Here is a 56,265-nt window from a genome sequence, read left to right as displayed (position 1 = left end):
ATCCGCGACAACGTCCTGGCCGGCAATCCGACCGCGGGCGGGGAGCAGTTCGGCCGGGCCGTCGCGCTGGCCCGGGTCGACGAGCTGATCGACCGGTTGCCAGACGGCGCCGACACCGTCGTCGGCGAGGGCGGCTCGGCGCTCTCCGGTGGCGAGCGGCAACGGGTCAGCATCGCGCGGGCGCTGCTGAAGCCCGCTCCCGTGCTACTGGTCGACGAGGCGACCAGCGCCCTGGACACCGAGAACGAGGTCGCGGTGGTCGACGCGCTCACCGCCGACCCGCAAGCGCGCACCCGCGTGATCGTGGCCCATCGGCTGGCGAGCATCCGCCACGCCGACCGCGTGCTGTTCGTGGACGACGGGCGTGTCGCCGAGGACGGGTCGATCGACGAATTGCTGGCTGCCGGTGGCCGATTCAGCGAATTCTGGCGGCAGCAGCATGAGGCTGCCGACTGGCACATAGTCGCTGAGTAAGTCGCCGATCAGGTCACGGCGGGTGGCACTTGCGGTATGCCTTACAGTTGATCGGTCGGTCAGCTGGTTGAATCCCGGAGGCGTGGTTGCGTATGAGTGCTGTGGTCTCGATTCCGCGGTACCCCGGCGATGTGACACCCGCATGGCTGTCCGCCGCACTGAGCGGACGGCACGCACCGGTCGAGGTGTCCGGAGTCGACGTGGTGGCCATCGGCACCGGCCAGACCGGGGCGACCTATCGCGTGACGGCCGAGTACGCCGCCGATCCCGGTGAGCTGCCGCAGACCTTCGTGATCAAGCTGCCCGCCCAGGACGACACCGTGCGCGACCGCGTCGTCATCGGCTACCGCAGCGAATGCGCCTTTTACACGTCGGTGGCCGACCGCGTGCGGGTGCCTACCCCGAGTTGCTACTACTGCCAGATCACCGACGACGCCATGGAATACGCGCTGCTGCTGGCCGACCAGGCACCCGCGGTGCAGGGCGATCAGATCGCCGGCTGCGGCGAGCAGGAGGCGCGGCTGTCGGTGCTGGCGCTGGCCGGCCTGCACGGGCCCAGCTGGTGCGACGCCTACTGGCTGGATCTGCCCGGGCTGGCATTTCCCCGTCCGGATGACGACATGGCCAAGGGTCTCGGCGAAGTCGCGAAGATGAGCGCCGACATCACCCTGGAAAAACTGGGCGACCGGATGAGTGCCGAAGATCGCGAGACCTTCACCACGACAATGGGTTTGGTGACACCATGGCTGTCATCCGAGCGGGAGCGGTTCGCGTTGCTGCACGGTGACTACCGGTTGGACAACCTGCTGTTCGATCCGGAGCGCACCCGGGTGAGCGTGGTCGACTGGCAAACGCTCGGTGTGGGTCTGCCGGCACGCGATCTCGCGTATTTCACGGCGACGAGCCTGAATCCGGAGCTTCGATCTATTGTCGAGAAAGACCTTGTCGACGACTATCATCAAGCGCTGCTGGGTTACGGCGTCACCGGCTACGACCGCGAAACATGTTGGCGTGATTACCGACTCGGGATGCCGCAGGCGTTGCTGATTTCCGCCCTGGGCTTCGCCTTCGCAACCTCGACCGAACGTGGTGACGACATGGTGCTGGCGATGCTCAGTCGTGGCTGCCAGGCCGTCCGCGATCTGGGGACGCTGGAACTGTTCGGCTGAGCCCGGTTATCGGTTGAACCGGCCGTCGAGATACTCGGCCCGGCACGCGTTGCGCGCGAGTTTGCCGCTGGTGGTGCGCGGAATCGCGCCGGCGGCAACGAGCCGCAGGTCGGCTACCCGAACCTGATGCTCGCGTGCGACCGCCGCTCGCACGGCCGCGGCGATCGCCTCGGGATCCGCGCGCCCGACGCCCGCGGCGCGTTCGGCGACGATGACAAGTTGCTCGGCCGAGCCACCGTCGGAAGCCTCGGCCGGTACGGAGAACGCCGCCACGTAGCCGGTCCGGATGGCCGGGGACGAATGACTGACCGTGGTTTCGATGTCGTGCGGATAGTGGTTGCGACCGTCGATGATGATGAGGTCTTTGATCCGGCCGGTCAGGTAGATCTCACCGTCGATGTAGACGCCGAGATCGCCGGTGGCCAGCCAGTAGCAGTTGTCCGGCGCGCCCTCGGCATGGCTGCCGTGCTCGAGGCGGGACTGCAGCTTGTTGCCGAACGTGCGCTGCGACTCTTCCTCGCGCCCGAAGTAGCCGCGGGCGACGTTGTTGCCGTGCAGCCAGATTTCCCCGACTCCGTAGTCCGGTACCTCGCCACCGTCCGGGCTGGCGATCACGGCCCACAGATCGCGGAACGGGTGGCCGCAGGACACGTAGGCAACCGCACCGTCGGCGTCCGGCTCGACGATCACCGCGCGCCCGGCGGCGAGTTCGGCGCGGTCCAGGTAGACCGCCTTGAACCCGGAATGCGGGGGAGTGCTGGCAACTCCGAGCGTCGCCTCCGCCATCCCGTAGGACGGTTTGACCGCCGTCGCTGGCAGTCCGTACGGCGCGAAGGCCTTGGTGAATTTCTCGATGGCCGCAATGGTCACCGGCTCCGAGCCGTTGAGCAGGCCGACCACATTGTGCAGGTCGATGTCGGCGCCTTCGGGGGGCAGCCCGCGCTCGGCGGCCAATTCGAATGCGAAATTCGGTGCGGCGGCGAATGTCGGGCCGTTGGCGGCTTCCGCGCTCAGTTCCTTGATCCAGCGGAACGGCCGGCGCACGAAGGCCATGGGATCCAGCAGCGTCAGGTATTCGCCACCGCACAACGCCGGGAACATGATCATGATCAGTCCCATGTCGTGGTAGAGCGGCAGCCAGCTGACACTGTGAGTGTTTCGGTGCAGGTCGCCGGCCAGGATCATCTGCAGCACATTGGTGCAGACGGCGCGATGGGTGACCTCCACGCCGGCCGGGCTGCGGGTCGACCCCGAGGTGTACTGCAGGTATGCGATGTCGTCGGTGCCGATCGTCGGCTCGACGAACATCGAGGCCAGCGACGCCGGGATCGCGTCCACCGCGATCAGTCGCGGGCGCCCGGCCACCGGATGCGCGCGCAACGACTCCCGCACTGACTCGGCCGCCGCGCTGGTCGTCAACACCACGGCGGGGCGCGCGTCGGCCAGCACGGCGGTCAACCGCTCGGTATGACCGGCCAGGGTGGGAGCGAACAGCGGAACCGCGATGTTGCCCGCATTGACGGCGGCGAAGAACGAGGCCACATACTCCAGACCCTGGGGCGCCAGGATCGCGACGCGATCGCCGGGCTTGGCAACCTGCTGGAGACGGGCGCCGATCGAGCGGACCTGGGTCCACAGCTCGTTCCAGCTCAGTTCGAGGACGCGGCCGTCCTGCTCTTTGGCGTAGTCGATGAACCGGTAGGACGGACGGTCGCCGAATGCCGCACGGTTTTGGTCGAAGAACGACGTGAGCGTCAAACCGTCCGGCAGGACGATGGAGCCGTCAGCGAGGACGTAATCATTAATGTCAGCCGCTAGTGGCTTAGCAGCGTCAATCGACAAATGGGGCCGTCCCATGTTGAAAGAATAAGTAACGCTCTTAGTCTTTTGCTCCACCGGGTGGGTGTGTCGCCCAGGTCGTTCAATAACGATGTGATGTATATCACATTACGGCGCCGTAATGAGCAGCTCATCGGGTCGCCGGCAAACGGCTACATTTGCCGTTGTCGGAATGAATTGTGTTGGGGCATTTCGTAGCTCGGGATCAGGTTGTGGTTGCCGATGTTCGCGCGTTCGCAACCGATTGTGAGCGGGGTGCCAGATCTGGGGTGCGTGGGCCCACGCGTCAGTATTGGCTCGACCCTTGATCCACCCGGATCTGGGCCGCGGTGACTTTGCGCGACTCGTCGCTGGCCAGCCAGCAGACGGCGTCGGCGATCTCTTCCGGTTCGGCAACCCAGTCGGGCAGAAACGGCGTCAATACATGCGCCAGCTGGGGGTTGGTTTCCATCGCCCTGGCCACCGCCGCGACCATGTCGCCGGAGCCCATCTGCGTGTTCACCGGGCCGGGGTGGACGCTGTTGACCCGGATCGAGTGTTTGCCCAGTTCGGCTGCGAAGGCCCGGGCCAGCCCGGTGACGGCGTGCTTGCTGGCCGTGTAGTGCACCATGAACGGCTGCTGCTTCGCTCCGGCCGCCGAGCTGATCAGAATGATCGAGCCGCCGCGCCCGCCTTCGATGATCTTGTCCGCGCCGGCCATCACGGTGTTCCAGGTGCCCGTCACGTTGATGTCCAGCACGTGGCCGAAGTCCTCGGGCGTGATCTCGTTCCACGGCTGCGGGGCCGCGACCCCGGCGTTGGCCACGATGATGTCCAGACGTCCGAATGCGGCGACGCCGTCGTCGACGGCCTTGCGCAACGCTTCCAGGTCGCGGGTGTCGACAACCGAGGCAAGGATGCGACGGTTGGTTTCCTCAACCAGGCGAACAGTTTCGGCCAGGTCTTCTTCCGTCGCCGGATCGTAAGGCACGCAGGACGGCAGCTTGCCCGCGATGTCGACGGCGATGATGTCGGCGCCTTCGGCGGCCATGCGCACGGCGTGGGCGCGGCCCTGGCCGCGCGCGGCTCCGGTGATGAAAGCGACACGCCCCTCGAGCTTGCCTGCCATTAGCGCTCCTTCTTCGTGGCTCGCCCGGCCGCCCGGACCAGGTTCGAGCCGATGATCAGACGCTGAATCTCACTGGTGCCCTCGTACAGCCGCAGCAGGCGCACGTCGCGGTAGATGCGTTCGACGGCAACGCCACGCATGTAACCACTGCCACCGTGAATCTGAACCGCGAGATCGGCTACCCGCCCGGCCATTTCGGTGCAGAATAGCTTCGCCGACGACGGCGCCACCCGGCGGTCCTCATCGGTCACCCACAGCCGCGCGGCTTCGCGGACCAACGCCCGGCCGGCCATTACCTCGGTCTGCTGGTCGGCGAGCATCGCCTGGACCAACTGGAAACTGCCGATCGGCTCACCGCCCTGCGTCGCACTGGCCGCGTATGCGACGGACTCGTCGAGCGCGCGTGTCGCGGCGCCGACCGCCAGCGCGGCGATGTGGACGCGTCCCCGCGCCAGCGAAGTCATCGCAGCCCGATAGCCGACGTCTTCGCTGCCGCCGACGAGCGCATCCGAGCCGACGCGAACATCGGTGAAGTTGACGTCCGCCGTCCACGCGCCTTCCTGGCCCATCTTGGCGTCCTTGACGCCCACCTCCACACCCGCGGTATCGGCGGGAACCAGGAACACCGCGATCCCCGGACCCTGGTCGTCGGCTGGGCGGGTGCGCGCGAACACCACGAACAGATCGGCGACCGGCGCGTTGGTGATGAAGCGCTTCTGGCCGGAGATCACCCAATCGTCATCGACTCGGCCGGCTTTGGTGCGCAAGCCGGCCGGGTTGGATCCGGCGCCGGGTTCGGTCAGCGCGAACGATGCGACGACGTCGCCGGACGCGATCGACTCCAGCCAGCGCGACTTCTGTTCGTCGGTGCCGAATCCGACCAGAACCTGCCCGGCGATGCCGTTGTTGGTGCCGAACATCGAACGCAGCGCCAGCGAGGTGTAGCCCAGCTCCATGGCGAGCTCGACGTCTTGCGTCAGGTTGAGGCCGAGCCCGCCCCATTCCTGAGGAATCGCGTAGCCGAACAAACCCATCTTCTTGGCCTCGTTGCGCAGGTCGTCGGGGACGCGATCCTCGTCGAGGATCTCCTGTTCCCGGGGAACGACTGCGGTGCGCACGAATTGCCTTGTCTGAGCGAGGATCTCGCGGAAGTCATCGTCGCTGACTGCCACGGATTCGGCGGTGGCCATGATCAGACACTCCTCTCCCGAGCCGGGATACCCCGGTCCAGCGCAGGATCTTATATCAAATATGATATTTGCCTGGAACCGCCCGGTGGTGGCGAGAACAGTGAAGGATGTGGAGCCAGATGTCGTTGTTGACAGGTCAGACGGCGGTAATCACAGGCGGAGCGCAGGGACTGGGTCTGGCCATCGCGGAGCGGTTCGTGGCAGAGGGCGCGCGCGTGGTGCTCGGCGACGTCAACCTCGAGGAAACCCAAGTCGTGGCCAAACAGCTGGGCGGTGACGACGTCGCCGTCGCGGTGCGGTGCGATGTCACCCAATCGTCCGACGTCGAGGCGCTGATCCAGACCGCGGTGCAACATTTCGGCGGCCTGGACATCATGGTCAACAACGCCGGTATCACCCGCGATGCCACCATGCGCAAGATGACCGAGGAGCAGTTCGATCAGGTCATCAACGTGCACCTGAAGGGGACCTGGAACGGGACCCGGCTCGCCGCGGCGGTCATGCGGGAGAACAAGCGGGGCGCGATCATCAACATGTCCTCGGTGTCCGGGAAGGTCGGCATGGTCGGCCAGACCAACTACTCGGCGGCCAAGGCCGGCATCGTCGGCATGACCAAGGCCGCTGCCAAGGAGCTGGCTTACCTGGGTGTGCGGGTGAACGCCATTGCTCCGGGATTGATCCGTTCTGCCATGACAGAGGCTATGCCGCAACGCATTTGGGACTCGAAGGTCGCCGAGGTGCCGATGGGCCGCGCCGGCGAGCCCAGTGAGGTGGCCAGCGTGGCGCTGTTCCTGGCATCCGACCTGTCGTCGTACATGACCGGCACCGTTATGGAAATCACCGGCGGCCGCCACCTATGAGTGCCGAGGTCGTCATCTGCGAGCCCGTCCGCACGCCGATCGGCCGCTACGGCGGAATGTTCTGCTCGCTCAGCGCCGTCGATCTCGGGGTCACCGCCCTGAAAGGACTGCTGGAGCGCACCGGTCTGGCTCCCGATGCCGTACAGGACGTGATTCTCGGTCACTGCTATCCCAACAGTGATGCGCCCGCAATCGGGCGCGTGGTGGCGTTGGATGCCGGCCTGCCGGTGACCGTGCCCGGCATGCAGGTGGACCGCCGCTGCGGCTCGGGCCTGCAAGCGGTCATCCACGCCTGCCTGCAGGTGGGCGCCGGCGACAGCGACCTCGTCGTCGCCGGGGGATGCGAAAGCATGAGCAATGTCGCCTTCTATTCGACCGACATGCGTTGGGGTGGTGCACGCAACGGCGTCCAGGTGCACGACGGACTGGCACGCGGGCGCACGACGGCCGGCGGCCGTCACCACCCGGTCGCGGGCGGGATGCTCGAGACCGCGGAGAATCTGCGCCGCGAGTACGGCATTTCACGACAGGAGCAGGACGAACTTGCGGTGCGGTCGCATCAGCGCGCCGTCGCCGCGCAGAAGGACGGCGTGCTGGTCGACGAGATCATCCCGGTCGTGGTCACCACCCGCGGCGGCGAGGAAGTCATCGACACCGACGAGCATCCCCGTGCCGACACCTCGGTCGAGTCGCTGAGCAAGCTGAAACCGGTTCTGCGTAAGGATGATCCGGAGGCGACGGTCACCGCCGGCAACGCCAGCGGGCAGAACGACGCCGCATCGATGTGTGTGGTGACCACGCGGGAGAAGGCAGACGAGTATGGCCTGACACCCCTGGTCCGCATGGTGTCGTGGGGCCTGGCGGGGGTGGCGCCCAACGTCATGGGAATCGGCCCGGTGCCCGCTACCGAGGCCGCGCTGGCCAAGGCCGGCTTGCAACTGTCCGACATCGATCTCATCGAACTCAACGAAGCCTTTGCCGCCCAAGCCCTTGCCGTGACGCGCGAATGGAAGTTCGGCGCGGGCGATTTCGACCGAACCAACGTGCACGGCTCGGGAATATCGCTGGGACATCCGGTCGGCGCGACCGGGGGGCGGATGCTCGCCACTTTGGCGCGTGAGCTCAACCGTCGCCAGGCACGCTACGGGCTGGAGACCATGTGCATCGGCGGCGGCCAAGGGCTGGCCGCGATCTTCGAACGGGTCGGCTGACGGTGAGCAATCCCGGGTTGCCGCTGGCCGGTCTCACCGTGGTCGAGGTGTCCAGTTTCGTCGCCGCGCCACTGTGTGGAATGACGCTGAGTCAGCTTGGCGCAGAGGTGATCCGCGTCGACCCGATCGGCGGCGCTTCCGACGTCCAGCGCTGGCCACTGTCGGCGGACGGCACCTCGATCTATTGGACCGGCCTGAACAAGGGAAAGCGTTCGGCCACCATCGATATGCGTTCGCCCGAGGGGCAGGAACTGGTGGCGCGGCTGATCACCGAGGGCGACGGGATCGTGGTGACCAATGCCGCCGGCCTGTCCTGGCTGAGCCATGATGTGCTGGCAGCCAAGCGATCCGACGTGGTTCACGTCCAGTTGCTCGGGCGCGGTGACGGCTCCACCGGGGTGGACTACACCGTGAACGCAGGCATCGGCTACCCGCTCGTCACGGGCCCGGCCGACGCGGCCGGTCCGATCAATCATGTGTTGCCGGCCTGGGATGTGTGCTGCGGACTGTACGCGGCGTTGGCGGTCGTGACCGCCGTCCGGCGTCGCGAGCAGTCCGGGGCCGGGGCGCGGATCAGCCTGGCGTTGGAGGATGTCGCCCTGGCCACCGCCGCGAATCTTGGCTTGTTGACCGAACCTCAGGTCAACGGGACGCAGCGTGAGCGACTGGGCAATGCCATCTACGGTCAGTACGGGCAGGACTTCACCAGCCGTGACGGGGCCCGGTTCATGATTGTCCTGTTGACCGGCAGGCACTTTCGTGACCTGCTCACGGTGACGGGCACGGGCGCCGCGGTGTCGGCGCTCGGGGAGGCGCTGGGGGTGGATTTCGGCTCCGAGGGTGATCGTTACCGGTACCGGGACGTGCTGTCCGGTCTATTCGCCACCTGGTTCGCCGACCATACCGCCGAAGAAATCACCGCCGCGCTGTCGGACACCACGGTGTTGTTCGAGCGCTACTGCACCTTCGCCGAGGTTGCGGCTGGTCCGAAAGTAACTGCTAATCCCTTGTTTTCGCGTCTGCGGCAACCCGGCGTAGGCGACTATCTGGCACCCGGCCTGCCGACCGCGTTCGACGGTGCGCATCCGGGTCCCGCGCCCGCGCCCGCCCTGGGGCAAGACACCGCCGAGGTCCTGCGCGGCCTGGGCTTGACCACCGCCGACATCGAGCGCCTCGCCAGCGCGAACACCATCGCCTGTTGAGCCGGAAGGACCCACCGCACATGACCAAGCTCGCCCAAACCCTCGGGCTGACCGAATTCCAGACCGAGATCATCGCCACGGTGCGCCAATTCGTCGAGAAAGAAGTCATCCCCAACGCGGCCGAACTCGAACGTGGCGACACCTACCCGCAGCACATCGTCGACCAGATGCGCGAGATGGGCCTGTTCGGACTGATGATTCCGCAGCAGTACGGCGGGCTGGGGGAGTCGCTGCTGACCTACGCGCTTTGCGTGGAGGAACTGGCGCGCGGCTGGATGAGCGTATCCGGAGTGCTCAACACCCATTTCATCGTGGCGTACATGCTGCGTCAGCACGGCACCGACGAGCAGAAGCAGCGGTTCCTGCCCCGGATGGCGGCCGGCGAGACTCGCGGCGCGTTTTCGATGTCGGAGCCGGAGCTGGGTTCTGATGTCGCGGCGATCCGCACCCGCGCCCGTCGCGATGCCGACGGCACCTACACCATCAATGGCCAGAAGATGTGGCTGACCAACGGCGCCACCTCCACCCTGGTGGCGGTGCTGGTGCGCACCGACGAAGGCTCGGACAAACCGCACCGCAACCTGACCGCGTTCCTGGTCGAGAAGCCAGTCGGATTCGGCGAAGTCGTTGCCGGCCTGCACATTCCAGGCAAGATCGACAAGCTCGGCTACAAAGGCATCGAAACCACCGAGATGATTTTCGACGGTTACCGGGCCGGCGCCGACGATGTGCTCGGCGGCATCACCGGGCAGGGCTTCTTCCAGATGATGGACGGCATCGAGGTCGGCCGGGTCAACGTGTCGGCACGCGCGTGTGGCGTCGGGTTGCGTGCCTTCGAGCTCGCGGTGCGCTACGCGCAACAGCGCCAGACGTTCGGAAAGCCGATCGCCGAGCACCAGGCCATCGCGTTTCAGCTGGCCGAGATGGCGACAAAAGTCGAAGCGGCACATCTGATGATGGTCAACGCTGCGCGGCTGAAGGATTCGGGCGAGCGTAACGACGTCGCTGCCGGCATGGCCAAATATCTGTGCAGCGAATACTGCACCGAGGTGACTCAGCAGAGCTTCCGGATCCACGGCGGCTACGGCTATTCCAAGGAATACGAGATCGAGCGGTTGATGCGCGACGCGCCGTTCCTGCTGATCGGCGAGGGAACCAGCGAGATCCAGAAGAACATCATCAGCAAGCGATTGCTCGCGGAATACCAGGTGTAGGCAGATGAGCGTTCCGGATTTCGTTGCGCGGCCTCAGCTCTCCGAGGACGTCGCGCGGATTATCCGCGGGCGGATATTCGACGGCGTCTACACCGCGGGGTCCTATATCCGGCTGGATCAATTGGCTGCCGAGCTGGGGATCAGCGTCACGCCGGTCCGTGAGGCGCTGTTCGCGCTGCGCGCCGAGGGGCTGATCGCCCAGCAGCCCCGCCGCGGCTTCGTGGTATTGCCGGTCACCGGCCGAGACGTCACCGACGTGGCGAACGTACAGGCACATGTCGGAGGGGAGCTGGCCGCGCGGGCCGCGGTCAACATCACTGCCGAGCAGCTGCATGAACTCAAGGAACTCCAGGCCCAGCTGGAACAGGCCTATGCCGGCGATGACCACGAGCGGACGGTCCGGCTCAACCACGAGTTTCACCGGGCCATCAACGTCGCGGCGGACTCGCCGAAACTCGCTCAGTTGATGTCGCAGATCACCCGTTACGCCCCCGAATCGGTGTTTCCCTCGATCGAGGGCTGGCCGAGCCAGTCGATCAAGGACCATCGGGAGATCTTGACGGCGCTTGAAATTCACGACGACAAGCTTGCCCGCGCGGCGATGTCGGAACACCTTGCCGCCGGCGCGATCCCGTTGATCGATCATCTCGTCGCGCGTGGTGTGGTGCTCGACGAAGAGTCTTAGCTCTGGCGGAAGGTGTTGCGGTAACTCTGCGGCGATACTCCGGACAGCCGACGGAATTGCTCGCGGAAATTCGTCGCTGACGCGAAACCTACTTGACGCGAAATGGTTTCGACGCTGTCGGCAGTTCTCTCCAGCAGTCGTTGCGCATGGCGGACCCGAACATTGTTGACCCACTGCATCGGCGTCTGACCGGTCTCGAGCTTGAATCGGCGATTGATTGTCCGCTCGCTGCTGGCTGCCCGGCGGGCAATGTCTCGCAGCGTCAGTGGCAGGTGCGCGTTGTTCTCGATCCAAACCAGCAGGCCGTCGAGTTCGGTGTTGGACATGCGGCGGTTGCGGATGATGAATTGTGCTTGGCCGCCGCTGCGGTGCAGCGGGGTGACGGCGAGGCGGGCGGCGTCAGCGGCTGCGGCCGAGCCATAATCGCAGGCGACCATGTGCAGGCACAGATCCAGTCCGGCCGACGCTCCGGCCGAGCTGAGGACTTGGCCTTCGTCGACGTAGAGCGCATCGGCATCGAGCCTGACATTCGGGTAAGTCGCGGAAAACAATTCCGCCGCAAGCCAATGCGTGGTCGCCCGCTTGCCGTCGAAGATGCCCGCGGCGGCGACGGTAAAAGCACCGCTACAGATCGATGCAATTCGAATTCCCCTGTGGTAAGCCGACTTCAATGCTTCGATCACGTCGCCGCGGACTGCTGCCGCGGCATCGTTGCGGCCCGGCACGACGATGGTGTCGGCGTTGGCGAGCTCGTCCAGGCCGAAGTCCGTCGCGATCCGGATTGGCCCCGCCGCGACCACGGGTTCGCAGCCACACACTCGAACGCGGTAGCCTGGCGCTGCGTTGGCGAGCCAGACACGGCCGAAGACCTCGACCGCGATCGCGAGATCGAACGCGATGGTGTCGGGCTCGGCCAGAACAGCGACAGAATGCATGGCTTGGCAATATACCGGCGCAATGTGGCAATCCAGCCACTGGTCTGAGTTGCCGCGACCGGCGAACATAGCCGGGTGCATGCGCAAATCGTGTTGTACGACGGCTTCGACCCGTTGGACGTCATCGCTCCGTTCGAGGTTCTGGCCGCCGGCTCGGATATGGTCGCGGGCGAGCTTTGGGTGACATTGGTAGCGGCGGAAGGCCCTCGCCGCGTGACCAGCGGGACCCGCGGTTTGACGCTGGCCGCCACCGCCGTGCTCGATCCGTCCGAACCCGGGTGCGTGATCGTCCCCGGTGCCAGCGGGCCGATCGCTGGTGACCCCGATGACGGCGTCGACACCATTCCGGTGTTGTTGGCACGGGCTGCGCAGACGGAGCTGACTCCACTGCTGCACAAGGCATTTGCCAATCCCGACGTGACCATGGCGGCGGTGTGTGGTGGTTCGGTGGTGATGGCGATGTCGGGTCTGATCGAAGGACGCCACGCCGTGACGCATCATCTGGGTCTGGATCTGCTCGAGGCCGCAGGTGTGCACCCGGTGGCGGCCCGAGTCGTTGACGACGGAGATCTCGTGACAGCGGGCGGGGTGACGTCGGGACTCGACCTGGCCCTGCATCTGCTCGATCGCCTCTACGGTCCTCGAATCGCGCACGCCGTCGAGGAACTCTTCGAATACGAACGGCGCGGCACCGTATGGCGGCCCGTGGGCCGAGAGCCTGTGGAGGTTTAGTTGAGCATCGACGGCGACTGGGACGTGACGATCAAGACTCCGATCGGAACACTGGCGGTGCAGTACGCGTTCACGCAGCTGCGCGACGGGCTCGCCGGTACGGCGACTTACAAAGACGAAACCGTTGCGCTGCAAGGGCTTACGAGCGAGCCGGCGGATGGTGGTACCCGACTCACCTGGCGTCAGTCGGTGAGCAGGCCCATGCGGCTGAATCTGGCTTTCGACGTACTGGTCCACGGTGATGTCCTGAGCGGACACTCTCGCGCCGGCCGATTGCCACGCTCGGCGGTATCGGGGGTTCGCCGGTAGCCGTCGCCATCGCTTGTTGCTGGGGCGGGGCGGGGCATACGCTGCCATCAGGGTGGGCAACGAATGGAGAGAACAACATGACTCCAACACTTCGGGTATCGGCCCTCTTCGTTGCAACCGCGACGGCGATCGCGTTCGCGGCACCGGCGCATGCGGATTTGCTCGACCCGATCCCCGGTAATGGCGTCTTTGTCGTCGGGGTTGACATCGCACCCGGTCTCTACCACACCGGCGGATCGGGCTCGGCATTCGGAGTGTGGATCAACAATGTGCCGACCCAGGATTCGATGTGCTCGTGGTTCACCTACAGCACCCCCGATGCGAACAAGGATCATGTACTGCAGACGAACACCTCGATCGGTCCGATGTTCGCGAATATCAATACTTCGGTGAAGGCCTTCGAGTCGCTGAACTGTCAACCCTGGACCCGGGTGCCCTAGCGCCGGTCCGCATCGGCCAGCATTTCGCGCAGCCGGCGGATGTCGACCTTGCCGGTGCCGCCCCGCGGAACGTCGTCATCGGAGTCCAGCAGGAGCCACACCGTCGGCACCTTGAACGAACTCATCGCGGCCTTCGCCGCACTGCGCAGCCGCGCGGCTGTCAGCCCACGATCACCGCGCACCACCGCCGCGCCTACCCGTTCCCCCGTGGTGCCAGGCACATTCGTGACGAAGGCATTATCGACGCCCTCGATCGTGCGCAACGCTCGTTCGACCTCACTCGGGTAGACCGTCGCGCCGCTGACTTTGAACATGTCGTCGGATCGCCCGTGGTAGAACAGGAATCCGTCCTCGTCCAGATGGCCGAGGTCGCCGGTCGGGTAGAAGCCGTCGACGGTGAACAGCTCTTCGCGACCGCGACCACAGATCCCCCGCATCGTGTGCGGTCCACGGAGCTGGATCATCCCGGTGGTACCCACCGCGAGGGGCTGGCCGCTGTCGATGTCGACGATGCGGACCTCCATGCCGTCGAACGGTTTTCCGCAGCTGCCCCACGCCGTCGTCGGCATATCCGTGTCGGCGGGGTAGCCGCAGTACGGCCCGAAAGCCTCGGTCATGCCGAACAGCGTGGCTCGAGCTCCGGGCGCGGCTCGCTGCTCGGGCGGCAGCAGGGCTTCCAGGCTGCCCGGTCGCAGTGCCGACAGGTCTACGCCGGCTGCGCTCGCGTGCCGGGCCAGTACCTCGGCTTGATCCGGCCAGCCGCGAAACAGGTTGACGCGCTCGCGTTCCAGCAATCGCAGCGTGGTTTCGGGCCGGGGGAGTTCTTCGGTCACCAGGGTGGCGCCGGCCAGCAGGGCGGACAGTATTCCGCTGCCGAAACCCCCCACCCAGAAGAACGGCATCGGCAGATAGAGACGGGTTTCGGAGGTGATGCACCGCGCCGCAAGTCCCGACCGCACGGCGCCCAACGCGCTGCCATGGGAGTGCATGACTCCTTTGGGTGTTCCGCTGCTGCCGGAGGTGAACATGATGACCAGCGGGTCGGCGGCGGTCACCGTTGCGGTCATGGCGTCGACGATATGGCGGGCGCGATCACTCGCATCAGCCTTGTCAAGCTGCCCGGTCGACCAAACGTGGCGTAGCGCAGGCAGTTCGGCCTGCGGTACCGCCTTGAGGTCGTCGAGATAGCGATGGCCCCGGAATTGGTCGACGCTCACCAGGAACTGCACGGCCGCGATGCGCAGCTGCGCTACGAGTTCGCGGGCCCGCAGCAGGGTGCTCAACGGAACCAGCACGGCGCCAATGCGGGCCAGCGCCATGGAGATCCGCACCCAACGGACGCTGTTGGGCATGATCAATCCGACCCGGGTACCCTTGCCGACGCCGGCTTCGATGAATGCCGCCGCCAAATCGCTTGTAGTCGAATCGAGTTCGCGGTAGCTAAGCCGAGACGTGGGATCGATCACCATCGGCGAATCCCCGTCGCGGCCGGCTCGGAGCCGGACCAGCGCGTCGATGGTGTTAGGCATCGAAGAGCTGCTTCAGGCGCTGGATGTCGACCTTGCCGCTGGACATCAGCGGGACGTCGGCGCGTGCCAAGCTGATGAACCGTTTGGGGATCTTGTACGCGGACAGTACGGATTTGAGTCGTTCGCTCAACGTCACGGTGTCCAGCGCAGTGGCGCCGTCCGGCCGGACCACCACCGCGGCGACGAGTTGCCCGCGTCGTGGGTCGGGTAGGCCGATGACGTACGCCGCAGCTCCGTCGGTGACCTTGGCGATGGCCTTTTCCACCTCGGCCGCCGAGACGTTGGCGCCGGCCGTCTTGATCATCGCGCTGCGCCGGCCGGCAAAGTAGACGAAGCCGTCGCTATCCGTGCGCACCAAATCGCCGGTGTGCAACCAGCCGTCGGCGTCGAAGCACTCTTCGCGCGCCCGCTTGTAGTAGCCCTGCATCACATACGGCCCGCGGATGCAGAGTTCGCCCACCTCTCCCACGGCGACGCGTTCGGCCGTATCGGGGTTGATCAGCATCGTCTCGAATCCGGGTGCGGGCTTGCCGAACGATCCGCGCCGCGCTTCGGGCTGATCGGATTCGTCCTCGGCGATCAGCACGACGCTACCGGCCTCGGTCATGCCCAGCATGTTGTGCCGCAGCTCCGGATCGGCCGGCCTGGTGTCGGGGGCCATGATCGGGTAGAGGTTGCCGCGCCGCATGGACGACAGATCACGTCCGGGGTAACTCGGGTGGTCGGCCAGGTGTGCGATGCCGGCCGCGAATCCGTTGGTCGCCGTCGGCTTTTCGGCTTCCAGCAAATCCAGCATCGCCCCCGCGTCGGTGGCGTTGGAGCACACCAAGGTCGAACCGGCCACCAGGCTGGCCAGCAGACCGAACGCGAACCCGCCAATCCAGAAGAACGGCGAATTGCAGAACAGTTTGTCGGCGGGCGTCAATCCGCGAATCTTGTTGAGGTTGCGTTGATGTCCCAGCAGCGCGGCATGGGTGTGCACCACGCCCTTGGGGGCGCTGGTCGATCCCGACGTGTAGACGATCGATAGCGGATCGCAGCCGTAGACGTCGGCTTCCATCGCCCGCAGCAGCTCGGGGTCGACGGTGCCGGCTCGTCGGCATACCGTCTCGTGAGTGATTGCAACGTGGCGCAGTTGCGGGGCGGCGGGTGAAAACAACCGGGAGTCGAGATCGACGTTCGGGAGGACCTCGGCCAACCGCCGCGCATAGTCGTGGGAGCGAAAAGACGCCGCGGTCAGCAGTATTTCGACATCGCTGTCGACCAGTTGCTCGCCCATTTCGCGGGCGGTGACAAACGTCGAGAACGGGACCACCACAGCGCCGATCCGGGCGGCGGCCAGCATCGCAACCACGAACTCGGTGCCGTTGGGGTAGAGCACGCCCACATGGGTCCCCTTGCCCGCGCCGAGGGCGATCAGTCCGCGGGCGAGCTCCGCCGATGCGATGTCGGCTTCGGCGTAACTGATCCGCTCTGCGTCGCACACCAGCAGCGGGTGGTTGTCCCGCGAGCCGGCTTGCTGCCGTAGGACGTCGGCGACCGTCGAATCACCGGGCATGATCGCGCTGCGCCGCGGATTCGTCGAAGAACCGGCGGATCTCACTCAGGTCGGCTTTACCCGACGGGGTACGCGGAATCTCACCGACGATCGCGATCGCGGTAGGAATCTCGTAGCGGGCCAACCGCGTTCGCAGATACTGCACCAACGCATCGGTATCGGTGCCGCCGGAGTCGCGCAGTTGCACCATCGCGACCGGTGTCTCGCCCAGACGGGCGTCGGGCCGGCCGATCACGGCCGCGCCCGCTACCGCCGGATGGCCCTCCAATGCGACGCGCACGTCGTCGGGCATCACCTTGAAGCCGCCGCGGATGATCGCCTGATCGGCGCGCCCGACGATCCAGAGGAAGCCGTCGGCGTCGATGCGCGCCAAATCCGTGGTCCGCATCCAGGGCACCGAACGCCCCAGTTGTCCCGGTTTGACCTCGAGCAGCCCGACCTGGTCGGCTCCCAGTGGCGTGCCGGCGTCGTCGACCACCCGCAGCTGGGCGCCCGGGTTGGCCCGCCCGACGCTACCGCGTTTGGTGGCCCAATGCTGCCGGTAGTCGGCCAGGGTCCAGCCGGCCACCCCGCCACCGAATTCTGTTGCAGCATAAGATGTTAAGACAGGTATGCCATATTTCTGGGTGAAGGCGTCGGCGTCGTCGGCCGACAGCGGGGCGGTGCCGCAGGTGACCGCTCGAATACTGTCCAGATCGGCACGCGACAGCTCGGAATGCAACACCGTCCGCAACGCGGCCGGCACCAGCGAGACAGCGCGGGGCCGGTGCGTGCGCACCGCCTGTGCCCAGGCGTTGAGCTCGAAGCGTTCCAGCAGCACAAAGGATCTTGCTTCGGTGACACATTGCAGGACCCGGAAGACGCCGCCCATGTGCACCAGCGGTGAGTTCATGATCGCGACACCGCGGCGCAGTTCCTGCGGCGCCGGCGTCTGATCGGGGTCCGGACCCATCACGCTGCGCGCCAGCATGTCGTAGCCGAGGTCGATTCGCTTGGGCGGACCCGTCGTTCCGCTGGTCAGCATCCGCACCGCGATTTGCGTTGCGGCCGTGGGCCACTCGCGTACCGGCTCGCCGGGCTCGGCGAGGCATCCGGAGATCGGCATGGTCGGCGTGCCGGGCGTGACCAAGGTAGCCAGATCTTCGGGCTCGCCGACCACCAGGGGCAGTCGGAGTGCGGCGATGTCGGCTCGGGTGCGCTCGTCGCCCCGCGATGGATTGATGGTGACCACTGTCCCGCCACCCAGCAGCACGCCGAGGAACGCCGCCACTTGGCCCGGCCGGTTGCGCAGCAGCATCCCGATCGCGGGGTCGTGGCGGTGTTCGGCGGTCACCGACGCCATGTGCCGGGCCGCGTCGGCGATCCTTCCCCACGACAGCCATCGGCCGTCGTACTCGATCGCGGGTGCGCTCGGCCGCAGCTCCAGTACGTCGGCGATGCGTCGACTCAGCGGATGACGGCTCATCAGCGGATCTTTGGATTCGCAGCCTTGGCATCGGCGCCCTGCTGCGCCGCCAGTTCGGCGGTGCCCAGGGGGTTGCCCAGCCGGGTGTAGATCAACCCCTGCTCCATGGCGGCGCGGTACGGCCTGTCCAGCGATTCCCAGATCGCCTTGACGGTGCCCTGCGTGGCCGACGGCGGCTTGGCCGCAATCACCGCGGCGATCTCGTGGGCTCGGCTCCAGAGCTGGTCGGTCGCGACGACCTCGGACACCAAGCCGATCCGCAACGCCGTGTCGGCGCTGACCCGTTCGTCGTTGCCCATCAATGCGATGCGCAACGTTTCGCCCAGACCGATGCGGCGCATCAGGCCGATCGGCTCCAGTGCGCAGACCAGGCCCACCGAGACGTGTGAGTCGAAGAACGTTGCGTCATCTGCGCAGATGACCACATCGGACTCGTTGATGAAGTAGAACGCACCAGCGGTGCACATGCCCTGAACGGCGCACACCACCGGCTTCCACAACTTCTGCCACTTGGGGCTGAGCAGTTCGCCGGGATCCTGGTGATTCCATACGTTTTCGGGTTGCCCGTACGGCGTCTTGATGTCCAGGCCCGCGCTGAAGGCCCGGCTGCCGGCGGCTCGCAGCACCACCGCGTGCACCGACTCGTCGAGTCTGACGGTGCGCCACGCTTCGGCCATCTCCTCACACATCGTGCGGTTGAACGCATTGAGCTGATCGGGACGATTCAGCGTGATGGTCGCGACGTGGTCGTCCGCGCCGACGTCGAGCAGAATGGTTTCGAAACGCGGGGTACTCAACGGCACTGCCAGTTTGGTTTGCGCTTCTCTACAAAGGCTTTAGGGCCTTCGGCGGCGTCCTCAGTGCGCAGCACCCGTTCCCGGAAGGTTTCGGCCATGATCTCGGCCTCGTGCAACGGCACGTTCAAGCCCTTCAGAATCGCCAACCGGGTGCCCCGAACCGCCAGTGGCGCGTTGGAGTTGACGATGTCGGCTATCTCGCGGGCACGGCCCAGCAGCTGGTCGTGCTCGACGACCTCACTGATCAATCCGAGCTCGTACGCGCGCCCGGCGCTCATCCGTTCGTGCTTACCCATCAAGGCCATTCGCAAGGCGATCGAGCGGGGCAGCACCCGGGAGATCCGCACCAATTCACGGCCGGCCACCAGCCCGATGCTGACGTGCGGATCGAAAAACGTCGCCTGTTCGGATGCGATGACGATGTCTGTCGTGGTGACCCAGTCCATGCCTGCGCCACAACAGATTCCGTTCACCGCGGTGATCATCGGCTTGGCCATCGTGCGGAACGGGGGAGTGCCTTCCTGCGGGGCCTCCCACTGGTCGTAGGTCGACAGATACGGCCGCTCGTAAATCACCTTGCCGTCTTTGGGAATCTCCCTGACATCGGCCCCGCTGCAGAACGCGCGTCCGGTACCCGTCACGATGGTCAGCCAGACGCTGTCATCGTTTTCGACCTCGTGGTAGGCGGCGCGCAACTCGGAGACCATGTGCGGGCTCAGCGCGTTGAGCGCCTCCGGCCGGTTCAGTGTGATCGTGGCGGTGTGCCCGTCGACCTCGTATTTGATGGTGTCGAACGAGTCAGCAGGCATCCTTGTTCCCTTCAGCGTCCATCGAATTTCGGCACGCGTCGTTGCCGATAGGCTTCCAGGCCCTCTTTGAAATCATTGGTCCGACAGGACAATTCGAGGTTGAACAGCTCTTGTGTCAGGGACTCGCCCAACGACGCGTGCTGGCCGTAGTTCAGGGCTTGCTTGGCCAGTCCGAGCGCGACGGTCGGCCCGTCGGCGAGGCGCGCCAGCAGCTGCTCGACGGTGTCGTCGAGTTCGGCCGGGTGGGCGGCCTGGTGAATCAAGCCCCAGTCGGCCGCGTCGGCTCCGCCCACCTTCTCGCTGAGCAGCAGCATGCGCCGGGCCCGCGCCATCCCGACGAGTCGGGGCAGCAGCCAGCTCGCACCGGAATCCGGGCTGAAACCCCGTTCGATGAACGGTTCCCAGAACACGGCATCGTCGGCCGCCACGGCGAAGTCGGCGGCGAGGGCGAGATTGCAACCCATGCCCACTGCCCAGCCCCGAACCGTGCAGACCACCGGGAGGTGGATGGTTTGCACCAGCTCGATCAGCCGGTGCGCGGCGTGTGGAATCCGGCGCACCAGGTCCCCGGTGCGCGGCCGCTGTCGACTGCCGTTGTTGGTAGCGACCCAGTCGGCGCCCGAGCAGAAGTCTTCGCCGGCGCCGCGCAGGTGGATCGCGCGCAACGAGTCGTCGGCGGCGGCATCGGTCAGTACGCGGACCAACGTCTCGATCATCAAGTGGGTCAAAGAATTACGCCGCTGTGGGCGATCGAGAGTGAGCCGCAGAATCGGGCCGTCCCGACGTGGGATCACCGACCCCTCGGCGTCGGCCGCATCGGCGTCGTGACTCACCGTCGAATCCGGCCTTTCTCAGCGATACGGTTACCCATACAGTAGGCAATACGATTGATACGCTGTATAAGTTATCAAGTAAACGCTGCCGACGGAACAACCGGGTCATACCCGGCGGAAGAGGACCATGCCCCGCGCCGGCGACGATGCACAGGATGAACAGGAGCGGCGCCAATGCCCGAGGGGACACCGGTACGCGCCGATGACGCAAAATTCGGCGAGATGCCCCTTGCTCAAACCATGGCGGCCGCCCGCGCGATGCGGCGGCTGAGTTCACTACTGCTCTCCCTGGAACATCCGCATCCAACGGTTGACGCGATGCTGGCGAAGTTCGGCGAATGGGAAAGTGAGCTCGCCTCCGCCGCGCCGCAGGACCACGCGCCCCGAATCGGTGAGATGGACGACGACCCGCGCCGGGTGTACCTCAACCACGCCACGAACATCGGCGCCTACAACCCGTCCTTCCCGGAGTACTCGTTCGACTACCTCGATGCGGACAAGGCCGAGGGGCGGGTCGTCTTCCCCGTCGTCTACGAAGGGCCGCCGGGACTGGTGCACGGTGGCTTTCTGTCCGTGTTCTTCGACTGCGTGATCCAGCATCACAGTTGCGTCATGGGACTATCCGGTAAGACGCGATCGATGCACGTGAGTTTCCGGCGGCCCACGCCGTTGCTGACCGAGCTGCGCTTCGAGATTGCCCGATCGCAGATCGAGGGAGGCATCGAGTCGACCGCACGGCTGCTGCGTGGCGATGAAGTGTTGTGCATCGGCCGGGTCAATACCCTGGCGTCGCAGCCGGACAAGCTGACCGGCTATCGATTCGGCAGGCGGCGAAAGGAATCCGCGACATGACGGGCCCGAGCGACGATCGCGTGCTTTTCGAGGTTGATCCGGGCAAGAGAATCGCGACGATCACCCTGAACAATCCCGAGCAGCGCAACTCCTATGACGCCACCATGCGCGAGGCCATCGGCCGGTGCCTGGATCAGGTGGCTGAAGACGACGATCTGACTGTGGTACTGCTGCGCGGAGCCGAGGGAGTCTTTTCCGCCGGGGCCGACATGAACAACGCATACGGCTGGTATGGCGAGAAGTCCAAGGCGCCCGACGCGGCCGCCCCCAAGCGCCGGCCCAGCCAGCGTAGGCGACTTGCGGTGGACCGCAAGTCATTCAGCTTCTACCACAACTTCATGGGCTTCCCGAAGGTGACGGTAGCAGAGATATCGGGGTACGCCTTGGGCGGCGGTTTCGAGATGGCGCTGATGACCGACATCTCGGTGATCGCGCGTGACACCAAGATCGGCATGCCGGCGACCCGGTTCCTGGGACCCGCGCTCGGCAGCCTGCACATGTTCTTCCACCGGTTGGGCCCGGTCCTGGCGCGGCGCCTGCTGTTGACCGGCGACGTCATCGAAGCGGGCGAGCTCGAACATTTCGGAATCTTCACCGACACTTGCGATCCCGGCGCCGTGACTGCGCGTGCTCGTTACTGGGCCGAGAAGGCGGCAAAGATGCCCGCCGACGGAGTTGTGATCGCCAAGGAAGCATTCCGCCTCGTCGAGCAATCCCAGGCGTACAGCGGTGAGGAAGTCGCGAGCTATCTCTTCCACGCCTACGGCACCAACCTGCAATTCGGGCCGGACGAATTCAACTTCGTCAAAACCCGCGCCGAGCACGGCACCAAGGAGGCGTTCCGGCTACGCGACGAGCACTTTCATGTGCCGGAACCCGAAGCCTAGCAAGGAATTCGCGCCTAACGGTCCGCGGTTGCCTTCGCTCGGGCACGTGGAGAGGCCGACTTCGTCGCCTTGCGCGGCCGGGATGTCGTCGACTTGGCGGCTTTTGACCCCTCGTCGATCAATCGTTTGGCGTGGTCGAGGATGCAGGTGAGGCCGTACTCGAAATTGGTTTCATCCGGCGCACCGATCCGGTGACCTATCCGGCTCACCTGCGCGAGCAGCGGAGTGTTTTCCGGGTCGATGGCAACGGCGTCCTCGATGGCGCGCGGGCCGACGTCGGAGGACTGGTTCTTTTCGTAGAGCCGCTGCAGTACCACCGAGCCGCGGACGTGGACCGAAACCGCCGAATAGGTGTCGAAGGCGTCTTCGGGCGTGAGGCCGGCCTCGACCAGGTTGGAGATCGCCTTCTCCATCTCGAGGGCGCCGAGTCGGGCCGCCTTGGGGCTCAGCGCCGCGCGAATCAAAATCAGATCGCACAGAATTGGGTTGCCCATGAACGTCTTACGCATCGAGCGGGCGTGGTTGCGCAGGGTTTCGCGCCAATCGCTGGCTTCCACATAGGGCGTGGCGAACACGTATTTGCTCAACGCGCGGTCGGTCATCGCGTTGAGCAAGTCGTCCTTCTTGCGGAAATACCAGTAGATGCTGGTGACTCCGACGCCGAGGTGTTTGCCCAGCAGCGGCATGCTCAAGTTGTCGATCGAGACTTGCTCGGCGAGTTCGAATGCGCCGCTGATGATGTCATCGGGGTTGATGGACCCGCGTTCGCGTCGTTGACGCTTATCAGCGGTTGCCTGCTTTGCCACTACGGGCACCTCCATCAAAATGTATCCTGCGCGTACGGTTGGAAATCGTGCCACCGATTGATTCAAATCTACCGGTAGATGTGCTCCCACCTGCGTATACGTAGGCGTGTCGCCATTCGGGTATGGCCGTCAACCGGGCTCTCGTACGCTTTTCCATCTGCTACTGTAATACCTATCGTAGGCTTTTTGGTATAGAAGGCTGGACGGGCGAAGATGACTGGACGCAAGCCATCGGCTGCCGCACCGCATGAGCCGCGGAAATCTCGATGGATCTAGGTCTGGGGAATGCGACAGCAGTAGTTGTCGGCGGTAGCCGTGGCATGGGTTTGGCCGCATCCCGTTGCCTCGCCGAGGACGGCGCACGGGTGGCGCTGGTCGGCCGAACCCAAGCCGTCCTCGACAACGCGGTGGCGGATCTCACTGAACGCGGCAGTCCGGACGCGGTTGGGTTCGCGGTCGACATCGGGGACGCCGCCGAGGTCGACGGGGTCTTCGCCGAGATCTCCACCCGCTGGGACGGCGAACTCAACGTGCTGATCAATACGGTCGGGCCCGGAGCGCCGGGCAGCTTTGAAGAGCTGACCGACGACCAGTGGCGCGAGGCCGTCGAAGACGGCGTGCTGGGCATGGTGCGCTGTGTGCGTTCGGCGCTCCCCCTGCTGCGCAAGGCGCAGTGGGCGCGGATTGTCAACTTTTCGGCGCATTCGACGCAGCGGCAAAGTGTGATGTTGCCCGCCTACACCGCGGCCAAGTCGATGCTGACGAGCGTGTCGAAGAACCTGTCGTTGTTGCTCGCCAAACACGAGATCCTGGTCAACGTGGTGTCTCCGGGCAGCATCGCCTCCGAGTCGCTCGTCGGCTGGGCCGACTCGGTCGGTGTCGACGGTAGCGACCCCTACCGTCTGATGGAGGCCATCGACAAGCACTTTGGGCATCCGGCGCATATGCCGCGTGTCGGCCTGCCGGAAGAGATCGGACCCGTCGTCGCATTTCTCGCATCGCGGCGCAACTCCTACATGACCGGCGCAAACATCAACGTCGACGGTGGTTCGGACTTCACCTGACTCAAATCGCTTGGCCGACAAAAGGAGTGGATTGTGGCGACAGCTACTGAGGCACGCGCCTGGGCGCGCGGAGCACTGCGGGGAATCGGCGACTCCCTCTACACGCCGTTTTGCGGTACCGACGGTGACGACATCGACTGGGACGCCTACCGGACGCTGGTGCGGTACTGCGTCGGCGATCTCGGGCACCCGATGTTGTGGTGCACCAGCGGGCTTTCCGAGTTCTGGTCGCTGACCAACGACGAGCGCAAGCGCTTGCTGGAGGTGGCGATCGAGGAGGCGCGCCGCATCAATCCCGATGTGGTGGTGCAGTCCTGCACGGCGGCCATGTCAGCCAAGGACTGTCTGGATTTGACTCTGCACGCCCAGGCCTCCGGTGCGGACATCGTCTACATCCAAACACCGATGATGGAGGCACACGGCGGCGACGGCGTGCTGCGCTTCTTCAAATACGTTGCCGCGCGGACGGATATCGCGCTGGGCATGTTCAATTCCCCGTCCTCGGGTTATGTGCTGACGCCAGCCGAAAGCGCCCGCATTTACGATGAGGTGCCTGCGGTATGCGCCACCAAGGAGGGCGCGTTCCGGCCCGCGGCGAGCAGAATGCTGCATGAACTGGCACCGGGTCTGGCGGTGTGGGAATGCGACAAGACGGTCTACCGCGCCGGATGGCTGCGGGACGGAATCGTCTGTCCGGCACAGTTGGGTACCGCCGGCTACCTGTTCGAAACCCCGCACCGGCGACTGTTTTCCGAGTACTGGGATCTGGTGATGTCCGACAAGCTGCTCGAGGCAATGGATTACGGTCGCGAGTCCGGACTGGACCAATTCGATCTCGACGTCGGTCCGTGGTGGACCTGCTATCCGGGGCGATCGGACTACTTCACCCACTGGGGAGGGGCGTTCAAGTATGCCGCCTCACTATTGGGCCTGCCCATAGGTTCGTATCCGCATTCCCGGCCTCCGCAGGCCGAACTGCCGCTGGCGGCCAAAGCTCAAATGGAATCGGCGTATCGCAAGCTTGGGCTCATCAACTAGCAGCTGAACGTCCAAACAGCTTGTGCCGCAGCCAGTACGAAGGCCCGGCCACCGAGGGGGTGACCGGGCCTTGCGAATGCGCGTGGACTAGTTCTGCTCGGCGTGTTGACGCGCCTCGTGAACTTTCGCTTCGGCACGCGCCTTGTCGGCTTCGGCCTCTTTCTTCGAGGCGTTGCGCAGCGCTTCTGCCTTGTCTTGCTGCGCCTGGCCTTCGGTGATCCAGTCGTTGCGACCCGCGACCGTACCGACTACTTCCTTGGCCTTGCCGACAACGTCTTCCACCATGCCCCTGATGACGTCAACCATTGGCGATTCCCTCCTCCTGCCTAGTGGGTGCCACTTCTTCCTCTTCCCAGCCGCCTGACGGGGAAACACGATCGGGACGTGGCGCTCGACACAGTGTCAGCGGGCCAGCCCGTTGGCGGCGGCGTCCGCCGTGACCGGCGTGGGGGCTTCGGTTGCGGCGTCAGTCCCGGCCGGCGCTGTCGGATGCGCCTGCGCAGCGCGCTTTCGTTGCCCTCGCACCCACAGAATGATGCCGATCACGACGCCGATCGGCCCGAGCGCGAACAGAAATTGAATGCCCGCCCACGTCGCCTCGAACTTGATGATGGTCGATCGCGCCTGTTTCACGCGGTGCCAAACCGTTTTTGCTGCCTCTTTCACTGCTGATCCCCTTAGCTGCCTCAAATGCACGTCCGTGGTGTCGAGGTGTCGATAACCCGGTCCACCCCGATCCCAAACAACGCGGTGTGCATCGGGACGGATTCAGGGCCGTCCGGACCGCGGTTGTGCATTGCGAAATTCGCTGTTTGGCGCGGGTTCACGGGGCCGCTAGGACGGTTGTGGAATGCGGTACCGATAGGTATACAGTATGGGTACAAAGCCCATGAAATCCGTACTCGAAAGCATCAGGAGGTGCCGCGGAAGATGTCCGGCAGCAACGGCGCCTCCCAGGACTCTCAGGCCGGCGGCGCGGTGCTGTACGAGACCACCGGCAGCGGCGTCGCGATCCTGACGTTCAATCGGCCGGACCGCCTCAACGCGTGGGGTCCCGACATTGCGGCCGGGTTCTATGCCGCCATCGACCGCGCCGAATCCGACCCCGCGATCCGGGTGATCGTGCTGACCGGCCGGGGCAGGGGGTTCTGCGCCGGTGCCTATCTGGGCGCGCCGAGCGCGGCGGCCACGGTCGGCGAAGCGATGGAGGAGGCCAGTGCGACGAACCTGGCCGAATTGGTCGGCGAGCGACCGCCGCACTTCCTGACCACGCTGCGCAAGCCCGTCATCGCGGCCATCAACGGCGCCTGTGTCGGCATCGGGCTGACCCAGGCGCTGATGTGCGACGTGCGGTTCGCCGCTGCCGGAGCCAAATTCGGCGCCGTGTTCGCTCGCAGGGGCTTGATCGCCGAATTCGGCATCTCCTGGATTCTGCCGCGGCTGACCAGCATGGGAATTGCGCTCGACCTGCTGCTGAGCGCACGGACCTTTCTTGCCGAGGAGGCCGTCGAGCTGGGCCTGGTCAAAGAGGTCGTGGCGGCCGAGGACCTGATGAAACGCGCCCTGGAGTACGCCGAGGACATGGCCGAAAACTGTTCGCCGGCATCGATGGCCGTTATCAAACGGCAGGTCTACGGCGACGACATCCGCGACGTCGTGGACGCCAATGCCCGTTCCGAAGTCCTGGTGCACGAGGCGATGTCGCGGCCGGACGTCATCGAAGGGATCACGAGTTTCCTCGAGAAGCGGCCCCCGCATTTTCCGACGCTGCGCCCGACAGACGCGTAGTTCCAGGGAAGGAAGATGATGAATAGCTTGAGCTACAAGGCGATTGACGTCGATAACCACTACTACGAACCGCTGGACGCGTTCACCCGCCACCTGGACAAAGCGTTCAAGAGCCGCGGCGTGCAGATGGTCACTCAGGGCAAGCGCACCTTGGCGGTCATCGGGGGCCAGGTCAATCACTTTATTCCCAACCCCACCTTCGACCCGATCATCGTGCCCGGTTGCCTCGACCTGTTGTTCCGCGGTGAGATTCCCGAAGGCGTCGATCCGGCATCGCTGATGAAGGTCGAGCGGCTTGGCGAACACCCCGAGTACCAGAACCGCGACGCCCGCATCACGGTGATGGACACCCAGGACATCGACACCGTCTTCATGTTGCCGACATTCGGGTGCGGAGTCGAAGAAGCGCTCAAGCATGACATCGACGCGACGATGGCGTCGGTGCACGCGTTCAACCTGTGGCTCGACGAGGACTGGGGCTTCGACCGCCCGGACCGCCGCATCATTTCCGCGCCGATCATCTCACTGGCCGACCCCGTCAAGGCGCTCGAGGAGGTCGACTTCGTGTTGGCACGCGGCGCCAAACTGGTGCTGGTTCGTCCGGCGCCGGTGCCGGGCTTGGTCAAGCCGCGCTCGCTCGGGCATCCCAGCCACGACCCGGTCTGGGCCCGGCTGGCCGAGGCTGGGGTGCCGGTGGGATTCCACCTGAGCGACAGCGGTTATCTGCACATCGCCGCGGCCTGGGGCGGCAAGGCGACGTTCGAAGGGTTTGGCGCCAAGGATCCGTTGGACAATGTGCTCCTCGACGACCGTGCCATTCACGACACGATGGCCTCAATGATTGTGCATGGTGTGTTCACCCGCCATCCGAGCTTGAAGGCGGTCAGCATCGAAAACGGTTCGTATTTCGTGCATCGGCTCGTCAAGCGCCTGAAGAAGGCAGCCAACACCCAGCCGCGCGACTTTCCCGAGGATCCGGTGGAGCAGCTGCGCAACAACGTTTGGATCGCCCCGTACTACGAGGACGACCTGCCGGAGCTGGCCGAGGTCATCGGCGTCGACAAGATCCTGTTCGGCTCCGACTGGCCGCACGGCGAGGGCCTCGAATCGCCGGTGTCGTTCGCCGAAGAACTCACGGCCTTCAGCGAATCGGACATCCGGAAGATCATGCGCGACAATGCGTTAGATCTGCTCGGCGTCAAAGCCACCGTGGCGGCCTAGGCGGCCACGGCAGTGGGTGAATGGACCGTCGGTGCGGTTCTCGACGCCATCGCCGACGTCATCGGTGACCGCTTGATGACGGTGTGCGGATCACGTCGAAGCACCTTCGCCGAGTCGGCAGAACGGACCAGTCGATTAGCGAACTTTTTGAGCGCCAACGGTTTCGGGGCGCACCGTGAGCGCGACACGCTGAACCGCTGGGAGTGCGGTCAAGACCGGGTCGCGCTGCTGATGTACAACGACCTGTACCCGGACGCGTTGATCGCGTGCCTGAAAGCCCGCGTGGTCCCGGTCAACGTGAACTACAGCTATTCGCCCCGGGAGATCGCCGACCTGCTCTCCTACGTCCGGCCGCGCGGCATCATCTATCACCGATCGCTTGGCGCGCGGTGCGCCGAGGTGCTGCCGTTGCCCGAGTTGTTGATCTCCATCGAAGACGGCAGCGACGCCCCCGAACTGCCCGGTGCGGTATCGCTGGATGATGCGCTGGCGCACGGCGGTTCGGGCGACCCGGCGCCGGGATCACCCGACGACTTGATCATGATGTGCACGGGCGGAACGACCGGCCGTCCCAAAGGCGTGCTGTGGCGCCAAAGCGACATGTATGTGGCGTCGATGGTCGGGGCTGACCACGTCAGCGTCGAGGAGATTCACGCCAAGGTGCGCGGTGGCGGCCAGCCATGGTTCGCCGTCTCTCCGCTGATGCACGCCGCCGGCATGTGGACCTCCTTCGCGGCGATCATGGGCGGGTTCACCGCCGTGCTCTACGACGGCCGGGGCAAACTCGACGTGCGCGCGGTATGGCAGACCGCGGAGCGCGAAGGCGTCGGCATGATGACCATGGTGGGCGACGCGTATGCCGGCCCCCTGGTCGATGAGTTGCAACGAGGTTCCTACGACCTGTCGACGCTGAACGCAATCGGGACCGGCGGAGCCGCAACCAATCCCAAGTTCAAGCGCGCGCTGATGGAAAAGCTGCCGCAGGTCACCATCATCGATGGGTACGGCTCGTCGGAATCCGGCAACATGGGATTCGGGCACAGTCAGCGCGGCACGCAGAGTGAGACCTTTCACCTCCGCGAGGGCGGAGCGGTGGTGTCGGAGGATCGCAGCAGGTTCTTGGCGCCCGGTGATCCCGAGATCGGCTGGGTGGCGCGCAGCGGCCGGATTCCGTTGGGCTACTTCGACGATGCAGAAGCCACCGAGCGCACCTTCCCGGAGATCGACGGTACGCGGGTGGTGATCCCCGGCGACCGGGCCAGTATCGAATCCGACGGCACCCTGCGTCTGTACGGTCGTGATTCGCTGGTGGTGAACACCGGCGGTGAAAAAGTCTTCGTCGAAGAGGTGGAAGAGGTGCTGCGTACCCACCCCGGCGTCGCCGACGCACTGGTGGTGGGGCGGCCCAGCGATCGCTGGGGCCAGGAGGTCGTCGCGCTGGTCGCCGTCGCGCCGGGCGCCGCCGCCGTCGAAGAAGCCGAACTCGCCGCATTGTGCAAGTCGCAGCTGGCGCACTTCAAAGCGCCCAAGGCCATCTTGTTCGTCGAGCAGGTTCAGCGGCTCGGCAACGGCAAACCGAACTACCGATGGGCTAAACAAACTGCCGCAGAACAGCTTCCGGCTACCGCATTGGCCGGCGCCGAGGCCGAGGGGCCGGCATGAACGACAAAGCGATCGACTGCCTGGTCAACGTGCATTTCGGCGAGGTCGACTCCCAGCCGACCTGGATGCTCAAGGTCCGCGACGACTACTTCAAGGGCCCGCAGTCGATGTTCGCGCCCGTCGATCTGGCCGAGCTGCTCGACGAGATGGACGACCAAGGCGTGCAGAAGGCCATCCTGATGGACAACCTGGCCAGCCCGTCGACCACCGCGCGCAAATTCGTCGAAGCCAAGCCGGACCGATTCGCCCTGGCCATGGGTGGCGTCAACCTGCTGCGCCCGGTAGCGCCGTTACGTGAACTGACCGCCATCGTTGGCGACCTGTCCGTCGCGTATGCCGTTGTGGGACCGAGCTTTTGGGGCGACGGGCAATATCCGCCCAGCGATGCCGTCTACTACCCGCTCTACGCCAAGTGCGCGGAACTCGACCTGCCGCTATGCGTCAACACCGGTATTCCGGGGCCGCCGATCCCCGGAGAGGTGCAAAATCCCATTCACCTCGACCGGGTGTGCGTGCGGTTCCCCGAACTGAAGCTGTGCATGATCCACGGCGCCGATCCGTGGTGGGATGTCGCGATCCGGCTGATGCTCAAGTATGAAAACCTGCGCTTGATGACCTCGGCCTGGTCGCCCAAGCGGCTGCCGGAAAGCCTGCTGCACTACATGCGCACCCGCGGCCCGAACAAGGTCATTTACGCATCCGACTGGCCGGTCCTGCGGATGCACCGGGTGATCCCCGAAGCCCGAGCGCTTGACCTGCCCGCCGAGGTACTGGACAACTACCTGTACAACAACGCACAGGAGTTTTTCTTCGGCGACCGAGCCTGAGGACAGGAGCATAGAGATGGACCGCTTCGAGCTACGCAGACTGGACTACAGCCTGTCTGACCACCACGTGGATCTGCAGAATGCATACAAGCAGTTCTTCAAGACCCACTGCTCCATCGAAACGGTGCGCGCCGCTGAGCCTTCCGGATTCGACAAGAACCTGTGGGAGCGCTTGTGCGCGATGGGTGCGACAACGATGGCGCTGCCCGAATCCTGCGGTGGTGACGGGGCGACGCTGGTGGACCTCACGCTGGTGGCCGAGGAGATCGGGCGGTGCATGGCGCCGGTCCCGTGGATCGATCACGTGTGCACGGCGCGGCTGCTGGGCCGGCTCGGCGCGCTGGACGCCGATACCGCCGGCGTCGCCGACGGCGAGCAGCTCGCGGGCATTGACGCGCGGATCGACAGTGCGCCGGGCCTTCGTCTGATCCCCACCGGATCGATCGCCGACCACATCGTCGTCCGCGACGGCGACCAGGTGGTGCGCCTGACATTCGGGACCCGGCCCGCCAAGGTCGACAATCTCGGCCGGTTGCCGATGGCCTGGGTCGATCCGGCCAACGCCGACACCCGCACGGTCGTGGCGGCGGGGCCCGAAGCGCTGGCGAACTACGAACTCGCGCTGGACGAATGGCGACTGCTCACCGCGGCTGCTCTGGTGGGCCTGGTCGAGGAGACGATGACCATCGCCGCCGAATTCGCCAAGACCCGTTACACATTGGGAGTTCCGATCTCGACGCTGCAGGCCATTTCGCATCCGCTGGCCAACATGGCCATCACCGTTGCGGGCGGACGCAACCTGGCCCGGCGAGCGGCCTGGTTCCTGGACAATGAACCGGGCGCACGGGCGGAGCTGGCGCCGTCGGCGTTCGTGTTCATGTCGGAGGAGGCCGCCAAGGCGGCAACCATGGCCGTCCATATCCAAGGTGGACTTGGTGTTTCGTCCGAAGCCGCGGCGACGGCCTACCTGGTGCGTGCCCGGGGATGGCCGCTTGCGGCCGGAGACCCCGGCGCCACCGCGAAGCGTGTCGCTGAGATCGTGACCGCCCGCGAGGGCGCCGCGGCAGCCGTCTAGGACAGGAGCAAACATGGATTTCTCCCAGGTGGAACTCTCCGATGAGGACAAAACCTTTCGCGAGGAATTGCGCAGCTTCTTGAAAACCCATGTGACCGAAGATGTGCTGCGGCGCGACCGCGAGACCGGTGACAACTTCGACGAGAGCGTGCATCTGGCACTCGGCGCTGCGGGCTATCTGGCGTGCGAATGGAAGCCGGAATCCGAGGGCGGATTCAGTCGCGTGCGCCGGCGCATCTACGAGCTGGAGAAGCGCCGCGCTCACGTTCCTTGGGTGACCTGGGGGACGACGGCCATGGTGGCCCGGTCGGTCGCGAGGTTCGGCTCGGCCGAGCTGCACGACGAGGTGATGCCGCGAGTCTTCAGCGGCGAAGTCCGGCTCTGCCTCGGTTATACCGAGCCCGAGGGCGGTTCCGACATCGCGACCTGCAAAACCCGCGCCGTACGCGACGGCGACAACTGGGTGATCAACGGTTCGAAGATGTTCACCACCGGTGCGCACAATTGCCAGTACGTCTTCCTGATCACGAACACCGCCCCGGATGCGCCAAAGCACAAGAGCCTGACCATGTTCCTGGTGCCGTTGGACTCCCCGGGCATTGAGATCCAGGGCATCCGCACGGTGGACGGCGACCGGACCAACATCGTCTACTACAGTGATGTCCGCGTCGACGACAAGTACCGGCTGGGCGACGTGAACGCCGGCTGGACCGTGCTGCGCGAGCCGCTCAACACCGAGCACGGCGCGGTCGCGGCCGCACCCGACGGCTTGCAGGACACCTCGATCATGATGCACCAGGCCGGTTCGATGGCCCTGGCTGTCGACAACGCGGTCTCGGCGGTGACGCGGCCGGATCCCAACGGGCGCAGGCTCGTTGACGACGATTCGGTCGCGTATCGGCTGGGTCGTAGCGTTGCCCGGTTGGAGGCGGCGTTGTCATCCCCGAACATCTACGGGCGGGTGGCCATTGCCCAGACGATGCGCGATATCTCCCCGGACCTGATGGACATCCACGGCGCGGCGTCGACCCTGCCGTTCGGCACCGACGGTGCCGCCGATGACGGCAGTGCCGAATACGTCTACCGGTTCGCCCCGTTGGTCGGAATTTACGGCGGCACCCTTGAGGTGTTCCGCAACATGATCGGTCAGTACACGCTCGGGCTGGGCAAGCCCAACTACTCACCGCCGGTCAAGAAGGTCTCCTAATCCCGCGCCACGCGCCAACCCGCGTCGAGTGTGAACCGGCGGCGTTGTTCTGCGGCGTGTCGGCGCCGCCACGTCACGCTCGACAAGCGGCTGAGCCCGCGCGCCCCCCGGGCACCGGGCGGCCGCATCGGTGGGAATACCCCCGGGGGGATGATGGCTTATAGTGGAATATTCAGGAAGCGAAGGGACCGTGATGGTTGGTGACGAAGACAGCATTGCTGCCGTGCTGAATCGGCTGCGGCGTGCGCAAGGCCAGCTGGCCGGTGTCATTTCGATGATCGAGCAGGGCCGCGACTGCAAGGACGTGGTCACGCAGCTCGCCGCGGTGTCTCGCGCGCTTGATCGCGCCGGATTCAAAATCGTCGCCACCGGGATGCGCGAATGCAGCACCGGAAAAGCCGCAAAGGGCAAGAAGCCGCTGACCGAAGACGAGTTGGAGAAGCTCTTCCTCACGCTGGCCTGACGCACCCGGCTAACAGCGCTGCGTGTTTTATGTGGGTTTACGTTGAGGCACAAGGGAACCCAATATGAGCGAGGGGCCGAAATCGGGTGCGATGTGTGACCTTTGACCCCTGACTGCAGGATGCACCCAATGCCAGGCTCGAACCGATGGAATCCGCAGTCGCTTCACCAGAGCTAATACCGCAGCTTCCGCACGCGATGTCGGCTGCGGACGTTGCTGCCCGGTTGGGCGTCGACCCCGCCGTCGGCCTGAGCGCGGCGGAGGTCGAGCGTCGGCAGCTGTTATTCGGACGCAATCTCCTGCAGACCCGCAAACCGACTTCCGACCTGATCCTGCTGGTGCGCCAGTTCGCCAATCCTGTCGTGGCGCTGTTGGCCGCGGCGATGGCGGTGTCTTTGACGTTCGCTGAATGGCACCAGGCGACGGCGATCGCGATCGTGTTGGTCCTCAACGCCGCGATCGGTTATGGCACGGAGCGCAAGGCCGTGCGCTCGATGGAGGCTTTGCGTGCGCTCGGCGGACGAAGCGCTCGGGTCCGCAGGAGCGGCCGGTCGGAGGTCGTCGGCGCCGACGCGTTGGTGCCCGGCGACGTGGTGCTGTTGGAGGCCGGTGACGTCGTTTCGGCCGACCTACGGTGTGTGGACAGCGCGGCTCTGGGTGTTGACGAGTCGGCGATCACCGGTGAGTCGGTGCCGGTCAGCAAGTCCGTGGCGCCGGACGCCGGAGCTGCCGCCCTGCACGAGCGCGACGCAATGCTGTTCAAGGGCACGCATGTGGTCGCGGGCAGCGGCGTGGGCATTGTGGTGGGTACCGGGTTGGCCACCGAACTCGGTCGCATCACCCAGCTGGTCGAGGAAGCTGATGAGGGAAGGTCTCCGTTGGAAGGCCAGCTCGCCCGGCTGTCTCGCCAGCTCATTTGGTTGACCCTGGTGTTGGCGACCATCGTGGCGGCGACGGGACTGGTCACCGGCAGGTCGGTGCCGCTCATGGTCGAGACCGCTATCGCGCTCGCGGTGGCAGCGATCCCCGAGGGCCTGCCCATTGTTGCCACGCTCGCGCTCGCCCGCGGAATGCTGCGGATGGCCCGGCGCAACGCGCTGGTGGAGAACCTTCCCGCCGTCGAGACGCTCGGCTCGACGACGGTCGTGCTCACCGACAAGACGGGCACGCTGACCGAGAATCGGATGACCGTCGAGCGCATTGTCACGGCCACGGGTGCATTCGAGCTCGACTACCACACCAAGACCGTTCGCACCGATGGTGTCGTGGTCGACCCGTCCACCGATGCGGAACTAGCGAGGGCGCTTCTTATCGCGGTGTTGTGCGGGAACGCCGACTACGACGCCGAAACCGACACCGGTACCGGTGATCCGATGGAAGTTGCGCTGTTACGCGCCGGCGCAGTCGCGGGGCTAAACCGTAGCGAAAAGCTGACCCACTACCCGGAAGTCCGCGAGTACCCGTTCGACTCCGCCACCAAATGGATGGCCACCGTCCATCGCGACCATGATCGGTATCTCGCCGCCATCAAGGGCGCGCCCGAAGCGGTCTTGGCGCTCGCCGATCGCAGGGGTGTCGTGGCTGAGCGTTTCGACGATCGCCGCAAGGCCGAGTGGCTCGAGGCCGCCGAAGAACTCGCGGCCGACGGGTTGCGCGTGCTTGCCCTCGCCGCTGCACCGTGCACGGATCCGCAGCGACTCGTCGGGAACGGGATCGCGTTCATCGGCTTGGTAGCACTGCGCGACCCGCCACGATCTGACATCGCGGACGCGGTCAACGCATTGCGCGACGCGGGGATCGGCGTTGTCATGGCCACCGGCGATCACCCGAGTACGGCGCTGGCCATCGCCCGGGAGGTGGGCATCTCCGCAACCGACGGTGCCGTGACGACCGGAAATGACCTGCCGCGCCTGAGGGATGCTCCGGAAGCAGTTCGCGCGGAGCTGGCCCAGAGGCGGGTCTTCGCGCGGGTGAGCCCCCAGCAGAAACTTGATTTGATCGAGCTGTTCCAAGCCGAAGGGCAGATCGTGGCCATGATCGGCGACGGCGTCAATGATGCGCCCGCGCTGACGAAGTCGGACATCGGCGTAGCGATGGGCAAGCGGGGCACCGAGGTTGCGCGCGATGCGGCCGACATAGTGCTGCTCGACGACAGTTTCCCGACGATCGTGACCGCGGCGCGCGAGGGCCGAGTCATCTTCGACAATATTCGGCGCTTCGCGGTCTACCTGCTGTCGTGCAATTTAGCGGAAGTCCTGGTGGTCGCACTGGCGGTGTTCGTCAGCATGCCGCTGCCGTTGCTGCCGCTGCAAATCTTGTATCTGAACCTGGTCACCGACGTTTTTCCGGCGTTCGCGTTGGCCAGTGGTGAGGGCGAGGGGGATGTTTTGCACCGGCCGCCACGCCGCCCACATGAACCCATCATCACCGCCGGTCACTGGCGCACAATGACGGGTTACGGTGTGGCCATCGCGGCAAGCACCCTCTTGTCAATCGTCTTCGTTACGCAGGTCGTTGGGCTGGGTGGCGCGGCAACGACGACCGTGTCGTTTCTGACCATCGCGCTGGCCCAGCTATGGCATGTCTTCAACATGCGTGGCCGCCGTACCACGTTGCTGGACAACGCCGTAACGCGCAACCCGCTGGTGTGGTGGGCGCTGGCGCTGTGCCTGGTGCTGATCGGTGCGGCATTCACCATCCCGGTGCTGGCAGGGGTGTTGCAGATTCACGCGATAGGTGTCAAAGGTTGTGTGGTGGCCGTCGGGTGCAGCCTGCTGCCGCTGGGGGCAGGTCAGGCGTGGCTTGGGGTCAACTGGCGCCGCGGGCCCGTCGGATCGTAAAAAGCCAGAATACCTGCAGCGCTTGAGAAACCGGGCTGCTGTCCAGCAGCCTCGTACAGGCAGCGAGTAGTCGCTGACATAGCCCGGGTTACTATGCTATACCGGGTAGGGTATATATGACGCGGGTGATCGAGGGGCAGATGGGAGATCGTGCATGTCACAGGGCGGATCGGCGCTATCCCGTTAGCGGCGAACGAGCGACCGCTGCGATCGGCCAGATCACTCGGCAATTTCTAGTAATCGCAGTTGGCTACCCAAAGCCATCTGGATCATGGGCCGAACGGCCCTGTTCGGTGTGTCGACCTGACGCGAAACTGGCCAGACGAGGGAACGAAACCAAGGGAAACTTCGATGTTCACATTTCTCAGACGAGGATGGGTGCCGCTCGTGGTCGTGGTCGCCGTCGCACTCGGCGGTGTTGCCGTCACCCGGTTGCGCAGCGTCTTCGGCTCCGACGCAATCTTCACGGCTACTGGCAGCAGCGCCGAACCGCTCGAGCCGTCGCATATCAAGCGGGTGACGTATGAGATTTATGGACCGAGCGACACGGCGGGCAGCGTGAGCTATCTGAACAAGAGTGCCCAGCCGGAACAGGCGGACTTCACTAGCCTGCCATGGACCTACACAATCACCACGACGGTGCCAGCCGTGATCGCCAACGTCGTGGCACAGGGTGATAGCGACCACATCGGGTGCCGCATCACCGTCAACGACGAGGTCAAGGACGAAAGGCTTGCGGCCGGGCACCACGCCCAAACCTCCTGCCTGGTGAAGGCCGCATGAACACCGATAGCGACGCCCGTCCGAAATTCATGCGATTCGTCTACACGTTCGCGTGGCCGATCATCATCGGCTGGCTGCTGCTGACCGTTGCCCTGAACGTGCTTGTGCCGCCGATCGAGTCGGTCGCGCGCAAGCACGCGGTGACCATGTCGCCGCAGGACGCGCCGGCGATGATCGCCGCCAAACGTATCGGCGCGACGTTTCACGAGTCGGACTCCGACAGCATCGCGATGATCGTCCTGGAGAGCGACAAGCCACTCGGCGAAGAGGCGCACCGCTATTACGACGGCCTGGTGAAAAAGCTGCAGGAGGATCCCAAGCACGTGCAGCACGTGCAGAACGTGTGGGGGGATCCACTCACCGCCGCGGGCGTCCAGAGTAAGGACGGCAAGGCGGCCTACGTCCAACTCAACCTGGCCGGCAACCAGGGCAGCACCCTGGGCAATGAATCCGTCGATGCGGTGCGCAAAATCATCGACAAGCCGAACCCGCCCCACGGGCTGAAGGTTTACCTCACCGGTCCGGCACCGCTGACGACCGACATGAACGAGGCCGCCGACAAGAGCATGTTCAAGATGATGGGCGTGACAGGCGTGGTCATCATGATCATGCTCTTCATCGCCTATCGATCGGTCAGCACGGTGCTGCTGGTCCTCGTCATGGTCGGCTTCGAGATGGGCACGGCCAGAGGGCTTGTCGCGCTCCTCGGAAATTACGAACTGTTGGGATTTTCGACGTTCGTGGTCGCGATGTTGTCCTCGTTGGCGATCGCGGCGGGAACCGACTACGCGATCTTTCTCATCGGCCGCTACCAGGAGGCGCGGCAGGCCGGTCAGGACCGAGAGACGGCCTACTACACCATGTTCCGCGGAACCTCGCACATCATCGTGGGCTCGGGGTTAACGATTGCCGGGGCCACCTTCTGCCTGCACCTGGCACGGCTGTCGTACTTCAAGGCGCTGGGCATTCCATCCGCGCTCGGGTTGCTCGTCGTCGTCGCGGGGGCAATGACCGCAGCCCCGGCCGTCGTCGCGGTGGCAACCCGGTTCGGCTTACTCGACCCACGACGGATGATCAAGACTCGCGGGTGGCGGCGCATCGGCACCGCCACCGTGCGCTGGCCCGGTCCGGTGTTCGCGGCCTCCTTGGTCATCGCCATCGTCGGCATCTTGATCATGCCGAGCATGAAGGTCAGCTACAACGACCGCTTCTACATTCCGGCCGGCCTGCCGTCCAACGTCGGATATGCCGCGGCGGAGCGTCATTTCACCGCGGCCACAATGAATCCCGACATCCTCATGATCGAAAGCGATCACGACATGCGGAACAGCGGCGACATGATCATCCTGGACAGGCTTGCCAAAGACGTGTTTCGTTCGCCGGGAATCGCGATGGTGCAGAGCATCACCCGCCCGCTGGGCGGGCCGATCGAGCACACGTCCATACCATTCCAGATCAGTGCCCAATCCATCCCGATCCAAGAGAACCTTCAATTCATGAAGGACCGCACGGCCGACATGCTGAAGATGAGCGACGATCTCGGCGCCATGATCGGCTCGATGCAGCGGATGCAGCGCCTGCTCGGACAGATGAGCAACGCGACGCACCACATGGTCGGCGACATGCGCGATATGCAAGCAACTCTCGACGAGATGCGTGATCATCTCGCGGACTTCGACGATTTCGCCCGTCCGTTCCGCAGCTATTTGTATTGGGAACAACATTGTTTCAACATCCCGGTGTGTTGGGCTTCGAGATCGGTGTTCGAGGCGATCGACGGTGTGGACAAGTTCAGCGAGAACATGAGCACGCTGATCAAGGACGTGGACAATGTCGACGCGATCATCCCTCAGATGGCCGCGCAGTTCCCGCCGATGATCGCGGTCGCCAAATCCATGCAGGGAACTCTGCTCACGATGCACAGCAGCTTCTCGAGCCTCGTCACACAGATGGCGCAGATGACGGACACCGCCAGCGCAATGGGGCAGGCCTTCGACGCCTCCCGCAGCGGCGACTACTTCTACCTGCCGCCGGAAGCCTTCCAGAATGCCGACTTCCAGCGCGGTCTGAAGCTCTTCCTGTCGCCGGATGGCAAGGCCGCGCGCTTCATCATCACCCATGACGCGGACCCGGCTACCCCGCCGGGTATTTCAGCCGTCATGCCCGAACTGGCCGCCGCGCATCAAGCGGTGAAGGGAACGACCCTGACCGGTGCCAAGTTCTACCTCGCCGGGACGGCGGCTATCTACCGTGACATCCAGTCGGGATCCCATTACGACCTACTGATCGTGGGACTGGCGGCCCTGACGCTGATTTTCGTCGTCATGGTGATCATCACGCGGGCTTTGGTTGCTTCCCTGGTGATCGTCGGGACCGTGCTGCTGTCGCTAGGTGCCGCCTTCGGGCTCTCGGTGCTGGTGTGGCAACACCTCTTCGGTCTGGAGCTCAACTGGATCGCGCCGGTGTTCGGGTTGATCATCCTGCTGGCTGTCGGATCCGATTACAACCTGCTGCTGGTGTCACGGTTCCAGGAGGAGATCGGCGCCGGCCTCAAGACCGGCATCATTCGGTCGATGGGCGAGACGGGTGGGGTGGTCACCACGGCGGGCCTTGTCTTCGCCTTCACCATGATGTCGATGGTCGCCAGCGACCTGCGCTCGATCGGCCAGGCCGGCAGCACCATCGGCCTGGGCCTGCTTTTTGACACGTTGATCGTGCGCTCGCTGATGACGCCGTCGATCGCGGCGCTGCTCGGCCGGTGGTTCTGGTGGCCGCTGCGCGTGCGCTCGCGCCCCGCCAGCTTCATGCTGCGGCCCTTCGGGCCCCGCCGCCTGGTTCGTTCCCTCCTGCTGGGCGAAGATACCGATGCTGCGATGCCCAAAGGCTCAACACCCAATGGGCAAAAGGCCAGTCATGCTGATGCGAATCCATAGGACATCACGTGAATCCGACGCGGCGAACGTAAACGCCGTTGGCTGTAATGGGCCGCGTCCCAGCGCGGCAACGATCGCCGGGGTGATCTCGTCCGACTCGAGGCCGAGTGATGCTCGTCGAATAGGGCCGGTCATAATGATCGAGCACTGGCAACGCTGTCGATGCCGGCGAGCAGCGCTTTCGAGCGCCGGTGCAGCCAGCTTTGCCAGCGCCGGAAGGCCCGAACATAAGTAACTTTCAGATTGGCGAGCGCGCTGTCCGGCAGCCATTTCGAGCGGCGTTCGTGTTCCGCCGAAACACACCCGTTGCGATCGCCCTTCAGCCGTGCCCGTAGATGATTCGCAGCATCTTGAGATTGATTCGAACGAATCGCCAAAACTGGACGAAGATGTTCTGACGCATTCGCAACGTCGCGGCGGTCGGCAGCGGTGCGTCGGCAATGCGCTCGGCAGTTTGCGCGTTCACGTCTGAATACGTGCTTTCGTCATCCATCGGAGTGCCTTTCACTCGGGGATGAGCCACCAGAATGGGCGGCCTTTGGCCTTGTAGATGAACAGGTAATGCAACAGCAGCTTGATCCAGTGCCCGGCCAGGCCGAGTTCGCCGGAGGTGCCGCCGATGTCACGACCGGTCTGCGGATACTTCACCGGGTCGGGGACTACTGGGAACATCGTCATCGCGGCGGCCGAGCCTTGCCGCAGACCGGTGCCGGCCGACGCCACGCATGCGGCGCCCATACCTGCCATTGAGGCACGGTGTGCAGCAGTGGTTTCCCCCGTGGTGATTCGATCGCGGATGGTCTCGGCCACGGTCTTGGCCATGATGCCCGACGGCATACCGGTCCGCGGCGGGCTGGGCGTGATGACCGTTCCGTTCGGACTGGTACGCGGCCGAGAGATCGGATGCGGGGGTGCAAACGCGATGCCCGGCGCGAAGATGTTCGGGTAGACAGGAGACTCGTAGGTATGCGGCCAGTCCTCGGCAGACCACTCGTCGAAGGGCTTGCCCGAGTAGTCGGCGTCCACCTTCAGGAAACCAGACGGTGCGAACAACGCGGACGTGATGTCGTTGCCGCTCTTGTCATATGCCGCAAGGGCAGCCCCCCTGAATGGCGGCAACAGCATGGCGAAGTCGAACTCCAAGTCGTGCTCTTGGCCGTCGAGCTGTTCGTAACGCAGCTTGCCATCCATCACCTCGTGGACAGCTGCCTGCGTGATGGCCTTGACGCCGCGCTCACGGAACAGCGATTCAGTCCACAACCGACTGGACTGCACGAAGCCTTTGTCGACGAAACTCATGCCGTCGACCCCGAAGTCGCCCAATTCGTACTCGTTGGTGAGATAGACAATGTCGGCGAGATCTCGTACTCCCGCGGTTCTCAGCGTGTGCTCAACGTTGAAGGTGTACTCGAACGCCGCGCCCTCGCAGGTGCAGGTGCCGTGTCCGACGCCGATGACCAGACGCTGTCTCTCGCCGGCCTTCAGCCTGGCGATGACCCGGTCGAGTGCCTTGGCGGCCTCGACGGCATGGGACGCGGTGCACACCGAGTATGAGTGGCCGGCAGGGCCGAGCCCGGGTGTGGCGGCGAAATTCAGTTGCGGCCCAGTGGCATTGACGAGGTAGTCGTATGTAATGGAGCCGGTCTGGCCACCGTGCTCCTCGTCGGTGTAGGTGAAGTCCACCGACGGTGCCGACTGGCCTGCGGTGCCCTCTGGATGCAGCGCTGTGGCCAGCGCTTGATGAAAGACGATGCCTTTGCGCCGGTAAATCGGCCTCAGTGGAATGAGCACTTTGGCGGCGTCCATCCGGCCGACGCCCACCCAGATGTTCGATGGGATCCAGTTCCAGTCGGCATTGGGAGAGATCACGACGACCTCGTGCGTGCGGGCTAGCCATCGGCGCAGGTGCAGCGCGGCCGTATGTCCGGCGATACCAGCACCGAGGATGACGACTCGTGCCATTGAAACTCCTCCGTCAACTGTGGCGATCTGATCGCACGGTCGCAGCCTGGCATTTACCCCCATGGGTATACCCAGCGGGCGCGGCAGAACTCGCACTCCGAGCCCAGAATGCGCGCGACGACAGCGCATTCCTAGGGCCGATTGACCCTACCGCCGCAGGAATATGTGCTGCATCGTTCGACCATGGCTGATACGTCTGAATCCAACCCCGTCTCTTTCGAACGGCCGCTCGGCACGGAAAGATCCGAGCGGCCAAGTCGGCTAGGGCAATCCGCGGCGTGGGTGGGCATTGCTGCCGGCGTCGTATTCGTGGTCGCCGTGATCTTCTTCTCTGGGGTGTTGTTGGGCCGGTCGTCGGACGACTTTGGATGGCGACGTGACGGCTGGCCCGACCGGGCCGGTGGTCACTACGGCACTTGCCCGATGATGGGCACAGGCGGCATGATGCCACCTGGTGAAATGGGGCCGATGGGTCCTCGAGCGCGACCCTAGCTTTCGGGCATCGCGGCAACCCGGCCCTCTTCACGAATTAGATTGGCCGCCAGTGTGGCACAGCTCGATCCAAAGTATCGGTTACGAGCCTTGACTGTTGCCCAGCGCCTCGATTGCGGCCTGCAATTTTGCGGCGGCTTCGTCGGCGATTGGGCGAAGTGCCGGCTGGTCGGTGACCTTGATCATGATCTGCGGGTCCATCGCCTCAATCAGTACGGCGCCAGCTTGACTGTCGGGGTCGGCTCGCACCACTACGTTGCAGGGCAACAACTGACCAATCTGGCGGTCCACATTCAGGGCTTTGTGTGCCAGGACCGGGTTGCAGGCACCCAGGATCAGATAGTCCTCCATGTCCAAGTCGAGCTTTTGCTTCAGTGTGGATTTGACGTCGATTCTGGTGAGCACCCCGAAGCCCTGATCGGCCAGAGCCCGGGTGGCCCGTTCGACCGCATCTTCGAATGTGGTGTTCAACTTGGTAGTTAGCCCCATGGTCATGGCCATCCCTTTCTACGGTGTTGCGTCGGATCAATTGTGGGCGGAATCTGGAATACCCCCACCCGTATAAGTATTGTAATAGGCATGACTGAAGACAACCACTACCACCACGTGCTCGACGACCTCAACCCTCAGCACCGCGCGCTACGCAAGATGATCCCGGAGGTGTACCGGGGCTTTGCAGAGATGAGCAATGGCGCACTGAACTCGGGGGCGTTGGACCAGAAATTCAAGGAGCTGATCGCGATGGCGATCGGGGTCGTAGCCGGATGCGACGGTTGCATCGCCTCCCACGCCCAAGGAGCGGCTCGTGCCGGTGCATCGAAAGAGGAGGCCGCCGAGGCCATTGGCGTCAGCATTCTGATGCACGGCGGGCCGGCCACGATCTACGGTGCTCGTGCCTACGACGCCTTCTGTGAATTCGCCGACAGGGCTTCGGAAGCCGTCCCCGGCTCGTCTCAATGATTACACCGGAGTAGGTCCGCCGTTAGAGACCCCAGGGCCGACCCTGGAAGCCGGACAAATCCTGAGATTGGGTCAATACCCTCAAGTTCGAAAGGAAACCAATGACCGTCAAAACGCTCACCGCCGCAGACTTCGAGGCGACGATTATCTCAAGTCCGATCGTGCTGGTCGACTTCTGGGCCCCGTGGTGCGGGCCATGTCGGTCTTTCGCGCCGGTTTTCGAACGGTCGGCGCAAAACCACCCGGATGTTCTTCACGCGAAGGTCGACACCGATGCCGAGAGTGAACTAGCCGCGACCGTCGGCATCCGTTCTGTTCCAACCATCATGGCATTCCGCGAGGGGATCCTTGTGTACAGCCAGCCGGGCGCGATGTCACCAGCAGTACTGGACAATTTGCTCGACCAGGTAGAGGGCCTCGACATGACGAGAGTCCGCGCCAAGATCGCCGAGCGCAAGGCTGCGGCAAATGCCTAGTCGCCCAAGGCTTTCAGACCTTGGCAGCAAGTGAGTTGCCATGTGCTACCCCGTAAGGTGCTCCCACTGCGGCAAGATCACGTGGGCCGGTTGTGGTCTGCACGCCGAAAGCGTGATGAGACATGTGCCCGCCGACCAACGTTGTAACTGTCGCCCTAGCGCCCCCAGATAACGTGTCCCTGCCACGACGACATGTTCGAATGCCAACTAGACCAGTGTTTCACGGGCCGCTGCGTCAGCAGTAGGCCTCATTGCGGGGCAGAACCAACTGACGAAGCAGGAATGTGCACAAAGGTCTTGACGCCCGCCCGCTGGTGACCATCGACCCTATGGGGACGAGGCGAATCAGGCGCACGCTTAGAAGTAGTGAGAAGGGATCAATCTTATGACCGACAGTATCGAAGCAGCCGCTGAGACATCGCCTATGCCGCGTATTGGTGACCCAGCCCCCGCTTTCACCGCCACTAGCACTCAGGGCGAGATCAACTTCCCCGGCGATTACAACGGCAAGTGGGTCATCCTGTTTTCGCATCCCGCCGACTTCACCCCCGTCTGCACAACCGAACTCATGACCTTTGCCTCGATGCAGCAACAGTTCGCGGCCTACAACACACAACTGGTGGGTCTATCAGTCGATGGGCTCTACAGCCACATCGCCTGGCTACGAACGATCAAAGCCCGAATTGTCTTCCGCGACCTCAAGGAAGTCGAGATCAACTATCCGGTAATCGAAGACGTCTCAATGGATGTCGCGCGACGGTACGGAATGATAATGCCCGGGGAGGACTCGACGAAAGCGGTTCGTGCCGTTTTCGTCATAGACCCCAACGGCGTCGTGCGCGCGATGATCTACTATCCGTTGAGCCTCGGACGCAACTTCGATGAATTGCTGCGTGTTGTCAAGGCATTACAGACAGCGGACCATTTCGGCGTCGCGACACCAGCCGACTGGCGACCAGGTGAACCGGTAATCCTGCCCCCGCCCGGGTCTCTCGGTACCGCGCAAGAGCGCATGGCGGGACACGCCGACAGCACGCATTGCGAGGACTGGTTCTTCTGCACTCAGGAACTCGGGGTCGAAGACGTTGAGTCCGCGATTCGGATTTCCTAGGCGTTGGTGAGGGCCCGCGGCTTGCGTCAGGTCGTCAGGATGGTCGCCGCGGCGGTGCCGGGGGCGCCGTACAGCTGGGTGAACCCCACCGTTGGATTCCCGGGCACCTGGCGGTCGCCCGCCTCACCGCGGAGTTGGCGGACGATTTCGTGGATCTGCCGCAGCCCGGAGGCGCCGATAGGCTCGCCGTTGGCGATCAGCCCGCCGTCGGTGTTGACCGGCATCGGGCCACTGATCTCGGTAGCGCCGTCGGCCAGCAGCTTTTCCTGGTCGCCGTGCTCGCAGAACCCGCACTCGGCCATGTGGATGATCTCGGCGCCGGCATCGGTGTCCTGCAACTGGATCACGTCGACGTCGGCGGGCGCGACACCGGCCTTCTCGAACGCGGCACGGGCGGCGTAAACCGTTGGCGCGACGTCTTCTTCGACTGGAGCGCACGTGGTGTTGACCTCGTAAGCGCCGTAGCGCCGGGTGCGGACCTCCACCGCCTTCAGATAGACCGGCTTGGCGGTGAAGCGGTGCGCGATGTCGGCCCGACACATCACCGCCGCGGCGGCACCTTCGTCGGGTGCGCAGAACATGTATTGGGTCAACGGATAGTTGAGCATCGTCGAATTGAGAATGTCCTCTTCGGAGATCGGCTTACGGCGAAACGCGCATGCGTTCAACGCTCCATTGCGGAAGTTCTTCGCCGCAACCTTGGCCAGCGTCTCCCGCGAGATGTTGTGGTCGTGCAGGTAGCGGTTGGCCTTCATGCCGAAGAACTGGGTGGTCAGATATTGCCCGTTCTCCGCATACCAACTCGGCATGCCCACCAGTGCCGGGTCTTCGGTAAAGGCCCCGCGCGGGTGCTTGTCCAAGCCGATCGCGATGCCGATGTCATAGTCGCCCAACCGGATTCCGTCGGCGCAGGCCTTGACCGCGCTGGCCGCCGTCGCGCACGCGTTGAACACGTTGGTGAACGGGATGCCGGTGAGCCCGACCATGCCGACGATCGCATCCGGGTTGGCGACGGTCCAGCTGCCGCCGGTGGCGAATTGCACATCCTGCCAGGCGATACCGGCGTCGGCGACCGCGGCAAGGATGGCGTCCACGCCCATCTGCATCGCCGACTTGCCCTCGAACCGGCCGAACGGGTGCAGGCCCACCCCGATGATCGCCACGTCATTCACGGCGCCACTCCTCCTCATCGCTGCGCTCTGCATCGTCGCCGGCGCAATTCGTCACGCTATGGCTCCTGCGTTTTTGAGTTCCTCGATGCGGTCCCAGTCCATGCCGATCTCCATCAGCACGATCTCGGTGTGCTCGGACGCCTGCGGCGCCCGGGTGGTTTCCAGTGGCTCGTGGTTGAACTGGACCGGGCCGCGTACCACCTTGAACGGCGCCCCGCCTGCGGCGACTTCGACCTCGGCGATCATGTCGTTGGCGATGGCCTGCTCATCGTTGGCCAGGTCGAGCAGGCTCTGGAACGGCGCCCACTGACCCTTCATCGTCTTGAGGTGCTGGCGCCAATACTCAAAGGGCTTGGCGGCGAACGCCTTCGCGATCAGCTCGGCGGCCGCGCTGGCATTCTGAATCAACGGGAGCACCTCGGAGAAGCGTTCGTCGTCGGCGGCCTCGGGGATGCCGAGGTGTTCGAAGGTGTCCCGGATCACGCCCGTCGGGCTGATGATGCACAGGTTGATCGTGCCGCCGTCGGAGGTCTCGTAATTGCCCATGAACGGATTCACCGATATCGCAGCGGCCGACCCCGGCATGGGCGTGCGCATCACCTCTCCGGTCTCCATGCCTTGGGTCATGCTGGCGCCGGCGGCCCACCACGCCGTGCTCAGCAGCGAGACGTCCAGTTCGACCGCCTCTCCGGTGCGCTCGCGATGCAGTAGCGCCGCCGAGATGCCGCCTGCGATGAACATGCCGCCGATGGAGTCGCCGAACGCGGGAATGCCTTGTCCCAGTGCGCCGCCCAGCTCCTCCGGCGTCAACGCATAACCGATGCCGCTGCGCGTCCAGAACGCCGTCCCGTCGTAGCCACCGACATTGCGCTCGGCGCCCTTGTCGCCGTAGGCCGAACCCCGGGCGTAGATGATGTTCGGGTTCACCGCGCGGATGTGCTCGACGTCGAACTTGTGCTGTTGGCGCTGAGAGGGCTTGTAGTTGGTCAGGAACACATCGGAGGTCTTGGCCAGTTCGTAGATCACTTCCTGACCACCCGGGGTGGAGACGTCGATGCCGACGCTGCGTTTGCCGCGGTTGGGATGTTCCATCAAGGGATGCCGGTCGGGGTTGACCTGAATACCTCCCATATTGAGGAAGCCACGTTGCGTGTCGCCCCGCAGCGGGTGCTCGACCTTGATCACGTCCGCACCCCAGTCCGCGAGAATCGCTCCCGCCGCCGGGACGAAGGTGAACTGCGCAACCTCGAGGACACGAATGCCCTGCATTACCTTGACCATTTCTCCCACCAACTCCGTCTCGACGTCAGAAGACCTATCGCGGACGCTACTTGGCGTCGAACGTCACGGGAAGCGCCGTCGGCGAACGGAAAGGCTGACCGTGGATGTGCGGATCGTCATCGGTGAGCACGGTGAAGTTCGTCAACCGGCGCAGCAGGCATTCGACCGCGACGCGAGTTTCCAGCCGGGCCAGGTGCAGACCCAGGCAGGTGTGCTCGCCGGCGGCGAACGAGATGTGCGGCACGGGCTTGCGGAAGATGTCGAATTCTTCGGCACGCTCCCAGCGCGTTTCGTCGCGATTGGCCGAACCGATGCACACACCGACCACGGCGCGCTGTGGAATCATCACGCCTTCCAGCTCGGTTTCCTCGGTGGTGAACCGCTGCACGGTGGTGAGCGGCGTCTCGTAACGCAGACCTTCCTCGATCGCCGGGCCGATCAGCTGATGATCGGCTTGCACCGCGGCGAACTGTTCGGGATGGGTGAGCAACAGATACAACAGGTTTCCGGACGACCGGTAGGTCGTCTCCAGGCCGGCGGGCAGCAGCAGCCGCAGAAAGGAATAGATCGCCTCGTCGGTCAGCCTTTCGCCGTCGATCTCGGCGGTGACCAGATCGCCGATGATGTCTTGGGTCGGCTGGGACTTGCGTTGCTCGATCTGCGCGACGAAGTAGTCCTTCAGCGCCGCGGACGCCTCGAAGGCCTTCTCGTAGTTGACGTGGTAGCTGATCAACTGCACCGCTCGCTTGCGGAACATCGGCAGATCTTCGTCGGGCAGCCCGAGCAGCCGGGCGATGACGCGGGTGGGGAACTCGAAGGTGTAATTCCGGATCAGGTCGGCATTGCCGGTTTCGACGAATTCGTCGATCAGCGCGTTGCAGATCGGCCGGACGATCGTCGGCTCCCACTGCTCCAGCGCCCTGGACTTGAAGGCCGCCGACACCAGGTTGCGGTGTTCGCGATGCTTCTTGCCCTCCATCGCCAGGATGGTGGGACCCATGAACAGGCCGATCGTCTTGTCGTAGGGCTTGGAGCTGAACACCCGCCCGTCCCGGAACACCGTGTTGACGGCGTTGAACGACACCGCGGAGTACTCGTTCTTGGGCAGCATCGACTCGGGCGTCTTGGTGTAATCCATGACCGTTCCGCGGAAAACCCCGGACTGACGGCGTTTGTGAGCGAAGTACGGATAAGGGTCGCGCAGACTGACGGTTTCCTCGCCGGTGCCGGCGGTGTGAACGTTTGTCGTCACCTAAATCTCCAGCATCTTCTTCCGCCTCGGCACGAACGGGCCGTCGTTACGTAAGATCGTACTGTAATTATTACAGTAGACAACATGGGCTTAGGATCAGCACTGGCATGAGCACACTCGAGGAACGCGCCGGCAGCACCGTCGAACAGCAGCGGGCGGCCCTGGGTGCGATCCTGGCCCGGCAGCGCCAAGCATTCATCGCCGACGGACCACCCAGCCTGGCGCTACGGCGCAACCGGATCGACCGGTTGATGGCGCTGGTGCTCGACAACACCGACGCGTTCGTCGACGCCATGGCCACCGATTTCGGCACCCGGTCCAAGGCCGCAACGCTGTTCACCGAGGTCATCGGCATGATCTCGGTGATCGAGCACACGAGATCCCATGTTGGGCAATGGATGCGGGCCACCAAGCTGCTGCGCGCGGCCGGACTCGTCGGGCTGCGTGCCGAGGTCCAGCCGTCGCCGCTCGGCGTGGTCGGAATCATCGGTCCGTGGAACTTCCCGCTCAATCTCGTGGTGCTGCCGGCCGCGACCGCGTTCGCGGCGGGCAACCGCGTGATGATCAAGATGTCGGAGATCACCGCGCATACCGCCGAGTTGATGAAGGCGACCGCGCCGAAGTACTTCGACTCCGACGAGCTCGAGATCGTCACCGGCGGTCCCGAGGTCGCCGCGATGTTCTCGACGCTGCCGTTCGACCACCTGTTCTTCACGGGTTCGCCCTCGGTCGGCGCGCTGGTGCAGCGGGCGGCCGCCGAAAACCTGGTTCCGGTGACGCTGGAGCTCGGCGGTAAGAATCCCGTCGTCGTCGCACCCGCCGCCAACATCCGCCGATCCGCCACCCGGATCGCGCAGGGCCGCATGGTCAACGGGGGACAGGTCTGCGTGTGCCCCGACTACGTCTTCGTCCCCGACGACCAGCTCGACAACTTCGTCGGCGCCGCACGGGAGACGTTACGCGACATGTTCCCGAACATCGTCGCCAACGACGACTACTGCTCGAGTGTCAACGAGGCCAACTTCGACCGGGTCGTCGGTCTGATCGACGACGCGCGTGCCCACGGTGCCACCGTGGAAACCGTTGCACCCGAGGGCGAGCTATTGCCCGACCGCGGTTCCCGCAAGATCGCACCGACCATCGTTCGCGACATCGACGACACCATGCAGATCGCCACCGAAGAAATCTTCGGCCCGGTCCTGGTGGTGAAGGGATATTCGCGCCTGGGCGATGCGATCGACTACATCAACGCGCGGCCGGCGCCGCTGGTGGCCTACTGGTATGGACCCGACGACGCCGACTTCCGCACCTTCGTCTGCACCACCCGCAGCGGTGGGGTGGCCCGCAACGACTTTGCCGCACAGATGATTCCGTCGGGCGCGCCGTTCGGCGGCGTGGGCCGCAGCGGGATGGGGGCCTATCACGGCAAGGCCGGCTTCGACGCGTTCTCCCACCACCGGTCAGTCGTGGGCAGCGATCTGCCGTTCAGCGTCACCGGCAGCGCCGCGCCACCCTTCGGGAAATCGATGCGCATGTATGCCGACGCCATGATGCGCGTGACGCGGGCCCGGACCCGCCGCCGACTCCGGGGCGATCCGCGCGCCTAGCGCGCGTTGGGGTTCAGCCGCGCGGCCCGCGCCATCAGGTCGGCGTACCGGACACCGAGCAGGCGCGGCATCGCCGCCATTGCCCAGCCGTCGGGTCCGATCACGATGCGGGGACGGTTCTTCTCGGCACCCCGCAGGATGGCCCGGACGGCCTTCTCCGGCGACGTCAGCGCCAGGCGCGAAAAGTACTTCGCCGCTTGCTCGGGATCCTCGGTGTCCGCGGTGCGCATGTTGGTCCCGAAGTTGGTGCGCACCACACCCGGGTGCACGCAGTGCACGGTCACCGGATGGCGCTCCATGATCATCTCCTGGCGCAGCGCTTCGGTGAAGCCCCGCACCGCGAATTTCGAAGTGCTGTAAGCACCTTGGTAGGGGACCGCGATCAGGCCGAAGGCGCTGGACAGGTTCACCAGCCTGGCGGGCCGCCGGGCGGTGCCGGATTCGATCAGCTGCGGCAGAAAGGCCTTCGTCCCGCTGACCACGCCACCGATGTTGATGCCGACGAGCCAGTCGAAGTCCTTCCAGGACATGTCCGCGATGCTGGCGAACAGGTCGACGCCGGCGTTGTTGAACAGCATCGAGGCGGGCCCGAGATCGCGGCGCACGTCCTCGGCGTACCCACACACCGCGTCGCGGTCGGCGACGTCGACCCGATAGGTGCTCACCTGACCGGGACTGCACATCGCCTGTGTCGCGGCCAGATTCGCCTGGTCGATGTCGGATGCCGCGACGTGCGCCCCGTCCTGGGTGAGCGCGAGGGTCAAGGCGCGCCCGATTCCCGAGCCGGCGCCGGTGACGACGGCGACCCGATCCTGATATTTCATGAATTCCCCTGTCCCGCTTGCTCGCGCGCCCAGCGATAGTCGGCCTTGCCCGACGGGCTGCGCTCGATGACGGGGCGAAAGACGATCGCCTTGGGCAGCTTGTAGCGGGCCAGCGACTGCGCGGCGTGCGTCACCAGTTCGTCGGCCTCGGCGTGCGCACCGTCGGTCAGCGCGACGATGGCGACCACCTCCTGGCCCCATCGTTCACTCGGCCGCCCCGCGACCACCACGTCGCCCACCGCGGGATGCGAGGCGATCGCGGTCTCGACCTCCTCGACGAAGATCTTTTCGCCGCCGGAGTTGATCGTCACCGAATCACGGCCCAGCAATTCGATGCTGGCGTCCTCGCGGTGCCGGGCCCGATCGCCCGGGACCGCGTACCGCACACCGTCGATGACCGGGAAGGTCGCGGCGGTCTTGGCTGCATCGCCCTTGTAGCCCAACGGAATGTAGCCGCGCTGGGCCAGCCAGCCGATTCCGTCATGTCCCCGTGGCAGGATCGACGACAGATCCTCGCTAGCGACGAATGCATCCGGGCCGGCGTTGAAGGTGCCGGTGGACACCGCGCCCGAGGCCGACATGTGATGCATCTGCGCGCCGGTCTCAGAGGATCCGACGCCGTCCACGACGATGACGTTCGGCAGCGCTTCGATCAACCGCTGCTTGACATATGGGGTGAGCAAGGCGCCGCCGTTGGCGATCACGGCGAGTGACGACACGTCGGCGATTCCCTTCTGGATGGCGGCGAGCAACGGGCGGGCCATCGCGTCGCCGACCACCGTCACCACCGCTACCCGCTCCCGCTCGATCGTGCGGACTACGTCCTCGGCATCCAAATGGTCGACGACGGAAGGGAATACAACGGATTGTCCGGTGGTCAGGGCGGTCATCACGCTCCACTGTGCGGCACCGTGGATCAGTGGTGGCAGGACCATCAATTTGGTGCCGGGGCCGGGGGTGAGCCGTTCCACGATCTCGTCGACCGAACCGGCTGGCTCGCCGGTCATCAGATTGCGGCCGCCGAAGGACGTCATGAAGATGTCGTGCTGGCGCCACAGCACGCCCTTCGGCATTCCCGTGGTGCCGCCGGTGTACAGGACGTAGAGGTCGTCGGGGGAGTGCCGCACCGGCGGTGGCTTGGCCGGGCTGGAACCGATGATGCTGTCGTAATCGACTGCGCCGTGCACCAAGTCGTTGCCCGAGTCGTCGGCGATCTGAATCAGCACCCGCAGCTTCGGCAACTCGGGCAGGACCTCGGCCACCCGCGGCGCGAACGCGGCGTGGTAGACCAGCGCGGTAGCGCCCGAATCCGCCAACAGATACTGCAGCTCGCTCTTGACGTAGCGGTAGTTGACGTTGAACGGGGCCACCCGCGCCGCAAACGCGCCGAGCAACGACTCGACGAATTCGTTTCCGTTGTAGGCGTACAGGCCGAGCAGGTCCTGGCCCACCTCGTGGCCGGCCAGGCCGGAGCGCTCGGTGTGACACCCGAGGCCCCGCGAGTGCAGATAGGAGGCCAGCCGGTTGGACCGCTCGATGGTCTGGGCATAGCTGAATCGCTTGTCGCCCTGGATCAGCAGGTCGCGATCGCCGATCGTGGCCGCGACGGCGTCCGCGACTGCGGGGACTGTGAATTCGGTTGCGGTTTCTGACATCTTTGTCCTTCGAGCGCCTCTCACGGCTGGTGGGGTAGCAGGCGGACCATCAGGCCGTTGGCCTCGCTGAGCAGCGATCCGTCGGCCGACGTCATCGTCGAGGAGATGAAGACCTTGCGGCCGTCGGTACTGCTGATGCGGCCCTGTGCGATCAGTGGTTCGTCGATCGGGGTGATCTTGCGGTAGTCGACGTGCAGGTATGCGGTGCGGGTCGGGCGAATGCCCGCGGTGGACACCACCATGCCGAACATCCAGTCGTAGAACAGCGGGATCATGCCGCCGTGCACGGCGTGGTTGCCGCCGACGTGTGATTGGGTGAAATGTCCTTCCATCGTGACGCCGTCGGGGCCGAATTCCGTCACCATCCAGGGCGGCATCAGCGGGTGCGCCAACCCCGGCAGGCTCAGTACCCGGCCGGCCACCGCCTCGGTCTCCGGTACCTGATGCCCGTCCAGCAGGGCGCAGGCGTTCTCCAAATGTGTGGTGGCCGCGGCCCACAGCTCCGGATCGGGATTGGTGGACACGGTCAAATCCTGCAGTCGGCGCAGCGCCGCAACGAACGGTCCGAGCTCCACTGGAGCATTTTCGACGGGCTGGACGTCGGGGAACCCGCCGCGGGTTCCGGAGGCGGTGTCGGTCATGCGGATCCTTCGTTCCATGTCTGGAGCAGATCGTCGGTCGTGGTGATCGTTGCCAGCAGCGACAGCGTGTTGGCGATCATCGCAGCACCGTACTCGGTGGGGATGCCCGCGACGGCGTCGCGGGGCACGACCACGCGATAGGCGGCGTTGACCGCATCCATGACGACGTTGGGTATCGCGATGTTCAGCGAGACGCCGACCACGACGATCGTGGACACCCCGAGGTTGCGCAGCACCGCGTCCAGGTCGGTGCCGCCCATCGGTCCCACGCCATGCCAGCGGCGCAGAATCAAATCCGTTGGCTCGGGACCTAATTCGGGCAGTACCTCGGCTCCCGGCGTGCCGGGGGTGATGTCCACCTGGTTGCCGCCGCTCATCGCGAAGATCTTGGCGTTGTGGTTGGACCCGAGCCCGTCGGGCCGCCGCTGCACCAGGCAGTGCACGACGTGCACCCCGGCGGCCCGGGCCGCCGGGAGCAACCGCACGATGTTGGGTAGCGCCTCGCGGCGCGCTTCCTCGGCGAGCATGGCCAGCCCGGCGTCCGGGCCCATGACCGCGCCCTGACATTCCTGGGCGACGATCGCGGTGTGTCCGGGCACAACGAGGTCGGCGAGTCGAGGCTTCATGCTGGCACGTCGTAGAACTGGGTCGCCCATTTCCGCAGTGCCATATAGCCTTTCGCGTCGACCTTGGACAGCGCCGGATTCTCGACGTACTTCTGGTAGCGCCAGATCTGCAGGTCGTCGAAGACCGTGGACAGGAACTGCCTTTCGATCAGGTCGCGCAGCTTGCCCTCCGGTACGTCGGCGTCGTCGCCGGGAGTTCGTGGCCACCAGATCGAATAGAACAGGTCCGAGCACTCGTCGTCGACCGGCGTGCAGGTGAAGATCAGCCGGTGATTCTGCGCTCCCTCGAAGACGCTGATCGCCCCGCCGAGACCGAATAAGTGGCTGTGGAACCGCAATGCGAGATCGTCGGGGTTGTCGCTGCGCGCATCCGGCCAGCCCGCGATGAACTGCCATTCCTGGTCGACGATCTTCCAGTCCAGCACCCGGGGTGTGACCGTCGCGTGGTGGACGTACTCGAAATGGGCGCTGTCGGGTGCGTTCTCCGCGACGATCTGCGGATGCACCGGCTCGCGCGCGGCGCGCCGGGAGAACTCCGGATAGGCCCGGTAATAGCCCGCCGGATCCGTCTCGAACTGCGGGAACTTGAGGAAGATGTCCGGCATCTCCCACTGCGGTTCCTTGCCGTCGGGGTGATGCCAGATGAACACGCAGTCGTACTGCTCCCGGACGGGATACGACTTCAGCCGCAGCGCCTTGTTGGGCCGGTCCGGCTGGTAAGGGATGTATCGGTTGGTGCCGTCCGGTCCCCAGCGCCACCCGTGGAAGGGGCACTCGACGCAGTCGCCGACCACCTTGCCGCCGTGACCGATGTGGGCGCCCAGATGTTTGCAGTGTCCTTCCAGCACGTGCAGCTCGCCCGACTCGTCGCGATAGGCGATCAGATCCTCGCCGAAGTACTGCAGCGGCCGGACCTCGCCGACGGGAAACTCGGGGGACCACCCGACCATGAACCAGCCGGTGACTTTCCAGGTGAACGGCACTTTCACACTGGCGCCTCTCGCGATCGTTGATACTAAATCCATTACAGTATAGATTTCAGCAGTTCGTTCCGGATTCGTCTAGGCGCGGCAAGGAGTGAAATGACGGCGGCGGCAGACGAGCTGGAAGAGCTCCGCAAACTCGGCCCGCTACATAAAAGGCGGTGAGGGTGCCTGAACTCGAGGTGCTGGTGATCGGGGCCGGGTTTTCCGGTCTCTACATGCTGCATCGGCTGCGGCAGCTCGGAATCCGCGCCCGGGTGCTGGAGATGGCCGAAAACGTCGGCGGCACCTGGCTGTTCAACCGCTATCCCGGTGCGCGTTGCGACATCGAAAGCATCGAGTACTCCTACAGCTTCTCCGAAGAGATTCAGCAGGAATGGGTCTGGACGGAGTCGATGCCCGCGCAGCCCGAGATCGAGGCGTACCTGAACTTCGTTGCCGACCGGTTGGATCTGCGCCGCGATATCGCGTTCAACACCAAGGTCGTCGCGATGGAGTTCGACGAAGAGTCCGCGGTGTGGCGGGTGCGCACCGACACCGGCGAATCCTTTGTCGCCCCGTTCGTCGTCGCGGCCTCCGGCATCCTGTCGGTGCCGCTGGAGCCCGACATCCCGGGAATGCGGACCTTCGCTGGAACGCCGCTGTTCACCAGCCGCTGGCCGAAGGAGGGCTTCGACCTCACCGGAAAGCGCGCCGGTGTGATCGGCACCGGCTCCACCGGCGTGCAGCTCATCCCGGTTGTAGCTCGACAAGCTTTGCAGCTCTGCGTGTTTCAGCGATCCCCGGCATACACGTTGCCCTGGCGCGTGCACCAGTTCGCGCCCGGCGAGTTGGACGAGATGAAGGGTCGCTACGGCGAGATCCGGGAAGCTCAGCGGGCTCACCCGATCGGCGCCGCCCGGCTGAGCGCCTTCTCGGTGCTACTGGAAATGTTGAGCAGTCCGCCGATCAAGTCGGCCTCGCGCGCGGAGCAACTGCGCGCCATCGAGGAGAACGGCGTGATGGGCGCGCTCAACTGGAGCGACATCTTCTTCGACATCGAAGCCAACCGGATGGCGGGCCGGCTCTACGGCGAGGCGGTGGCCCGCATCGTCAAGGACCCGCAGACCGCGGCGTCGCTGGTGCCCGTGCATCCGTTCGCGTGCAAGCGCCCGATCATCGACCAGGGCTACTACGAGACGTTCAACCGGGACAATGTCACGCTCGTCGACCTGCGCAAGACACCGATTCGCGAAATCACCGCGACCGGCATCCGGACCGAAGGCGACGAGTACGAGCTCGACGTGATCATCTACGCCACCGGGTTCGACGCGATGACGGGAGCGTTGAGCCGCATCGACATCCGCGGTCGCGACGCGATGTCGCTCGGCGAGTTCTGGGCGACCGAGGGGCCGCTGTCCTACCTGGGACTGGCGATC

At 64.9% G+C, this 56,265-nt stretch carries 55 protein-coding genes (2 of these 55 only partly in view); 31 read left to right on the top strand and 24 right to left on the bottom strand.

What is annotated here, in order from left to right:
* Together AC5Y5O_RS16005 and AC5Y5O_RS16000 are read left to right on the top strand one after the other, a co-directional pair.
* Positions 1-474 carry the 3' end of an ABC transporter ATP-binding protein gene (locus AC5Y5O_RS16005; RefSeq protein ID WP_096289526.1) on the top strand. The gene continues 1,266 nt to the left of window position 1, outside the view, so 474 of the gene's 1,740 nt are visible here — the last part of the coding sequence; the start codon falls outside the window, past its left edge; the stop codon is at positions 472-474.
* A 92-nt stretch (positions 475-566) separates the two neighbouring features.
* Positions 567-1,643 carry a phosphotransferase family protein gene (locus AC5Y5O_RS16000; RefSeq protein ID WP_096289525.1) on the top strand — a complete coding sequence of 359 codons (1,077 nt, stop codon included), beginning with the start codon at positions 567-569 and terminating at the stop codon, positions 1,641-1,643.
* 6 nt (positions 1,644-1,649) lie between these two features.
* On the opposite strand, the gene AC5Y5O_RS15995 is transcribed toward AC5Y5O_RS16000, so the two are convergent.
* The 3 genes from AC5Y5O_RS15995 to AC5Y5O_RS15985 form a co-directional block, all read right to left on the bottom strand.
* A complete protein-coding gene (locus AC5Y5O_RS15995; protein ID WP_096289524.1) occupies positions 1,650-3,500 on the bottom strand; it encodes a fatty acyl-AMP ligase in 1,851 nt (616 codons plus the stop codon).
* Positions 3,501-3,768: 268 nt separating this feature from the next.
* On the bottom strand, positions 3,769-4,590 hold the full coding sequence (locus tag AC5Y5O_RS15990; RefSeq protein ID WP_096289523.1) for a mycofactocin-coupled SDR family oxidoreductase: 822 nt from the start codon (positions 4,588-4,590) through the stop codon (positions 3,769-3,771).
* A complete protein-coding gene (locus AC5Y5O_RS15985; protein ID WP_096289522.1) occupies positions 4,590-5,780 on the bottom strand; it encodes an acyl-CoA dehydrogenase family protein in 1,191 nt (396 codons plus the stop codon). Before AC5Y5O_RS15985 ends, AC5Y5O_RS15990 begins: the two co-directional genes overlap by 1 nt.
* A gap of 119 nt (positions 5,781-5,899) precedes the next feature.
* Here AC5Y5O_RS15985 and fabG point away from each other — a divergent pair, with 119 nt between their 5' ends.
* Genes fabG through AC5Y5O_RS15960 form a run of 5 tightly spaced genes read left to right on the top strand, consistent with a single transcriptional unit; the run spans position 5,900 to position 10,952 of the window.
* Positions 5,900-6,640, top strand: a complete 741-nt coding sequence (gene fabG, locus AC5Y5O_RS15980) for a 3-oxoacyl-ACP reductase FabG (RefSeq protein WP_500025702.1) — start codon at positions 5,900-5,902, stop codon at positions 6,638-6,640.
* On the top strand, positions 6,637-7,851 hold the full coding sequence (locus AC5Y5O_RS15975; protein WP_096289521.1) for an acetyl-CoA C-acetyltransferase: 1,215 nt from the start codon (positions 6,637-6,639) through the stop codon (positions 7,849-7,851). The genes fabG and AC5Y5O_RS15975 overlap by 4 nt, the downstream gene beginning before the upstream one ends.
* Before the next feature lie 2 nt (positions 7,852-7,853).
* The gene (locus AC5Y5O_RS15970) at positions 7,854-9,053 is read left to right on the top strand and encodes a CoA transferase (RefSeq protein ID WP_096289520.1); all 1,200 of its coding nucleotides are present in this window, start codon (positions 7,854-7,856) and stop codon (positions 9,051-9,053) included.
* Positions 9,054-9,073: 20 nt separating this feature from the next.
* Entirely contained in the window at positions 9,074-10,267 is a 1,194-nt protein-coding gene (locus AC5Y5O_RS15965; RefSeq protein ID WP_096289519.1) for an acyl-CoA dehydrogenase family protein, read from the top strand.
* A 4-nt stretch (positions 10,268-10,271) separates the two neighbouring features.
* The gene (locus AC5Y5O_RS15960; protein WP_096289518.1) at positions 10,272-10,952 is read left to right on the top strand and encodes a GntR family transcriptional regulator; all 681 of its coding nucleotides are present in this window, start codon (positions 10,272-10,274) and stop codon (positions 10,950-10,952) included.
* Here the strand turns inward: AC5Y5O_RS15960 and AC5Y5O_RS15955 are convergent.
* The gene (locus AC5Y5O_RS15955) at positions 10,949-11,887 is read right to left on the bottom strand and encodes a GlxA family transcriptional regulator (RefSeq protein ID WP_500025701.1); all 939 of its coding nucleotides are present in this window, start codon (positions 11,885-11,887) and stop codon (positions 10,949-10,951) included. The two genes, AC5Y5O_RS15960 and AC5Y5O_RS15955, sit on opposite strands and share 4 nt — an antisense overlap.
* Before the next feature lie 75 nt (positions 11,888-11,962).
* On the opposite strand from AC5Y5O_RS15955, the gene AC5Y5O_RS15950 reads away from it, so the two are divergent.
* The 3 genes from AC5Y5O_RS15950 (at position 11,963) to AC5Y5O_RS15940 (ending at position 13,368) form a co-directional block, all read left to right on the top strand.
* On the top strand, positions 11,963-12,619 hold the full coding sequence (locus AC5Y5O_RS15950) for a DJ-1/PfpI family protein (RefSeq protein ID WP_096289517.1): 657 nt from the start codon (positions 11,963-11,965) through the stop codon (positions 12,617-12,619).
* Positions 12,620-12,928: a hypothetical protein gene (locus AC5Y5O_RS15945; protein WP_096289516.1), complete on the top strand. Its 309-nt coding sequence runs from the start codon at positions 12,620-12,622 to the stop codon at positions 12,926-12,928. It begins immediately after the preceding gene.
* Between the two features lie 77 nt (positions 12,929-13,005).
* Entirely contained in the window at positions 13,006-13,368 is a 363-nt protein-coding gene (locus AC5Y5O_RS15940) for an Rv1352/Rv1906c domain-containing protein (RefSeq protein ID WP_096289515.1), read from the top strand.
* Here AC5Y5O_RS15940 and AC5Y5O_RS15935 read toward each other — a convergent pair.
* Genes AC5Y5O_RS15935 through AC5Y5O_RS15910 form a run of 6 tightly spaced genes read right to left on the bottom strand, consistent with a single transcriptional unit; the run spans position 13,365 to position 20,359 of the window.
* The gene (locus tag AC5Y5O_RS15935; protein ID WP_096289514.1) at positions 13,365-14,897 is read right to left on the bottom strand and encodes a class I adenylate-forming enzyme family protein; all 1,533 of its coding nucleotides are present in this window, start codon (positions 14,895-14,897) and stop codon (positions 13,365-13,367) included. The two genes, AC5Y5O_RS15940 and AC5Y5O_RS15935, sit on opposite strands and share 4 nt — an antisense overlap.
* Positions 14,890-16,455, bottom strand: coding sequence for a class I adenylate-forming enzyme family protein (locus AC5Y5O_RS15930; protein WP_096289513.1), 1,566 nt, complete (start codon positions 16,453-16,455; stop codon positions 14,890-14,892). Before AC5Y5O_RS15930 ends, AC5Y5O_RS15935 begins: the two co-directional genes overlap by 8 nt.
* A complete protein-coding gene (locus AC5Y5O_RS15925; RefSeq protein ID WP_096289512.1) occupies positions 16,445-17,920 on the bottom strand; it encodes a class I adenylate-forming enzyme family protein in 1,476 nt (491 codons plus the stop codon). Before AC5Y5O_RS15925 ends, AC5Y5O_RS15930 begins: the two co-directional genes overlap by 11 nt.
* Positions 17,920-18,723 carry an enoyl-CoA hydratase/isomerase family protein gene (locus tag AC5Y5O_RS15920; protein WP_096289511.1) on the bottom strand — a complete coding sequence of 268 codons (804 nt, stop codon included), beginning with the start codon at positions 18,721-18,723 and terminating at the stop codon, positions 17,920-17,922. The genes AC5Y5O_RS15925 and AC5Y5O_RS15920 overlap by 1 nt, the downstream gene beginning before the upstream one ends.
* Positions 18,714-19,526, bottom strand: a complete 813-nt coding sequence (locus AC5Y5O_RS15915; protein WP_096289510.1) for an enoyl-CoA hydratase/isomerase family protein — start codon at positions 19,524-19,526, stop codon at positions 18,714-18,716. Before AC5Y5O_RS15915 ends, AC5Y5O_RS15920 begins: the two co-directional genes overlap by 10 nt.
* A gap of 11 nt (positions 19,527-19,537) precedes the next feature.
* Positions 19,538-20,359 (bottom strand): enoyl-CoA hydratase/isomerase family protein, encoded by an 822-nt coding sequence (locus AC5Y5O_RS15910; RefSeq protein WP_096289509.1) that lies wholly within the window; start codon positions 20,357-20,359, stop codon positions 19,538-19,540.
* Between the two features lie 174 nt (positions 20,360-20,533).
* Between AC5Y5O_RS15910 and AC5Y5O_RS15905 the strand changes: the two genes are divergently transcribed.
* Complete coding sequence (locus AC5Y5O_RS15905; protein ID WP_096289508.1) at positions 20,534-21,211, top strand: hotdog family protein; 678 nt, start codon at positions 20,534-20,536, stop codon at positions 21,209-21,211.
* Positions 21,208-22,098, top strand: coding sequence for an enoyl-CoA hydratase/isomerase family protein (locus AC5Y5O_RS15900; protein WP_500025700.1), 891 nt, complete (start codon positions 21,208-21,210; stop codon positions 22,096-22,098). The genes AC5Y5O_RS15905 and AC5Y5O_RS15900 overlap by 4 nt, the downstream gene beginning before the upstream one ends.
* A gap of 14 nt (positions 22,099-22,112) precedes the next feature.
* Here AC5Y5O_RS15900 and AC5Y5O_RS15895 read toward each other — a convergent pair whose 3' ends face one another.
* Positions 22,113-22,919 (bottom strand): TetR/AcrR family transcriptional regulator, encoded by an 807-nt coding sequence (locus AC5Y5O_RS15895; protein WP_096289506.1) that lies wholly within the window; start codon positions 22,917-22,919, stop codon positions 22,113-22,115.
* Positions 22,920-23,170: 251 nt separating this feature from the next.
* Here AC5Y5O_RS15895 and AC5Y5O_RS15890 point away from each other — a divergent pair, with 251 nt between their 5' ends.
* Both AC5Y5O_RS15890 and AC5Y5O_RS15885 read left to right on the top strand, forming a co-directional pair.
* Positions 23,171-23,968: an SDR family NAD(P)-dependent oxidoreductase gene (locus tag AC5Y5O_RS15890; RefSeq protein ID WP_500025699.1), complete on the top strand. Its 798-nt coding sequence runs from the start codon at positions 23,171-23,173 to the stop codon at positions 23,966-23,968.
* A gap of 33 nt (positions 23,969-24,001) precedes the next feature.
* Positions 24,002-25,006: a dihydrodipicolinate synthase family protein gene (locus AC5Y5O_RS15885; RefSeq protein ID WP_096289504.1), complete on the top strand. Its 1,005-nt coding sequence runs from the start codon at positions 24,002-24,004 to the stop codon at positions 25,004-25,006.
* Between the two features lie 87 nt (positions 25,007-25,093).
* Here the strand turns inward: AC5Y5O_RS15885 and mbp1 are convergent, their stop codons facing one another.
* Together mbp1 and AC5Y5O_RS15875 are read right to left on the bottom strand one after the other, a co-directional pair.
* Positions 25,094-25,312, bottom strand: coding sequence for a microaggregate-binding protein 1 (gene mbp1 / locus AC5Y5O_RS15880; RefSeq protein ID WP_096289503.1), 219 nt, complete (start codon positions 25,310-25,312; stop codon positions 25,094-25,096).
* A gap of 96 nt (positions 25,313-25,408) precedes the next feature.
* Positions 25,409-25,672: a hypothetical protein gene (locus AC5Y5O_RS15875; protein WP_500025698.1), complete on the bottom strand. Its 264-nt coding sequence runs from the start codon at positions 25,670-25,672 to the stop codon at positions 25,409-25,411.
* Positions 25,673-25,936: 264 nt separating this feature from the next.
* Here AC5Y5O_RS15875 and AC5Y5O_RS15870 point away from each other — a divergent pair, with 264 nt between their 5' ends.
* The 10 genes from AC5Y5O_RS15870 to AC5Y5O_RS15825 all read left to right on the top strand — a co-directional run bounded on the left by AC5Y5O_RS15870 (position 25,937) and on the right by AC5Y5O_RS15825 (position 39,805).
* Positions 25,937-26,794, top strand: coding sequence for an enoyl-CoA hydratase (locus tag AC5Y5O_RS15870; RefSeq protein ID WP_500025697.1), 858 nt, complete (start codon positions 25,937-25,939; stop codon positions 26,792-26,794).
* 18 nt (positions 26,795-26,812) lie between these two features.
* On the top strand, positions 26,813-28,015 hold the full coding sequence (locus AC5Y5O_RS15865) for an amidohydrolase family protein (protein ID WP_096291286.1): 1,203 nt from the start codon (positions 26,813-26,815) through the stop codon (positions 28,013-28,015).
* Between the two features lie 12 nt (positions 28,016-28,027).
* On the top strand, positions 28,028-29,677 hold the full coding sequence (locus AC5Y5O_RS15860) for an acyl-CoA synthetase (RefSeq protein WP_500025696.1): 1,650 nt from the start codon (positions 28,028-28,030) through the stop codon (positions 29,675-29,677).
* Complete coding sequence (locus tag AC5Y5O_RS15855) at positions 29,674-30,504, top strand: amidohydrolase family protein (protein WP_500025695.1); 831 nt, start codon at positions 29,674-29,676, stop codon at positions 30,502-30,504. Before AC5Y5O_RS15860 ends, AC5Y5O_RS15855 begins: the two co-directional genes overlap by 4 nt.
* 16 nt (positions 30,505-30,520) lie before the next feature.
* Complete coding sequence (locus tag AC5Y5O_RS15850) at positions 30,521-31,579, top strand: acyl-CoA dehydrogenase family protein (RefSeq protein WP_096289498.1); 1,059 nt, start codon at positions 30,521-30,523, stop codon at positions 31,577-31,579.
* 13 nt (positions 31,580-31,592) lie between these two features.
* Positions 31,593-32,786 carry an acyl-CoA dehydrogenase family protein gene (locus tag AC5Y5O_RS15845; RefSeq protein ID WP_500025694.1) on the top strand — a complete coding sequence of 398 codons (1,194 nt, stop codon included), beginning with the start codon at positions 31,593-31,595 and terminating at the stop codon, positions 32,784-32,786.
* A 193-nt stretch (positions 32,787-32,979) separates the two neighbouring features.
* Complete coding sequence (locus AC5Y5O_RS15840; protein ID WP_500025693.1) at positions 32,980-33,249, top strand: metal-sensitive transcriptional regulator; 270 nt, start codon at positions 32,980-32,982, stop codon at positions 33,247-33,249.
* Positions 33,250-33,395: 146 nt separating this feature from the next.
* Positions 33,396-36,089: a cation-translocating P-type ATPase gene (locus AC5Y5O_RS15835; protein ID WP_500025692.1), complete on the top strand. Its 2,694-nt coding sequence runs from the start codon at positions 33,396-33,398 to the stop codon at positions 36,087-36,089.
* Positions 36,090-36,440: 351 nt separating this feature from the next.
* Positions 36,441-36,872, top strand: coding sequence for an MmpS family transport accessory protein (locus tag AC5Y5O_RS15830; protein WP_096289495.1), 432 nt, complete (start codon positions 36,441-36,443; stop codon positions 36,870-36,872).
* Positions 36,869-39,805 carry an MMPL/RND family transporter gene (locus AC5Y5O_RS15825; RefSeq protein WP_096289494.1) on the top strand — a complete coding sequence of 979 codons (2,937 nt, stop codon included), beginning with the start codon at positions 36,869-36,871 and terminating at the stop codon, positions 39,803-39,805. Before AC5Y5O_RS15830 ends, AC5Y5O_RS15825 begins: the two co-directional genes overlap by 4 nt.
* A gap of 319 nt (positions 39,806-40,124) precedes the next feature.
* Here the strand turns inward: AC5Y5O_RS15825 and AC5Y5O_RS15820 are convergent, their stop codons facing one another.
* Both AC5Y5O_RS15820 and AC5Y5O_RS15815 read right to left on the bottom strand, forming a co-directional pair.
* Positions 40,125-40,298 carry a hypothetical protein gene (locus AC5Y5O_RS15820; protein ID WP_165796394.1) on the bottom strand — a complete coding sequence of 58 codons (174 nt, stop codon included), beginning with the start codon at positions 40,296-40,298 and terminating at the stop codon, positions 40,125-40,127.
* 11 nt (positions 40,299-40,309) lie between these two features.
* Positions 40,310-41,767 carry an NAD(P)/FAD-dependent oxidoreductase gene (locus tag AC5Y5O_RS15815; protein ID WP_096289493.1) on the bottom strand — a complete coding sequence of 486 codons (1,458 nt, stop codon included), beginning with the start codon at positions 41,765-41,767 and terminating at the stop codon, positions 40,310-40,312.
* Between the two features lie 183 nt (positions 41,768-41,950).
* Here AC5Y5O_RS15815 and AC5Y5O_RS15810 point away from each other — a divergent pair, with 183 nt between their 5' ends.
* Positions 41,951-42,259 (top strand): hypothetical protein, encoded by a 309-nt coding sequence (locus AC5Y5O_RS15810; protein WP_096289492.1) that lies wholly within the window; start codon positions 41,951-41,953, stop codon positions 42,257-42,259.
* 81 nt (positions 42,260-42,340) lie between these two features.
* Here AC5Y5O_RS15810 and AC5Y5O_RS15805 read toward each other — a convergent pair whose 3' ends face one another.
* Positions 42,341-42,754: a DUF302 domain-containing protein gene (locus AC5Y5O_RS15805; RefSeq protein WP_096291285.1), complete on the bottom strand. Its 414-nt coding sequence runs from the start codon at positions 42,752-42,754 to the stop codon at positions 42,341-42,343.
* Between the two features lie 84 nt (positions 42,755-42,838).
* On the opposite strand from AC5Y5O_RS15805, the gene AC5Y5O_RS15800 reads away from it, so the two are divergent.
* The 4 genes from AC5Y5O_RS15800 (at position 42,839) to AC5Y5O_RS15785 (ending at position 44,806) form a co-directional block, all read left to right on the top strand.
* A complete protein-coding gene (locus AC5Y5O_RS15800) occupies positions 42,839-43,219 on the top strand; it encodes a carboxymuconolactone decarboxylase family protein (protein WP_096289491.1) in 381 nt (126 codons plus the stop codon).
* 101 nt (positions 43,220-43,320) lie between these two features.
* Positions 43,321-43,695 (top strand): thioredoxin, encoded by a 375-nt coding sequence (trxA, locus tag AC5Y5O_RS15795; RefSeq protein ID WP_096289490.1) that lies wholly within the window; start codon positions 43,321-43,323, stop codon positions 43,693-43,695.
* Between the two features lie 40 nt (positions 43,696-43,735).
* Positions 43,736-43,867 (top strand): DUF8730 family Cys-rich protein, encoded by a 132-nt coding sequence (locus AC5Y5O_RS15790; RefSeq protein WP_500025691.1) that lies wholly within the window; start codon positions 43,736-43,738, stop codon positions 43,865-43,867.
* Positions 43,868-44,080: 213 nt separating this feature from the next.
* Entirely contained in the window at positions 44,081-44,806 is a 726-nt protein-coding gene (locus AC5Y5O_RS15785; RefSeq protein ID WP_243394131.1) for a peroxiredoxin, read from the top strand.
* Positions 44,807-44,832: 26 nt separating this feature from the next.
* On the opposite strand, the gene AC5Y5O_RS15780 is transcribed toward AC5Y5O_RS15785, so the two are convergent.
* The 3 genes from AC5Y5O_RS15780 to AC5Y5O_RS15770 are packed head-to-tail and all read right to left on the bottom strand — an operon-like array spanning position 44,833 to position 48,511.
* Positions 44,833-45,978, bottom strand: coding sequence for a thiolase family protein (locus AC5Y5O_RS15780; RefSeq protein WP_165796443.1), 1,146 nt, complete (start codon positions 45,976-45,978; stop codon positions 44,833-44,835).
* Positions 45,979-46,029: 51 nt separating this feature from the next.
* Complete coding sequence (locus AC5Y5O_RS15775; protein ID WP_096291284.1) at positions 46,030-47,247, bottom strand: CaiB/BaiF CoA transferase family protein; 1,218 nt, start codon at positions 47,245-47,247, stop codon at positions 46,030-46,032.
* 58 nt (positions 47,248-47,305) lie between these two features.
* Positions 47,306-48,511 carry a cytochrome P450 gene (locus AC5Y5O_RS15770; protein WP_096289486.1) on the bottom strand — a complete coding sequence of 402 codons (1,206 nt, stop codon included), beginning with the start codon at positions 48,509-48,511 and terminating at the stop codon, positions 47,306-47,308.
* 170 nt (positions 48,512-48,681) lie between these two features.
* Between AC5Y5O_RS15770 and AC5Y5O_RS15765 the strand changes: the two genes are divergently transcribed.
* Positions 48,682-50,118: a coniferyl aldehyde dehydrogenase gene (locus AC5Y5O_RS15765; protein ID WP_243394160.1), complete on the top strand. Its 1,437-nt coding sequence runs from the start codon at positions 48,682-48,684 to the stop codon at positions 50,116-50,118.
* On the opposite strand, the gene AC5Y5O_RS15760 is transcribed toward AC5Y5O_RS15765, so the two are convergent.
* The 5 genes from AC5Y5O_RS15760 to AC5Y5O_RS15740 are packed head-to-tail and all read right to left on the bottom strand — an operon-like array spanning position 50,115 to position 54,853.
* The gene (locus AC5Y5O_RS15760; protein WP_096289484.1) at positions 50,115-50,942 is read right to left on the bottom strand and encodes an SDR family NAD(P)-dependent oxidoreductase; all 828 of its coding nucleotides are present in this window, start codon (positions 50,940-50,942) and stop codon (positions 50,115-50,117) included. The two genes, AC5Y5O_RS15765 and AC5Y5O_RS15760, sit on opposite strands and share 4 nt — an antisense overlap.
* The gene (locus AC5Y5O_RS15755) at positions 50,939-52,597 is read right to left on the bottom strand and encodes an acyl-CoA synthetase (protein WP_096289483.1); all 1,659 of its coding nucleotides are present in this window, start codon (positions 52,595-52,597) and stop codon (positions 50,939-50,941) included. Before AC5Y5O_RS15755 ends, AC5Y5O_RS15760 begins: the two co-directional genes overlap by 4 nt.
* Before the next feature lie 20 nt (positions 52,598-52,617).
* The gene (locus AC5Y5O_RS15750; RefSeq protein ID WP_096289482.1) at positions 52,618-53,238 is read right to left on the bottom strand and encodes a PaaI family thioesterase; all 621 of its coding nucleotides are present in this window, start codon (positions 53,236-53,238) and stop codon (positions 52,618-52,620) included.
* Positions 53,235-53,864 (bottom strand): cysteine hydrolase family protein, encoded by a 630-nt coding sequence (locus AC5Y5O_RS15745; protein WP_096289481.1) that lies wholly within the window; start codon positions 53,862-53,864, stop codon positions 53,235-53,237. The genes AC5Y5O_RS15750 and AC5Y5O_RS15745 overlap by 4 nt, the downstream gene beginning before the upstream one ends.
* Complete coding sequence (locus AC5Y5O_RS15740; protein ID WP_500025690.1) at positions 53,861-54,853, bottom strand: Rieske 2Fe-2S domain-containing protein; 993 nt, start codon at positions 54,851-54,853, stop codon at positions 53,861-53,863. The genes AC5Y5O_RS15745 and AC5Y5O_RS15740 overlap by 4 nt, the downstream gene beginning before the upstream one ends.
* 161 nt (positions 54,854-55,014) lie before the next feature.
* Between AC5Y5O_RS15740 and AC5Y5O_RS15735 the strand changes: the two genes are divergently transcribed.
* Positions 55,015-56,265, top strand: partial view of a flavin-containing monooxygenase gene (locus AC5Y5O_RS15735; protein ID WP_096289480.1) — the 5' portion only. It continues 360 nt past the right edge of the window; the window shows 1,251 of its 1,611 coding nt (coding positions 1-1,251); it begins with the start codon at positions 55,015-55,017; its stop codon lies beyond the right edge, outside the window.

It is taken from the genome of Mycobacterium sp. NGS40, from assembly GCF_059812735.1.
The sequence above is the reverse complement of the archived record's forward strand: the minus strand, read 5'-3'. Positions and strand labels throughout refer to the sequence as shown.

Bases quoted from the DNA above. Each gene is read 5' to 3' on its own strand.
- AC5Y5O_RS16000 (WP_096289525.1), top strand. From the start codon at position 567: ATGAGTGCTGTGGTCTCGATTCCGCGGTACCCCGGCGATGTGACACCC.
- AC5Y5O_RS15995 (WP_096289524.1), bottom strand. From the start codon at position 3,500: ATGGGACGGCCCCATTTGTCGATTGACGCTGCTAAGCCACTAGCGGCT.
- AC5Y5O_RS15990 (WP_096289523.1), bottom strand. From the start codon at position 4,590: ATGGCAGGCAAGCTCGAGGGGCGTGTCGCTTTCATCACCGGAGCCGCG.
- AC5Y5O_RS15985 (WP_096289522.1), bottom strand. From the start codon at position 5,780: ATGGCCACCGCCGAATCCGTGGCAGTCAGCGACGATGACTTCCGCGAG.
- fabG (WP_500025702.1), top strand. From the start codon at position 5,900: ATGTCGTTGTTGACAGGTCAGACGGCGGTAATCACAGGCGGAGCGCAG.
- AC5Y5O_RS15975 (WP_096289521.1), top strand. From the start codon at position 6,637: ATGAGTGCCGAGGTCGTCATCTGCGAGCCCGTCCGCACGCCGATCGGC.
- AC5Y5O_RS15965 (WP_096289519.1), top strand. From the start codon at position 9,074: ATGACCAAGCTCGCCCAAACCCTCGGGCTGACCGAATTCCAGACCGAG.
- AC5Y5O_RS15960 (WP_096289518.1), top strand. From the start codon at position 10,272: ATGAGCGTTCCGGATTTCGTTGCGCGGCCTCAGCTCTCCGAGGACGTC.
- AC5Y5O_RS15955 (WP_500025701.1), bottom strand. From the start codon at position 11,887: ATGCATTCTGTCGCTGTTCTGGCCGAGCCCGACACCATCGCGTTCGAT.
- AC5Y5O_RS15940 (WP_096289515.1), top strand. From the start codon at position 13,006: ATGACTCCAACACTTCGGGTATCGGCCCTCTTCGTTGCAACCGCGACG.
- AC5Y5O_RS15935 (WP_096289514.1), bottom strand. From the start codon at position 14,897: ATGCCTAACACCATCGACGCGCTGGTCCGGCTCCGAGCCGGCCGCGAC.
- AC5Y5O_RS15930 (WP_096289513.1), bottom strand. From the start codon at position 16,455: ATGCCCGGTGATTCGACGGTCGCCGACGTCCTACGGCAGCAAGCCGGC.
- AC5Y5O_RS15925 (WP_096289512.1), bottom strand. From the start codon at position 17,920: ATGAGCCGTCATCCGCTGAGTCGACGCATCGCCGACGTACTGGAGCTG.
- AC5Y5O_RS15915 (WP_096289510.1), bottom strand. From the start codon at position 19,526: ATGCCTGCTGACTCGTTCGACACCATCAAATACGAGGTCGACGGGCAC.
- AC5Y5O_RS15905 (WP_096289508.1), top strand. From the start codon at position 20,534: ATGCCCGAGGGGACACCGGTACGCGCCGATGACGCAAAATTCGGCGAG.
- AC5Y5O_RS15900 (WP_500025700.1), top strand. From the start codon at position 21,208: ATGACGGGCCCGAGCGACGATCGCGTGCTTTTCGAGGTTGATCCGGGC.
- AC5Y5O_RS15895 (WP_096289506.1), bottom strand. From the start codon at position 22,919: ATGGAGGTGCCCGTAGTGGCAAAGCAGGCAACCGCTGATAAGCGTCAA.
- AC5Y5O_RS15890 (WP_500025699.1), top strand. From the start codon at position 23,171: ATGGATCTAGGTCTGGGGAATGCGACAGCAGTAGTTGTCGGCGGTAGC.
- mbp1 (WP_096289503.1), bottom strand. From the start codon at position 25,312: ATGGTTGACGTCATCAGGGGCATGGTGGAAGACGTTGTCGGCAAGGCC.
- AC5Y5O_RS15870 (WP_500025697.1), top strand. From the start codon at position 25,937: ATGTCCGGCAGCAACGGCGCCTCCCAGGACTCTCAGGCCGGCGGCGCG.
- AC5Y5O_RS15865 (WP_096291286.1), top strand. From the start codon at position 26,813: ATGAATAGCTTGAGCTACAAGGCGATTGACGTCGATAACCACTACTAC.
- AC5Y5O_RS15855 (WP_500025695.1), top strand. From the start codon at position 29,674: ATGAACGACAAAGCGATCGACTGCCTGGTCAACGTGCATTTCGGCGAG.
- AC5Y5O_RS15850 (WP_096289498.1), top strand. From the start codon at position 30,521: ATGGACCGCTTCGAGCTACGCAGACTGGACTACAGCCTGTCTGACCAC.
- AC5Y5O_RS15845 (WP_500025694.1), top strand. From the start codon at position 31,593: ATGGATTTCTCCCAGGTGGAACTCTCCGATGAGGACAAAACCTTTCGC.
- AC5Y5O_RS15840 (WP_500025693.1), top strand. From the start codon at position 32,980: ATGGTTGGTGACGAAGACAGCATTGCTGCCGTGCTGAATCGGCTGCGG.
- AC5Y5O_RS15835 (WP_500025692.1), top strand. From the start codon at position 33,396: ATGGAATCCGCAGTCGCTTCACCAGAGCTAATACCGCAGCTTCCGCAC.
- AC5Y5O_RS15830 (WP_096289495.1), top strand. From the start codon at position 36,441: ATGTTCACATTTCTCAGACGAGGATGGGTGCCGCTCGTGGTCGTGGTC.
- AC5Y5O_RS15825 (WP_096289494.1), top strand. From the start codon at position 36,869: ATGAACACCGATAGCGACGCCCGTCCGAAATTCATGCGATTCGTCTAC.
- AC5Y5O_RS15820 (WP_165796394.1), bottom strand. From the start codon at position 40,298: ATGGATGACGAAAGCACGTATTCAGACGTGAACGCGCAAACTGCCGAG.
- AC5Y5O_RS15815 (WP_096289493.1), bottom strand. From the start codon at position 41,767: ATGGCACGAGTCGTCATCCTCGGTGCTGGTATCGCCGGACATACGGCC.
- AC5Y5O_RS15810 (WP_096289492.1), top strand. From the start codon at position 41,951: ATGGCTGATACGTCTGAATCCAACCCCGTCTCTTTCGAACGGCCGCTC.
- AC5Y5O_RS15805 (WP_096291285.1), bottom strand. From the start codon at position 42,754: ATGACCATGGGGCTAACTACCAAGTTGAACACCACATTCGAAGATGCG.
- AC5Y5O_RS15800 (WP_096289491.1), top strand. From the start codon at position 42,839: ATGACTGAAGACAACCACTACCACCACGTGCTCGACGACCTCAACCCT.
- trxA (WP_096289490.1), top strand. From the start codon at position 43,321: ATGACCGTCAAAACGCTCACCGCCGCAGACTTCGAGGCGACGATTATC.
- AC5Y5O_RS15790 (WP_500025691.1), top strand. From the start codon at position 43,736: ATGTGCTACCCCGTAAGGTGCTCCCACTGCGGCAAGATCACGTGGGCC.
- AC5Y5O_RS15785 (WP_243394131.1), top strand. From the start codon at position 44,081: ATGACCGACAGTATCGAAGCAGCCGCTGAGACATCGCCTATGCCGCGT.
- AC5Y5O_RS15775 (WP_096291284.1), bottom strand. From the start codon at position 47,247: ATGCAGGGCATTCGTGTCCTCGAGGTTGCGCAGTTCACCTTCGTCCCG.
- AC5Y5O_RS15760 (WP_096289484.1), bottom strand. From the start codon at position 50,942: ATGAAATATCAGGATCGGGTCGCCGTCGTCACCGGCGCCGGCTCGGGA.
- AC5Y5O_RS15755 (WP_096289483.1), bottom strand. From the start codon at position 52,597: ATGTCAGAAACCGCAACCGAATTCACAGTCCCCGCAGTCGCGGACGCC.
- AC5Y5O_RS15750 (WP_096289482.1), bottom strand. From the start codon at position 53,238: ATGACCGACACCGCCTCCGGAACCCGCGGCGGGTTCCCCGACGTCCAG.
- AC5Y5O_RS15745 (WP_096289481.1), bottom strand. From the start codon at position 53,864: ATGAAGCCTCGACTCGCCGACCTCGTTGTGCCCGGACACACCGCGATC.